This window comes from Leuconostoc fallax KCTC 3537 (assembly GCF_000165675.1).
Taxonomy (GTDB): domain Bacteria; phylum Bacillota; class Bacilli; order Lactobacillales; family Lactobacillaceae; genus Leuconostoc_B; species Leuconostoc_B fallax.
This window is the reverse complement of the sequence record NZ_AEIZ01000026.1, coordinates 173,015-230,685: the sequence shown is the minus strand read 5'-3', so window position 1 is coordinate 230,685 and position 57,671 is coordinate 173,015. Positions and strand designations below refer to the sequence as shown.

52 protein-coding genes, 9 pseudogenes and 1 other annotated feature (1 of these 62 cut by a window edge) are annotated in these 57,671 nt (G+C 37.9%); of the genes and pseudogenes, 58 read left to right on the top strand and 3 right to left on the bottom strand.

Features of this window, described 5'->3' with window-relative positions:
* The first annotated feature begins 86 nt into the window (after window positions 1-86).
* The 5 genes from LEUFL_RS0108490 (at window position 87) to LEUFL_RS0108470 (ending at window position 4,129) form a co-directional block, all read left to right on the top strand.
* Entirely contained in the window at window positions 87-1,073 is a 987-nt protein-coding gene (locus LEUFL_RS0108490; RefSeq protein ID WP_010008811.1) for a mannose/fructose/sorbose PTS transporter subunit IIB, read from the top strand.
* 50 nt (window positions 1,074-1,123) lie between these two features.
* Window positions 1,124-1,933: a PTS mannose/fructose/sorbose transporter subunit IIC gene (locus LEUFL_RS0108485; RefSeq protein ID WP_010008809.1), complete on the top strand. Its 810-nt coding sequence runs from the start codon at window positions 1,124-1,126 to the stop codon at window positions 1,931-1,933.
* Between the two features lie 11 nt (window positions 1,934-1,944).
* Window positions 1,945-2,784 (top strand): PTS system mannose/fructose/sorbose family transporter subunit IID, encoded by an 840-nt coding sequence (locus tag LEUFL_RS0108480; protein ID WP_010008808.1) that lies wholly within the window; start codon window positions 1,945-1,947, stop codon window positions 2,782-2,784.
* 139 nt (window positions 2,785-2,923) lie between these two features.
* Window positions 2,924-3,274, top strand: coding sequence for a DUF956 family protein (locus tag LEUFL_RS0108475; RefSeq protein ID WP_010008806.1), 351 nt, complete (start codon window positions 2,924-2,926; stop codon window positions 3,272-3,274).
* A gap of 15 nt (window positions 3,275-3,289) precedes the next feature.
* Entirely contained in the window at window positions 3,290-4,129 is an 840-nt protein-coding gene (locus tag LEUFL_RS0108470) for a YitT family protein (RefSeq protein ID WP_010008805.1), read from the top strand.
* Window positions 4,130-4,181: 52 nt separating this feature from the next.
* Here LEUFL_RS0108470 and LEUFL_RS0108465 read toward each other — a convergent pair whose 3' ends face one another.
* Window positions 4,182-4,913 carry a type 1 glutamine amidotransferase gene (locus tag LEUFL_RS0108465; RefSeq protein ID WP_010008804.1) on the bottom strand — a complete coding sequence of 244 codons (732 nt, stop codon included), beginning with the start codon at window positions 4,911-4,913 and terminating at the stop codon, window positions 4,182-4,184.
* Window positions 4,913-6,268, bottom strand: a complete 1,356-nt coding sequence (locus LEUFL_RS0108460) for a Mur ligase family protein (protein WP_010008801.1) — start codon at window positions 6,266-6,268, stop codon at window positions 4,913-4,915. Before LEUFL_RS0108460 ends, LEUFL_RS0108465 begins: the two co-directional genes overlap by 1 nt.
* 116 nt (window positions 6,269-6,384) lie before the next feature.
* Between LEUFL_RS0108460 and LEUFL_RS0108455 the strand changes: the two genes are divergently transcribed.
* The 13 genes from LEUFL_RS0108455 to yajC all read left to right on the top strand — a co-directional run bounded on the left by LEUFL_RS0108455 (window position 6,385) and on the right by yajC (window position 16,764).
* Window positions 6,385-7,479: a VanZ family protein gene (locus LEUFL_RS0108455; protein ID WP_010008796.1), complete on the top strand. Its 1,095-nt coding sequence runs from the start codon at window positions 6,385-6,387 to the stop codon at window positions 7,477-7,479.
* 39 nt (window positions 7,480-7,518) lie between these two features.
* Window positions 7,519-8,124: a thymidine kinase gene (locus tag LEUFL_RS0108450; protein ID WP_010008795.1), complete on the top strand. Its 606-nt coding sequence runs from the start codon at window positions 7,519-7,521 to the stop codon at window positions 8,122-8,124.
* 2 nt (window positions 8,125-8,126) lie between these two features.
* Window positions 8,127-9,206, top strand: coding sequence for a peptide chain release factor 1 (gene prfA, locus LEUFL_RS0108445; RefSeq protein WP_010008794.1), 1,080 nt, complete (start codon window positions 8,127-8,129; stop codon window positions 9,204-9,206).
* Between the two features lie 34 nt (window positions 9,207-9,240).
* Window positions 9,241-10,119 carry a peptide chain release factor N(5)-glutamine methyltransferase gene (prmC, locus tag LEUFL_RS0108440; RefSeq protein WP_010008793.1) on the top strand — a complete coding sequence of 293 codons (879 nt, stop codon included), beginning with the start codon at window positions 9,241-9,243 and terminating at the stop codon, window positions 10,117-10,119.
* Entirely contained in the window at window positions 10,116-11,129 is a 1,014-nt protein-coding gene (locus LEUFL_RS0108435) for an L-threonylcarbamoyladenylate synthase (RefSeq protein WP_010008792.1), read from the top strand. The genes prmC and LEUFL_RS0108435 overlap by 4 nt, the downstream gene beginning before the upstream one ends.
* 82 nt (window positions 11,130-11,211) lie before the next feature.
* Entirely contained in the window at window positions 11,212-11,841 is a 630-nt protein-coding gene (upp, locus tag LEUFL_RS0108430; protein ID WP_010008789.1) for a uracil phosphoribosyltransferase, read from the top strand.
* A 90-nt stretch (window positions 11,842-11,931) separates the two neighbouring features.
* Window positions 11,932-13,083 carry an ATP-binding protein gene (locus tag LEUFL_RS0108425; RefSeq protein WP_010008787.1) on the top strand — a complete coding sequence of 384 codons (1,152 nt, stop codon included), beginning with the start codon at window positions 11,932-11,934 and terminating at the stop codon, window positions 13,081-13,083.
* Complete coding sequence (locus LEUFL_RS13280) at window positions 13,080-13,367, top strand: hypothetical protein (protein ID WP_237697935.1); 288 nt, start codon at window positions 13,080-13,082, stop codon at window positions 13,365-13,367. Before LEUFL_RS0108425 ends, LEUFL_RS13280 begins: the two co-directional genes overlap by 4 nt.
* 17 nt (window positions 13,368-13,384) lie before the next feature.
* Window positions 13,385-14,254 carry a vWA domain-containing protein gene (locus tag LEUFL_RS12255; protein WP_237697934.1) on the top strand — a complete coding sequence of 290 codons (870 nt, stop codon included), beginning with the start codon at window positions 13,385-13,387 and terminating at the stop codon, window positions 14,252-14,254.
* A gap of 5 nt (window positions 14,255-14,259) precedes the next feature.
* The gene (locus LEUFL_RS0108415) at window positions 14,260-14,559 is read left to right on the top strand and encodes a hypothetical protein (RefSeq protein WP_010008786.1); all 300 of its coding nucleotides are present in this window, start codon (window positions 14,260-14,262) and stop codon (window positions 14,557-14,559) included.
* A complete protein-coding gene (locus tag LEUFL_RS0108410; RefSeq protein WP_010008785.1) occupies window positions 14,556-15,071 on the top strand; it encodes a hypothetical protein in 516 nt (171 codons plus the stop codon). Before LEUFL_RS0108415 ends, LEUFL_RS0108410 begins: the two co-directional genes overlap by 4 nt.
* 68 nt (window positions 15,072-15,139) lie before the next feature.
* On the top strand, window positions 15,140-16,357 hold the full coding sequence (gene tgt / locus LEUFL_RS0108405) for a tRNA guanosine(34) transglycosylase Tgt (RefSeq protein ID WP_010008783.1): 1,218 nt from the start codon (window positions 15,140-15,142) through the stop codon (window positions 16,355-16,357).
* 47 nt (window positions 16,358-16,404) lie between these two features.
* A complete protein-coding gene (gene yajC / locus LEUFL_RS0108400; protein WP_010008781.1) occupies window positions 16,405-16,764 on the top strand; it encodes a preprotein translocase subunit YajC in 360 nt (119 codons plus the stop codon).
* Between the two features lie 53 nt (window positions 16,765-16,817).
* Here the strand turns inward: yajC and LEUFL_RS0108395 are convergent, their stop codons facing one another.
* Window positions 16,818-18,179 carry an HD domain-containing protein gene (locus LEUFL_RS0108395; RefSeq protein WP_010008779.1) on the bottom strand — a complete coding sequence of 454 codons (1,362 nt, stop codon included), beginning with the start codon at window positions 18,177-18,179 and terminating at the stop codon, window positions 16,818-16,820.
* Between the two features lie 108 nt (window positions 18,180-18,287).
* On the opposite strand from LEUFL_RS0108395, the gene LEUFL_RS0108390 reads away from it, so the two are divergent.
* The 40 genes and pseudogenes from LEUFL_RS0108390 to LEUFL_RS0108200 form a co-directional block, all read left to right on the top strand.
* Window positions 18,288-18,722 carry a YwiB family protein gene (locus tag LEUFL_RS0108390; protein ID WP_010008778.1) on the top strand — a complete coding sequence of 145 codons (435 nt, stop codon included), beginning with the start codon at window positions 18,288-18,290 and terminating at the stop codon, window positions 18,720-18,722.
* A 43-nt stretch (window positions 18,723-18,765) separates the two neighbouring features.
* The gene (rpoE, locus tag LEUFL_RS0108385; protein ID WP_010008777.1) at window positions 18,766-19,335 is read left to right on the top strand and encodes a DNA-directed RNA polymerase subunit delta; all 570 of its coding nucleotides are present in this window, start codon (window positions 18,766-18,768) and stop codon (window positions 19,333-19,335) included.
* A gap of 230 nt (window positions 19,336-19,565) precedes the next feature.
* A complete protein-coding gene (pyrG, locus tag LEUFL_RS0108380; RefSeq protein WP_010008774.1) occupies window positions 19,566-21,179 on the top strand; it encodes a CTP synthase in 1,614 nt (537 codons plus the stop codon).
* A gap of 95 nt (window positions 21,180-21,274) precedes the next feature.
* Entirely contained in the window at window positions 21,275-22,561 is a 1,287-nt protein-coding gene (murA, locus tag LEUFL_RS0108375; protein WP_010008773.1) for a UDP-N-acetylglucosamine 1-carboxyvinyltransferase, read from the top strand.
* A 92-nt stretch (window positions 22,562-22,653) separates the two neighbouring features.
* Entirely contained in the window at window positions 22,654-22,902 is a 249-nt protein-coding gene (locus tag LEUFL_RS0108370; protein WP_010008772.1) for a type B 50S ribosomal protein L31, read from the top strand.
* A gap of 70 nt (window positions 22,903-22,972) precedes the next feature.
* Entirely contained in the window at window positions 22,973-24,355 is a 1,383-nt protein-coding gene (rlmD, locus tag LEUFL_RS0108365) for a 23S rRNA (uracil(1939)-C(5))-methyltransferase RlmD (protein ID WP_010008769.1), read from the top strand.
* Window positions 24,356-24,384: 29 nt separating this feature from the next.
* Window positions 24,385-25,740 (top strand): UDP-N-acetylmuramoyl-tripeptide--D-alanyl-D-alanine ligase, encoded by a 1,356-nt coding sequence (locus LEUFL_RS0108360; protein ID WP_010008766.1) that lies wholly within the window; start codon window positions 24,385-24,387, stop codon window positions 25,738-25,740.
* Window positions 25,741-25,770: 30 nt separating this feature from the next.
* A complete protein-coding gene (locus tag LEUFL_RS12250; protein ID WP_010008765.1) occupies window positions 25,771-26,937 on the top strand; it encodes a serine hydrolase domain-containing protein in 1,167 nt (388 codons plus the stop codon).
* 42 nt (window positions 26,938-26,979) lie between these two features.
* On the top strand, window positions 26,980-28,635 hold the full coding sequence (gene cshA, locus LEUFL_RS0108350; RefSeq protein WP_010008764.1) for a degradosome RNA helicase CshA: 1,656 nt from the start codon (window positions 26,980-26,982) through the stop codon (window positions 28,633-28,635).
* 65 nt (window positions 28,636-28,700) lie between these two features.
* Window positions 28,701-29,912 carry a bifunctional folylpolyglutamate synthase/dihydrofolate synthase gene (locus tag LEUFL_RS0108345; RefSeq protein WP_010008763.1) on the top strand — a complete coding sequence of 404 codons (1,212 nt, stop codon included), beginning with the start codon at window positions 28,701-28,703 and terminating at the stop codon, window positions 29,910-29,912.
* Between the two features lie 60 nt (window positions 29,913-29,972).
* Window positions 29,973-30,629, top strand: coding sequence for a JAB domain-containing protein (locus LEUFL_RS0108340; RefSeq protein WP_010008761.1), 657 nt, complete (start codon window positions 29,973-29,975; stop codon window positions 30,627-30,629).
* 76 nt (window positions 30,630-30,705) lie between these two features.
* A complete protein-coding gene (locus LEUFL_RS0108335) occupies window positions 30,706-31,713 on the top strand; it encodes a rod shape-determining protein (protein WP_010008759.1) in 1,008 nt (335 codons plus the stop codon).
* An 84-nt stretch (window positions 31,714-31,797) separates the two neighbouring features.
* Window positions 31,798-32,655, top strand: coding sequence for a rod shape-determining protein MreC (mreC, locus tag LEUFL_RS0108330; RefSeq protein ID WP_029508738.1), 858 nt, complete (start codon window positions 31,798-31,800; stop codon window positions 32,653-32,655).
* Window positions 32,655-33,182, top strand: a complete 528-nt coding sequence (gene mreD / locus LEUFL_RS0108325; RefSeq protein WP_010008756.1) for a rod shape-determining protein MreD — start codon at window positions 32,655-32,657, stop codon at window positions 33,180-33,182. The genes mreC and mreD overlap by 1 nt, the downstream gene beginning before the upstream one ends.
* A 40-nt stretch (window positions 33,183-33,222) precedes the next feature.
* Window positions 33,223-33,448: a binding site (T-box leader), on the top strand.
* Between the two features lie 174 nt (window positions 33,449-33,622).
* Window positions 33,623-34,264, top strand: a complete 642-nt coding sequence (locus LEUFL_RS0108320) for an amino acid ABC transporter permease (RefSeq protein WP_010008755.1) — start codon at window positions 33,623-33,625, stop codon at window positions 34,262-34,264.
* A gap of 6 nt (window positions 34,265-34,270) precedes the next feature.
* A pseudogene (locus LEUFL_RS12245) lies at window positions 34,271-34,910 on the top strand (amino acid ABC transporter ATP-binding protein).
* A 34-nt stretch (window positions 34,911-34,944) separates the two neighbouring features.
* Window positions 34,945-35,776, top strand: a pseudogene (locus LEUFL_RS12240) (amino acid ABC transporter substrate-binding protein).
* A gap of 363 nt (window positions 35,777-36,139) precedes the next feature.
* Window positions 36,140-37,592, top strand: a pseudogene (gene cls / locus LEUFL_RS12235) (cardiolipin synthase).
* Window positions 37,593-37,596: 4 nt separating this feature from the next.
* Complete coding sequence (yfmF, locus tag LEUFL_RS0108300) at window positions 37,597-38,850, top strand: EF-P 5-aminopentanol modification-associated protein YfmF (RefSeq protein ID WP_029508737.1); 1,254 nt, start codon at window positions 37,597-37,599, stop codon at window positions 38,848-38,850.
* A 39-nt stretch (window positions 38,851-38,889) separates the two neighbouring features.
* Window positions 38,890-40,124: pseudogene (gene yfmH / locus LEUFL_RS12230) on the top strand (EF-P 5-aminopentanol modification-associated protein YfmH).
* Window positions 40,125-40,145: 21 nt separating this feature from the next.
* Entirely contained in the window at window positions 40,146-41,036 is an 891-nt protein-coding gene (locus tag LEUFL_RS0108290) for a RodZ domain-containing protein (protein WP_010008751.1), read from the top strand.
* 13 nt (window positions 41,037-41,049) lie between these two features.
* Entirely contained in the window at window positions 41,050-41,631 is a 582-nt protein-coding gene (pgsA, locus tag LEUFL_RS0108285; protein ID WP_010008749.1) for a CDP-diacylglycerol--glycerol-3-phosphate 3-phosphatidyltransferase, read from the top strand.
* A 122-nt stretch (window positions 41,632-41,753) separates the two neighbouring features.
* A complete protein-coding gene (recA, locus tag LEUFL_RS0108280) occupies window positions 41,754-42,893 on the top strand; it encodes a recombinase RecA (protein WP_010008747.1) in 1,140 nt (379 codons plus the stop codon).
* A gap of 92 nt (window positions 42,894-42,985) precedes the next feature.
* A complete protein-coding gene (locus LEUFL_RS0108275) occupies window positions 42,986-43,684 on the top strand; it encodes a response regulator transcription factor (RefSeq protein WP_010008745.1) in 699 nt (232 codons plus the stop codon).
* Window positions 43,685-43,848: 164 nt separating this feature from the next.
* Window positions 43,849-44,749, top strand: a pseudogene (locus tag LEUFL_RS12225) (phosphate ABC transporter substrate-binding protein).
* Window positions 44,750-44,833: 84 nt separating this feature from the next.
* Window positions 44,834-45,391 carry a hypothetical protein gene (locus LEUFL_RS13435; protein WP_308736788.1) on the top strand — a complete coding sequence of 186 codons (558 nt, stop codon included), beginning with the start codon at window positions 44,834-44,836 and terminating at the stop codon, window positions 45,389-45,391.
* Between the two features lie 2 nt (window positions 45,392-45,393).
* Entirely contained in the window at window positions 45,394-46,191 is a 798-nt protein-coding gene (locus tag LEUFL_RS13430; RefSeq protein WP_308736787.1) for a sensor histidine kinase, read from the top strand.
* A gap of 91 nt (window positions 46,192-46,282) precedes the next feature.
* Window positions 46,283-47,163: pseudogene (locus tag LEUFL_RS12215) on the top strand (phosphate ABC transporter substrate-binding protein PstS family protein).
* A 32-nt stretch (window positions 47,164-47,195) separates the two neighbouring features.
* Window positions 47,196-48,119 carry a phosphate ABC transporter permease subunit PstC gene (pstC, locus tag LEUFL_RS0108255; protein WP_010008739.1) on the top strand — a complete coding sequence of 308 codons (924 nt, stop codon included), beginning with the start codon at window positions 47,196-47,198 and terminating at the stop codon, window positions 48,117-48,119.
* Window positions 48,119-49,005, top strand: a pseudogene (pstA, locus tag LEUFL_RS12210) (phosphate ABC transporter permease PstA). The gene pstC and the pseudogene pstA overlap by 1 nt, the downstream one beginning before the upstream one ends.
* Before the next feature lie 21 nt (window positions 49,006-49,026).
* Window positions 49,027-49,869: a phosphate ABC transporter ATP-binding protein PstB gene (gene pstB / locus LEUFL_RS0108245; RefSeq protein ID WP_010008737.1), complete on the top strand. Its 843-nt coding sequence runs from the start codon at window positions 49,027-49,029 to the stop codon at window positions 49,867-49,869.
* A 29-nt stretch (window positions 49,870-49,898) separates the two neighbouring features.
* Window positions 49,899-50,668: pseudogene (pstB, locus tag LEUFL_RS0108240) on the top strand (phosphate ABC transporter ATP-binding protein PstB).
* A 98-nt stretch (window positions 50,669-50,766) separates the two neighbouring features.
* Window positions 50,767-51,441 carry a phosphate signaling complex protein PhoU gene (gene phoU / locus LEUFL_RS0108235; RefSeq protein WP_010008735.1) on the top strand — a complete coding sequence of 225 codons (675 nt, stop codon included), beginning with the start codon at window positions 50,767-50,769 and terminating at the stop codon, window positions 51,439-51,441.
* A 140-nt stretch (window positions 51,442-51,581) separates the two neighbouring features.
* Entirely contained in the window at window positions 51,582-51,938 is a 357-nt protein-coding gene (locus LEUFL_RS0108230; protein ID WP_010008733.1) for a phage holin family protein, read from the top strand.
* Between the two features lie 2 nt (window positions 51,939-51,940).
* A complete protein-coding gene (gene hprK, locus LEUFL_RS0108225; RefSeq protein WP_010008730.1) occupies window positions 51,941-52,897 on the top strand; it encodes an HPr(Ser) kinase/phosphatase in 957 nt (318 codons plus the stop codon).
* A 1-nt stretch (window position 52,898) separates the two neighbouring features.
* The gene (locus LEUFL_RS0108220; protein ID WP_029508736.1) at window positions 52,899-53,909 is read left to right on the top strand and encodes an NAD(P)H-dependent glycerol-3-phosphate dehydrogenase; all 1,011 of its coding nucleotides are present in this window, start codon (window positions 52,899-52,901) and stop codon (window positions 53,907-53,909) included.
* 87 nt (window positions 53,910-53,996) lie between these two features.
* Entirely contained in the window at window positions 53,997-54,872 is an 876-nt protein-coding gene (gene galU, locus LEUFL_RS0108215; RefSeq protein WP_010008728.1) for a UTP--glucose-1-phosphate uridylyltransferase GalU, read from the top strand.
* A gap of 85 nt (window positions 54,873-54,957) precedes the next feature.
* Window positions 54,958-55,902 carry a thioredoxin-disulfide reductase gene (gene trxB / locus LEUFL_RS0108210; RefSeq protein WP_010008726.1) on the top strand — a complete coding sequence of 315 codons (945 nt, stop codon included), beginning with the start codon at window positions 54,958-54,960 and terminating at the stop codon, window positions 55,900-55,902.
* A 77-nt stretch (window positions 55,903-55,979) separates the two neighbouring features.
* Window positions 55,980-56,929: pseudogene (locus LEUFL_RS12205) on the top strand (LacI family DNA-binding transcriptional regulator).
* Window positions 56,930-57,126: 197 nt separating this feature from the next.
* Window positions 57,127-57,671, top strand: the beginning of a protein-coding gene (locus LEUFL_RS0108200) for an MFS transporter (protein ID WP_010008724.1). It continues 673 nt past the right edge of the window; 545 of the gene's 1,218 nt are visible here — the first part of the coding sequence; its start codon is at window positions 57,127-57,129; its stop codon lies beyond the right edge, outside the window.

The following is a 57,671-nucleotide window of genomic DNA, read 5'->3' as shown; positions in this document are numbered from 1 at the left end:
AGTTATGTTACGACACTTGTTCTGATAGTAGTTATTTGCTAAATAGTTGAGGGATACCTTAATGGTAAGAAGGAAGGAATTATCTTATGGTTAATTTAATTATCGCTAGCCATGGTGATTTTGCTAAAGGCATTTTGATGTCGGGCACGATGATTTTCGGAGAGCAAGAGAATGTTGAAGTTGTCACATTTTTGCCTAACGAGGGGCCTGATGATTTAGATAAGCATTATCAAGAAGCACTCGCTAAATTTGATAATGATGACGATGTATTATTCTTGGTTGATTTATGGGGTGGCTCACCATTTAATCGCGCAAGTTTGATTCAACAGAAGAATCCTGAGAAAACGGCGATCTTGTCAGGACTCAATCTACCAATGCTTATTGAAGCATATGGTGGACGCTTAGGTATGAACACTGCTGCAGAATTAGCAGCGTATTTGGTACCTGTTGCGCGTGACGGTGTGAAGTCGATACCAGAAGCAAAGGCAGCTGATGCAGCGACAGATACAGCAACTGAGGATGATACAGACCAGCCGGAAGTGGTTGTTGCTTCAGAAGCAGAGCATACAGGGCATGCAACAATGAACATCAAGTTAGCACGTATTGATACACGATTATTGCATGGTCAAGTTGCGACAGCCTGGACAAAGTATGCAAATCCAAATCGGATTATCGTCGTATCTGATGGCGTTGCCCGTGATGAATTACGTAAAACTTTGATTACACAAGCGGCACCGGTCGGCGTTAAAGTGAATGTCATTCCGTTAGCTAAGTATATGGAAGTTTGGGATGATGCACGATTCAGTGGTCAAAAAGTGATGTTATTGTTTGAAAACCCTCAAGATTTGGAAAAGGTCGTCAGTCAAGGTGCTGAAATTCCAAAAGTTAACATCGGATCAATGGCGCATTCAGAAGGTAAGCGTATGATTACCAATGCCGTTTCTGTTGATGATAACGATATCGACACATTGAAAAAGTTACGCGATCAAGGCGTTTCATTCTATGTACAGAAAGTCCCAGCAGATGGTGAACAAGATATCTGGAAGTTGCTAAAAGATAAGACCAAGTCATGATCTGGTCATTTGAAACATTTTGATAAATTTAGAGTAAAGGATATAAAAACATGTCAATAATATCAGTTATATTAGTATTGATTGTGGCATTCTTAGCAGGTATGGAAGGTATTTTGGATCAGTTCCAATTTCACCAACCACTAGTTGCTGCCACATTAATTGGCGCTGCTACCGGTCATTTGATGGAAGGTGTTGTCTTAGGTGGGCAACTACAATTGATCGCTTTGGGTTGGATGAATATTGGTGCTGCAGTGGCACCTGATGCTGCGTTAGCTTCAGTGGCTTCTGCAATCTTGGTTGCTGGACCGGCACAAACATCTATTTCAACCGGTATTGCAATGGCCATTCCATTGGCTGTTGCCGGTTTGGTTTTGACAACTATCGTACGAACATTGACTGTTGGTTTGGCACATATTGCCGACCGTGAAGCCGAAGAAGGTAGTATTCGGGGTGTTGAGTTAGTACAGTGGGTTGGATTGATTTTGCAAGGTTTGCGTATTGCTATTCCAGCAGGTCTTATCTTAGCCGTACCAGCCACAGCGGTTCAGGGTGCTTTGAATGCCATTCCAGATTGGTTAACAGATGGCTTAGCCGTAGCTGGTGGATTCATCGTGGTTGTTGGTTATGCAATGGTTATTAACATGATGGCATCAGCTGAACTTTGGCCATTCTTCTTCTTAGGATTTGCATTATCAGCCGTTACGAGTTTGAACTTAATTGCAATGGGTATTATTGGGCTTGTCTTAGCATTAGTTTACCTACAATTATCTCCTCAGTTTAATGGGCATAGTGGTGGTGGCTCGAATGGTGGTGGTAGCCATAGTGGAGACCAGCTTGATGCAATATTGAATGATTACTAAGGAGAAAAGTTATGGCTAATGTAGAAAAGAAAATTACAAATGGGGATCTCCGCTCATCATTTTGGCGTTTAACATTCTTACAAGCATCTTGGAACTATGAGCGTATGCAAAACGTTGGTTGGGCTTATGCAATGATCCCAGCAATTAAGCGTTTGTATGGCGATGACAAAGCAGAACGATCGGCAGCGTTAAAGCGACACTTAGAGTTCTTTAACACACATCCCTATGTTGCAGCACCAGTGTTAGGTGTTGAAATTGCGATGGAAGAACAACGTGCGAATGGTGCAGAAATTGATGATGCAACATTGCAAGGTGTAAAAATTGGAATGATGGGACCTTTGGCTGGTGTTGGTGACCCTATCTTCTGGGGAACTGCACGACCAGTGATTGGTGCGTTTGCTGCTTCTCTTGCAATGTCACGAAGTATTGCCGGACCAATCGTCTTCTTCGTACTTTGGAACGCCTTACGTATGGCTTTCCTATGGTATACACAAAAGATGGGGTATCAGCAAGGAACAAGTATCACAAAGAACTTAGCTGGCGGTGCGCTACAAAAAATTACATTGGGCGCATCAATCCTTGGTATGTTCATCATGGGTGTCTTGGTACCACGTTGGACGACAATGAAGTTCCCGTTAGTTGTCTCAAAAGTTAAGATGACAGATGGTACAACCAAGGTAACAACATTAGATAACATTTTGAACCAACAATTGTTGCCTGGTATTGCACCACTTGCATTAACTTTCTTAACGATTTGGTTGTTGAGAAAGAAGGTCAATGCATTGGTTATTATCTTAATGTACTTCGTTTTGGGTATTGTACTCAATGCTATCGGTGTTATGGGTAAGTAATGCAATATAAGTTTTTTAAAAGAAGGAGACAAATTGTCTCCTTCTTTTATATGTGACGTTTTTTACAGAATAAAGCTTTGTGATCTGAAATAGTCTGGTATGATTAATATAAAGCCTTTTATAATGGGAGTTTAATACAATGAGTGAAAAAAATGCAGGACCTTTAAATTCAACTGCTGATATTGTCATTAATGCTAATGCGGTATTATCACCAATCAACATTCGCCAAGGAAAATTAGAAATTGGTAATAGTGGTCTGGACTACCGACCCTCATTGGGTAAAGGTTATATTCAAATTCCGTGGCGAAATGTGAAATATATTACAGTAGAACGTGCGTTTAATTTTTGGTATCGCGGCTTTATTGTTTATACAACAGAAGGCCAATCATTTGAATTCATTACCAATAAAACCAAAAAGGCATTAATGGCATTAGCAGGACATTTAAAGAAAGACCAATTGCGATTAAGAAAAGGTATACTTGAGCGCTAATTTAAAGGGGGAACGATGACAAAAAGACAACTAACTGATAATATTTTTATCCGATTTGCCATCATTATAATTGCGCTTGAACTTGTGGCGGTGAGTATTAATTTTTTCTACGCACCAGCACAAATTGCTGCAGGCGGGTCCACTGGGATTGCAATTTTAGCGAATGAACTATTAGGTTTAGATCGTGCACTTGTGGTGTTGATTATTAATATTAGTATGATAATCTTAGCTGCTGTGTTTCTAAATAAAGCGACAACCGCTAGAATTGCTTTTGGTAGTTTACTTCTGCCAGTGCTGTTAAAAATAACACCTAGTTTTGAATTAACGGCCAATAATATGTTGGCTGTATTAATTGGGGGAAGTATTTTTGCTGTTGGCGTTGCATTACTGTACCGTATCGAAGCTTCCAGTGGTGGTACAGCTGTACCACCTATGATTCTAAAGAAGTATTTTCGTATTTCACCTGCCATCTCACTGTTAATTATCGATGCTTTTGTGTCTTTAGGTAATTTATTGACAAGCGGTTTTGAAGGCTTTGCTCTTGCTGTATTTTCTATTGTCATTTCGTCTATCGTTATGAACTATATTGAAACAGGCTTAGACCGGCGAAAAATGATTTACATTACGAGTAATGGTAGTATTACGAAAATTAAAGATTATTTATCAGTGAACGATAAGGGCTTTACGATTATGGATGTTAAGGGTGGTTATACAGGTGATAACCGTGAAATGCTGATGGTTGTTGTGGATAATCAAGATTATAACCATGTTTTACGCGCAATACATATGTTAGATAAGCAAGCGTTTACGATTGTTTACAATATTACGGAAGCCCATGGTGGTACCTTTATTTAATGAAAAAAGCACGTACTGAGTTATCGACTCAGTACGTGCTTTTTTATGACATTTAAAAGGATTCTGTTGGTAATTGTTTAAGATTATCTTCCCAATTAATATCAGGGTATTTTTGAGATAATGAGGTTGCGAGAATACGTTTTGCCAAGTTACCGTTACGCGTCAATATAGGACCATGGAAATAAGAACCAAAAACATTGCGGTGGATAATGCCTTCATGATTGTCCATACCATTATTACCATTACCAGAAATAACAGTACCTAATGCCAATTCTTGATCACCGATAAACGTACGACCTTGATGATTTTCAAAGCCATGATAGACTTCGCCAGTTTGATTATTTTTAATCACAATATTGCCAGTTAAGCGCGCATCTTTGGCTACTTTAACCTGACTATCGTGCATATTAATTGTATATAGGTCAAGCGCGCCAATGCCATCAACACGCTGTCCATCGGCCATAATCATATGACTACCGAGTAATTGAAAGCCACCACAAATTGCGAGTAAGGTACCATCATTTTCAATATAATGCTGTAATTCAGCAGCTTTTGATTTTAAATCTTTTGCAACAATCGTTTGTTCATAATCTTGACCACCACCAAACAGCACAAAATCAAAATCAGCGCTTTTAAAAGTATTATCTAAGGAAATGACAGTTGTTTTGACGGTCACATCAATTTGTTCAGCGTAATAGCGCAAGGCAATAATATTACCGTAGTCACCATAGGTATTCATCAAATCACCGTATAGATGGGCGATATTTAATGTATATTGGGGCATTAGAAACCTCCTTTGATGTAGCCAGCGGCGCTTAATTGTTGGCGTAACTGCAACATGGCCGTGTACGTTGCGGCGATATATACTTTTTTCGTCGGCATTTTTTGAATTGCAGTAACGATTTGATTCAAATCTTGATAAACTGCTTGATCTTTAAAACCGGCCATCTTTAATCGTACTTGAATATCTTTGTAGCGCTCGCCACCAGTAGCTACAGCTGTAATTTTTGTGGTGTGGAGCTTTTCAAACTCAGCATCCCAAATCCAGCTCGTATCAATACCGTCAGCGTAATTGGCATTTAATAATGTCATTAATGAGAAAGGTTCAGGCTCTGTTAGCATCATATCAATGACAGTATTCGTACCGACTGGATTCTTAATGAGAACAATGGTGACATCTTTACCATCGACATTGATGGCTTCTTGGCGGCCAAAAATCTGTGCGTTACTTTCAAATGCGGATTTAATCTGTTCTGGTGCAATATTAAATTCTCTGCCTACCGCAAAGGCACTTAACGCATTATAAATATTATAAAGGCCACCGATTTCAATGCGTAATGATGTGTCGTCAATTGTGAATTCTGAATACTTAGGGGTTAGCTTATCCACACTGGTAACAGCATATTGTAGTTTTGGTCGTGCAAAATGATCAGTATGACTCCGATATTTACCCAAATTAGCATAGGTAATGAAATCGTAGTTCAAAACCGAATTATCAGTTGGTGATAAAATACCATCTGTGTTATTAGGTGCAGTTAAGCTTTGATAGTCTTGTGGTTGAATATGATCGAAACCAAAATAGATTCTTGGATTCTTGAAATCGCCACGTGTAAAAATGGGGGAATCCCCATTGGCTAGTACTTTGGCATCTGGCGCATACTTAATGCCGCTGACAATTTTGTCATATGTTGTATATATTTCGCCATAACGATCTAATTGATCGCGAAAGATGTTCGTTAGCACAAACATCTTTGGTTGAATGGCTGACGCTACTAAAGCAACGTTGGCTTCATCTACTTCTAAAACTGCGATTGGTCGTTTGCCATTATTCTTTTTGAATTTACTCGTGACAAGTGTACCCGTAATCCCTTGAATCATATTAGATCCAGAAGGGTTCGTAATCACATCATAGTCACCTGCTCTTAAAACACGTGTAATTAAAGCAGTTGTTAAGGTTTTACCATTGGTACCTGTGACAACGATTAAATCAAAATCTTGTTGAATATGTTTTAAAATAGTTGGATCAATTTTAACAGCTAATTTACCTGGTAAACTTGTACCACCACGCTTTAAAATATCATGTAATAACCAATATGATGATTTGGCTGTTAGTTTTGCAACGGTTGTTTTAAATCCCATAATATTCCTACTTTCTGGGCAATATCATACCATAAAATGAGGTATTTCGCATTATTTGCTATACTATAGATTGTGTAACTTAATACAGTTAATTTAAAGGATAGATATCAGCACTCATGCTAGAAAAACTCATATTCCCAACGCAGAGCATATGGCAAATTTTACCTATTAGTTTAATATTATTATTTATACCTGTTTTAGTTATCCAATACCGACGCTATGGTGCGGTGTCGTTCGTCAGATTGGTAATGGTCAGTAGTTTTGTTTTTTATCTTATCGTGGCGTTCTTGATTACTATTTTGCCGTTGCCATCCTTGAGCGAGGTATTGGCACTGAAAACGCAAAAAGTTAATATGGTGAATTTAATTCCTTTTAATTTTTTGAGTGAAAATATTATTGCACCTGGCCGATTCTCAAGCGGTTTTACCAGCACGGTATTTGTGGATATCTTAGCTAATATTTTAGTTTTTATTCCGCTTGGCTTTTATATTCGTTATTACTTTCAAAAAAGCTTTAGAGCAACTATTTATGCCGCATTAGTGCTATCGTTATTTTTTGAAATCACGCAATTTACTGGTATCTATGGTGTTTACCCATATCCTTACCGTGTGTGTGATGTTGATGATGTTATGCTTAATGTTTTAGGCGCAATGATTGGCGATCAAATGGTGCCATATTCTCGTCGGCTGTTACCAAATTTGGAAGTTGAATTATTGCAAGGGGATGTGAATACGGACTCTGTTGGTCTATTTAGACGACTACTTGCTTTATTGATCGACTGGAGTTTGGTTATTATTGGTCTTTTGATATTTGTTGATGTATTGCGTATACCGTTATGGATAACGGGGATTGCTAGTATTCTCATTGTCTTTGTTTTCGTTCCCGAGATTAGCCAATATAAACAAACTATTGGTATGCGTGTTCTTAAGATTTGTTATGATAGTTTAGACGGTTCAAGTATAACGTTATGGGAGATACTCGTACGTAACTTAAGCAGTATTGGCGCCTTTATTCTGATCCCAATTGTTCTGAATTGGTTGACTTTGCTTTTAGATTTACAAGCATCAGATAAGGGTTTGCATTTTATCACCGGCTTTATTATATTAGTGCCAGTTATTTTCTTTGGCAGTGATTGGCTATTAACGATTACAAAAACGCATCGTACTTGGTATGAAAGATTGAGTGGTGTGATATTAAGTGTAAAGCACTAATGCTTCATTAATATAAGGTTGAAATATTTGGGAGGTAGCATGGCACAATTATTTTTTGAGTATGGTGCAATGAATTCGGGGAAATCCATTGAAATTTTAAAAGTAGCGCATAATTATGAATCACAAGGTAAGAATATTTTATTAATGACACCAGCGGCTGATACAAGATCAGGGACAGGAATAGTATCTAGCCGAATAGGGTTAGAACGTCCAGCAGTAGCGATACAAAAAGCTGATAATTTATTTGATATTGTGAAGCATCATCAGACTAACTTGGCAGCTGTTTTAATTGATGAGGCGCAATTTTTGTTTCCAGAGCAGGTCGATCAATTGGCACAAGTTGTTGATGAATTACATATACCAGCCATGGCATTTGGCTTGAAACAAGATGCTTTTAATCAGTTGTTTCCTGGCTCAAAGCGTCTTATTGAAATGGCTGATAAATTAGAAGAAATGAAAACCATTTGTGCATTTTGTGGGAAAAAGGCGATTACGCAGTTACGTATTGTGGATGGAGAACCGCAAAGAGAAGGGCAACAAGTTTTTATTGGTGGTGACGAAGCTTATATACCAACTTGTCGGCACCATTGGTATCATCCAGATATGGCTAAAATATCAGATTTATTCCCAAAAGAAGGAAAATAATTATGGACAAAATTTTTGAGCAATTACAGACAGTTGTTGATCGGCATGATGAATTGAATGAACTATTAGCTGATCCGGAAGTAATGTCTGATTCCAAAAGATATATGGCATTGTCTAAAGAAGAAGGTAGTATTCGAGAAACGGTCACCGTTTTTAAACAATACCAAAGTGTTTTGCAGGATATACAAGATGCTGAAGATCTATTAGATGACACAGATATGGCTGAATTAGCACGAGACGATCTCAAGACACTTAAGCCACAAAAGGCTAGTCTTGAAGAGCAACTCAAGGTTCTCATGTTACCTCAAGATCCTAATGATGATAAGAATATTATTATGGAAATTCGTGGTGCTGCCGGTGGTGATGAATCTTCTTTATTTGCTGCTGACTTATTAGACATGTATCGTAAATACGCTGAAAAGCAAAACTGGCATATTAACTTAATTGATGAGTCTGCTACCGAAGTTGGTGGCTACAAAGAAGTTGTGGTAATGATTACTGGTAACAATGTATACTCTAAATTGAAATTTGAGAGTGGTGCGCATCGTGTGCAACGCGTACCAGTAACGGAAACACAGGGACGCGTTCATACAAGTACGGCAACTGTTGGGGTAATGCCTGAATTTGAGGACGTTGATGCCACTGATTTAATTGATCCAAAAGACGTCCGTGAAGATGTCTACCGTTCAAGCGGTGCGGGTGGTCAGCACGTTAACAAAACAAGCTCAGCCATTCGTTTGACACATGAACCAACAGGGATTACTGTTGCCATGCAGGATGAACGATCACAGCAGCAGAACCGTGCGAAAGCATGGAAAATTTTAAACGCGCGTGTGTATGATTATTTTGCGCAACAAAATGAGGCAGAATATGCACAAAAGCGTAAAACAGCCGTTGGTACTGGTGATCGATCGGAACGTATTCGTACCTATAATTTCCCACAAAATCGTGTTACTGATCATCGGATTGGCTTAACACTGAATAAGTTGGATCGCGTGATGAATGGTGAATTAGAAGATATTATCGATGCCCTAATTATTGCTGATCAAACCGCTAAGTTGGCTGATTTGAACCAACACTAATCGTATATTAGCGGATAATAACGATGAGGGTATAATGGAAAAACCAATTAAAATTTCGATTTTAGAAGCACGTAAATGGGCGATACAAGAATTAGTGAATCAAAATACCATGTCTACTGAAATTGCCCAAGAAAATGTTGATTTCTTATTAACTGGTGCTTTAGATATGAATTATGGGACTTTGCATGCTAATATGACACGTCAGATGCCTGAATTTTTGGTTGAATCTTGGGCAAGATGGATTAGTGAATTAATAACAGGTCGACCCGTTCAATATGTTTTAGGCACTGCGCCATTTTATGGCCGTGAATTTTTAGTAGATGAGCGGGTGCTCATTCCCAGACCGGAAACCGAATTATTGGTTGATTGGGTACTACAGGATTTAAAAGCTAATTCTCAAAAAGAAATCAAAATTTTGGACATTGGGACAGGTAGTGGTGCCATTGTTGAAACGATTTTGTTGGAAGATCAACGTGTTCAGGGGATGGCGGCCGATATTTCAACAGATGCGTTAACCGTTGCGCAGCATAATGCTAAAAAATTTAAGATACGTGATCGTATATCTTTTACTGAGAGTGATGTTTTTGCGCAAATACCAGCTATGAAATTTGATGTGATATTAAGTAATCCGCCTTATATAGATCCACAAGATCAAAACGAAATGGATCAGAGTGTTATTGATTTTGAACCAGATATTGCTTTGTATGCAGCACATCAAGGTTTGGCAATATACGAAAATATTGCACAACAGCTGAATAACTATCTAAAAGATGACGGTATAGCTTATTTTGAAATTGGTTATAAACAAGGTCAAGCCGTGAAAGACCTTTTGAGAGCTTATATACCACAGGCACAGATAGATTTAAAACAAGATTTATCAAAATTAGATCGGATGATTCGAGTAAAAAAATGAACACACAGCGTTTAGGAACAAGTGAACAAGATATTTTATTTGCAGGAAAATTGTTGTCGCAAGGAGAAGTTGTCGCGTTTCCAACAGAGACGGTTTACGGTTTAGGAGCTGTTGCGACAGATGAAGTAGCGGTTAGAAAAGTTTTTACTGCTAAGGGACGGCCTTCGGACAACCCATTAATTGTTACCGTAGCAGACAAAGCGATGGTTCAGCAATTTGCTGTAGAGAATGATATGTCTCAAAAATTAATGGCAGCTTTTTGGCCAGGATCATTGACGATTATTTTACCAATGCGTGCGCAAGCTTTTAGTATGACAGTCACGGGAGGGTTGAATACTGTTGCCTTTAGATTACCAGATAATGAAGTTGCACGGGCAGTGATTCGGGCAGCCAAAGCACCAATAGTAGGGCCTAGTGCAAATACATCTGGAAAGCCTTCACCCACCACAGCACAGCATGTTTGGCACGATATGGCAGGTAAAATTGCAGCTATTGTTGATGATGGGCCTACGACAGTTGGCGTTGAATCAACAGTTATTGATGTCTCAGGAAACGTACCAACTATTTTGCGACCTGGTGCAATTACACAAGAACAATTAGTGGCTGTGTTAGCACAACCAGTTCATGATGCGACCACAACAGAATCAGTTGCAAGTGATGTTACACCCAAAGCGCCGGGTATGAAATATCGACACTATGCACCAGATAAACATGTTGTGATGTTTGATGAGCTGGATGCTGTTGATTTGGCACAAAAATTACAAGATAATGATGTGGTTATGGCGCAGGATCGTATTTTGCAAGCAATGGCTATAAAATCACAACAGGCATGGTCATTGGGTGATTCCTTAGAGAGTGCTACAGAACAGTTATTCTCTGGTTTACGTTTTTATGATGATCAACCAAAGGTTGGCACAATATACGTCCAAAAGATGATACCAGTAGGATTAGGAAAAGCTTATAATAACCGTCTAGCTAAAGCAGCGGGTAATCAAGAGTTTAGTATTTAATATTGCTTATTGTGTATGAATTGAGTGTTCGTCTATTTTTTTGATACAATAGATAAAGATAAAGAAGACAGAGGAACATGTAATGGGTAAATTTGTTGAAATGGATCATCCATTAATCCAACATAAATTAACGATGATTCGCAATAAGAATGTTGGCACTAAGGATTTTCGAGCTTTAGTTGATGAAATTGCAATGTTAATGACTTACGAAGCAAGTCGTGATTTGCAACTAGAAGATGTTGAAGTGGAAACACCAGTTTCAAAAACGATGAAAAAGCAACTAGCGGGTAAAAAATTGGCAGTTGTACCAATTTTACGCGCAGGGTTGGGTATGGTTGATGGCATTGTACAATTAATACCTGCTGCTAAGATTGGTCATATTGGCATGTATCGCGATGAGGATACACTTGAACCCGTTGAATATTTTATTAAATTACCTGAAGATATTGGGCAACGTGATGTTTTGCTAGTTGATCCAATGTTGGCAACAGGTGGTTCTGCTAAAGATGCAATTAGCGCGTTGAAGAAACGTGGTGCAAAGCACATTAAGTTGATTACATTAGTTTCGGCACCAGAAGGTGTACATGCGGTGCAAGATGCACATCCTGATGTTGATATTTATACAGGTTCTTTGGATGAAGGCCTCAACGAACATGGCTATATTGTTCCAGGATTAGGCGATGCCGGTGACCGTTTGTTTGGTACGATGTGATTTATTATAGAATGGTATGAGTGTTACGTTTAAAACGTGGCACTTTTTTTGTTAAAGAGTAAAATAGAAATTAGTTAGAGAGGTAACAAAGTGGCTTTATCATTTCAACAATTATTAGTTGCCGTTCCCCTTGTTTTGAAGGGTGGAAATGTGCCCAGCATCGTTGGAGAAGCGGGTATTGGGAAGAGTGCTTTAGTCACCGCTGTTGCTGAAAAAATGAAAGCGAAGTTGATGACGACAGTAGTATCGCTGTCTGAAAAGGGTGATCTTGCAATTCCTGTTCCACCATTAACAGAAACTTCCTTTTTAGACACCAAAAATTATGGTCGATTAGCAGATGTTCAATTTGGCTACACGCATACATTAATTCAAATTATTCAAGCAGCAGAACAACAACCTGATCAACCAATTATATGGTTTTTGGATGAATTCAATCGTGGTTCACAAGCTGTGCAAAGTGAACTGATGAATTTAGTTTTACAACGCCGAATTCACGATATTGTACTACCACGACAAGTGCATATTGTACTAGCAGAAAATCCTGATGACGATATGGCTGGTTTTGAAACAACGGATTATGCTGTTGAGCGTGGTGATGCAGCAATTAAAGATCGTACGACGCGCTTAGTAATGGCGGTATCTGTGAGTGACTGGTTGTCTTGGGCGAGTAGCGGAGCGCCTCGAGCAAATATTCATCCCCTTGTTCAAAAGTTTATTACGCAGTATGCGGAATTATTATATCCGACAACGCGACATGAGGATCTAAATCCAACGCCGCGTGCTTGGCACCGCGTGTCAGATAATTTATATGAACTTGTACAGCTACCAAAAGAACAAGCTGATGTATTGATGTTTGATATTTTTTCAGGAGACTTAGGTGCTAATGTTGCGCGCCAGTTTGTGCAATTTATCGTACAGCAACTACCAACATTGACAGCACAAGATATTTTTGAATCTAAGCCCTATGGACCTAAAGTACCGCATGTGATTGATGAGAAATTTAAGAATATGGATGAGTTACAGAAATTAACAGTAATGAAATCCGTTTTATTGACGGGGCAACTGACTATTGAAAATAATGCGGCGCGATTAAGTCGACTGCTACAACTTATGTCACCAGATAGTCAATATGCATTAGTTAAGCAACTGACTGATTCACCCGTATTGGATCAACTTTTTGCTAGTGATGGTCATTATGCCAACGTATTGTATCAACAAATTATGGACGTCGCGACAAGATGAAAACAGATAACCAAAGGCTCGTTAATGGCGTTAAAATTCTACTAGATACTGCACCACTTTACGGTAACATTGTAATGAACTTGAATCGGCGTGCTGATTCAACCTTAAAGCAGCCAGTTGGTCTATTATGGCAAAAACACCAATGGTATTTGACGTTTAATGCACAATTATTAGAGGAACGCTTACCAAAAGATGATGAAATAGCCTTACTTTTAGCACATGTAGCGTTGCACGTTATCTGGCAACATCCAATACGCTATCAGCAACGTACAGCAAAAAACTAGTCAAATTAGGCACAGATTTGGCTGTTAATCAGTATTTGCCAAAGGATATGGGCATACTGCCAGGTGCGGTGACGTTACAAACTATTTTTAATTTAACGGGTAAGCTATTAGCAGCGCACCAAGATTCGGCGCAATATATTGAGTGGCTAGCGGCTTTAACGAATCAAGATGCCTTGCCTGATGGTGATCAAAATGATAATCATGATAGTTGGCAGAGCGCGACTGGTCATATTGCCGAAGCAACGACTGCTTTGAATGAAGTAGTACGCCAAGCTGTTGAGGATACACCACAGAGCGGTCGAGGCAATATTGATAGTGAAATTGTGAGACAAATTGAAAAGGTACAAACACGCAAGCGTCATTGGCAGGCTATTTTGAAAGCTAAGCTGTCACAAATACCACATCGCAAACGGGAATCATGGACACGGTTTAATCGGCGACAACCTTATCGTATGGATTTACCAGGACAGGTGAGTGCTCAATCAGCTAAAATAGTGGTGTTTATTGATAATTCAGCTTCGATATCCGATCAGTTAGCGGGTGTCTTTTTATCACAAATACAACAGATTGCCCAACAATTTGATACTAATATTGATTATTTTATGTTTGATACCCAAGTGCATCCTATTCATCATATTCACGATTGGCAGCGTCATGCTGGTGGCGGTACAACTTTTCAGAGTATCTTTAACTTATTGTCCGAACGCAGATATAAACCGTCTCAGACATTAGTGGTCATTTTGACGGACGGTGAAGGGGAGAAAGCGACAGTGAACACAAAGTTTAAACAGGTTTACTGGATTATGCCAACTGGTGCTCATCTGAGTTTAGTAGATCCTGTCGGACATATCATAACCTTGACGATGGACGAATATAATGGAGCATAGTGTGGATGGTAGACAATTTAAACCCAGAAGATTTACGAAGTATGATTCGACGTGATCGACGTTACCAACGTGCAGAATCTTTGTTAAAAGGAACATGGGCATCGTTAGATTTTCAAGAACCGTTTGAATCAAGTCGCATTCAAATGATGGATATTAACTTTGCTAAACGATTAGTCCATGCCGATGCTGTGCGTCAAGTCATCTATCGATTCGATACTTTTTCGGATACCCAGGCCTTTATTCAAAAGTTTGGAAGTCATTTATCTCATGATGTGATAAAACAATTAAAGGAGCCTTTCTTATGAAAATCAACTTAGTATTAGCGCCAGAACAAGATGTTGCAACATTATTAAAATATAAAAAACAAGCACCAAATCAATTATTGTTATTAGGTAAGCTATCACAATTAGCTGGATTAAATGTATTGATTTTTGATCAACCCGAATTAGTTGAACGTTTTAACCGACCCTTGACGTTTAATAGTTTGTTTGTAATGGGAGAACCTAAAGGGAAATTAGTTCATCAAGTGTCATTTAAGTCGATTGGTAATGATGATGAGCATATCAATAACTTACTTGAAAAAATGGCATTAAATGGTGTACTAGCTCAACAAAATGATGGTAAGAGCGAGTACATGTTATGGACATTTTGGGACGATGCTGATGATTTGGCCTTATTTATTGATAGTCAAAATTACCAACAATTACATGATTGGATGCGACAACCATTTTCAACCACTTATCATAATGTTGAAAATATTGATCAAATCAGTCTGACGCATAAAATGAGAGATACTGACAAAGAGTGGTGGGGATAATTTCCCGCTTTTTTTGTGGTCAAAAAACTGATAAACTAGTATTTGACGCAAAAGCGGAGGAATTTAGCATGACAAATCAAAAAAGTGCTGTATGGTATGAACATTTACATACAGAGAAACATACTGGTGCACGTCGCGGACGTATTCATACACCGCATGGTACCTTTGAAACACCTATGTTTATGCCTGTTGGTACACAAGGCGCTGTTAAGGGTGTTAGTGCACGAGAACTCAAAGAAATCGGTGCACAGTTTATATTAAGTAATACGTATCATCTGTGGGTTCGCCCAGGAGACGAGTTAATTGCGCAGGCAGGTGGATTACACAAATATATGGGATGGGATCAAGCCATTTTAACTGATTCCGGTGGCTTTCAAGTCTTCTCGCTTTCGGATGCACGTAAGCTAAAAGAAGAAGGGGTTACATTCCAAAACCACGTGAACGGGGATAAAATGTTCTTGTCTCCTGAAGTTGCCATGCGTATTCAAAATAACCTTGGTTCCGATATTATGATGCAATTGGATGAAGCAATTCCATATTTTGAAACCTATGATTATATTAAAGAGTCAATGCAACGTTCAGTAAGATGGGCAGAACGTGCCCAAAAAGCACACAAGAATCCTGACAGTCAAGCGTTATTCGGTATTGTTCAAGGTGCTGGCTTTAAAGCGTTACGTACTGAATCAGCTAATGATTTGGTTAGCATGGATTTACCAGGTTATGCGGTCGGTGGCTTATCTGTTGGTGAGTCCAAAAAAGAAATGAATCGTGTATTGGACTTTACAATGCCACTTTTGCCTGAGGAAAAACCACGTTATTTAATGGGCGTAGCAGCACCTGATTCACTGATTGATAGTGTTATGCGTGGTGTGGATATGTTTGACTGTGTGCTACCTACGAGAATTGCACGTAAAGGAACTTTGATGACACGTTTTGGACGTGTTGTCATTAAAAATGCCAAATATAAGAATGATTTCACACCGTTAGATCCAGATTTGAGTTATTATTCACCTAATCCGATTCGTCAAGAGCAGTTTGGTAATATGGCACAGTTTGACGTACCAGGGTATAATCCATTCAAAACATTGACACGCTCTTATTTACATCATTTATTCAATGCGAATGAAATGTTGGGGGCGCAGTTGGCTTCTCAGCATAATTTACGTTTCTTACTGCAATTTATGGAAGATATGCGAACAGCAATTGAAAGAGACGAATTATTAGAATTTAGAGAGACTGTTATGGAAGAGTATGGGTATAATAAACCAAACGCTAGATTATTCTAATGAAAATTTGATATAATATTTTGGAGTACAGAAAGTAGGAATTTCAGATGAATTATAATTTAATATTGCCTCTAATTATTGTGGTGGCGATGCTTTGGTTTATGTCACGTCAACAAAAGAAGATGAAGAATCAACAGCAAACAATGCAAAATTCTTTAGCCAAGGGTGCTGAAGTTGTCACAATTGGTGGCTTGCATGCAGTTGTTGATAATGTAAATAGAGAAGCAAAAACTGTTGATTTAGATGCTGAAGGTGTCATTTTAACATTTGAGTTATCAGCTATTCGTACTATTAAGCCGGCTGCAGCAACAACAACAGACAATCAAGAAACTAAAACGTCAGTTGAAGATTTAAAGCCAACAGATACTAAAATTACATCTGATGATCAAAAAGATCAAGATAAGTAATGAACAAAAAAGATAGCAAGCGACCCCATCGGTTACTTACTATCTTTTTCTTTTTATACACTAGTATTTGGATCTTTTAGGGCATTGTTATGAATAAAGCTACGAAAATGCTCGGCCGTTTCTGAAAATAAATCATTGCCATTTTCTTTTAACATATCTTTTGGAAAAAAGAAACGTTGATCAATAGAAGCCTTACCTTTGATTGCTGCAACTAAAGTTGATAGTTGAGACAGCTCCTGATGGGAACCGTCAGCTAACAGAAAGTCAATCTGTGTTCTTGGTTTAGCTGAGGTCGGATTATAGTCATCGTAAGGTAGATCATAGGCGTCGTTTTGCGCTGTGTAATAAATTGGATTATAACCAGCTTTCTCGACTAATTTTGTTAACTTTTCACGCACGGGGATGGTTTCATTATCCATAATGACCGATTTTAAGGGCTTCCGATCAAGAAATCGGCAACATAAATCTGACAAAATGGGATCAGGATGGTGTCGCCAAATCAGAATATAAGTCATAAAGACATTATCGTCTAAATTAAGGTAATCAGATAATGTTAGTTTTTCATCAAACAGTGGCTTTAAAAGTGGACCAATGAACTGTTGATCTTCAATATCATTTTTTTGCGCTTGTTTGTATAATTCTCGTGCGCGATGAAGTAAATGTTCAAGCAATACTTCCATACCACGAGAAACAGGGTGGAAGTAAACTTGCAAATACATTTGATAACGACTAACAACATAATCTTCAACTGCGTGCATACCACCGATATCAAAGGCGATACCGTTTTTTACTGGGCGCATCGTACGCAATATACGATCAATGTCGAATTCGCCATACTTTGTACCCGTGAAATAAGCATCGCGCAAGAGATAATCCATACGATCGACGTCTAATTGACTAGAAATGAGTTGTATCACTTGTGGATTAGTATAAGTTTTGGCAATGACACTGGCGACTTTGTTAGGAAAATCAGGAGAGACTTGCGCTAAAATTGTATGAATTTCAGTATCACCGGTAATTATTTCTTGTGTATACCATTCGTGATTTGTTTGAAAAAGATGTTCAAATGTATGTGAAAAAGCACCGTGACCAACATCATGTAGTAAAGCTGCAACCAATGTGACTAAGCGTTGGCTGGTATCCCAAAGACCATCATTTGCTGTCTTTGATGGGTAATATTTTTCAAAATAGTCAGTGATTCTGCGTGCCAGTTCATAAGCACCAACCGAGTGTTCGAATCGTGAATGTTCAGCACCATGAAATACGGCACTGGTGATACCCAATTGTTTGATACGACGTAATCGCTGAAATTCAGTCGTATTGATCAAATCAAGGATGACCTGGTCTTGAACGTGAATAAAATTATGGATTGGATCACGTAAAACCTTTTCGCGTGCCAATTTTTCTTGAGGCATAATGGCTCCTTTTGTCATGATAAAAATTAAGAGTTTCTCAAATGAACTAATATTTATTATATATTATAGTATAATTGAAAGTTAGATTGTAATATTGAGGCAGAAAAGATGGCAAATAATGATTTTGAACAAATCAATGTTCACCTAACAACGAAAGTTTGTCTAGATAATGAAGTTGAAGAATTTTCTTTTGATACGCTTGGGCAACTAATTGTCAAAAATGAAGCGGTTTATATTCGTTATACAGAGACATTACCAGATCAACCCCAAGTGCACGTTACCTTCAAATTTGATCCTAATGGCAGTATTCGTCTAATGCGCTCAGGCGATGTGAAGACAGTCATGACTTTTGTGGATAGTAAAGAAGTACCAGCATCTTATGAAACACCATCTGGTCGCATGACGATGGCAACAAGAACAACATTACTAGCAACAGCACTAGATACTGCTAATTTACGTGGTGAAACAGCAATTGATTATATTTTAACGGCAAATGAACAATTAATCGGGCAATATGAGATAAGGTTGCAATTCAATGCTTGATTGGATATACTTGATGAGTTAGAAACGCGAAAGGACGTGCAAAATGTCACTCACACAATTTGGAAATCACCCAAAAGAAGAACTTTCATTAGTTGAGATTGCGGTCGCAATTCTTAGTGAGCATAGAGAACCAATGCAGTTTTCTGCCTTGGCTCAAGAGATACAAGAGTTTTTAGATGTTGATTCAGAATCATTCAAATCACGTTTATCACAATTTTATACAGAACTTAATACTGATGGCTCATTTATTTCGTTAGGTAATAACGAGTGGGCATTACGTGCATGGTATCCTGTGGATGCTATTGACGAATCAATTCATGAAATTGATGACGAAGTTGAATTACCTAAGCGTAAAAAGACAGCCAAAAAGGTCAATGTCTTTGCAGACAGCGCGAGTGACGATGATGTTATTGATTATAACGATGATGATCCAGAAGATGATGATTTTGGCGAAACTTCAGAAGACGAGCATACTGATACACATGATGCGAGTGATGACGAAGAGACAGAAATTGATTCTGATGATAATGCCGAATCAATCGATGACAATTTAAATGAATTGGCTGGAACAGATGATTTAGATGACTTAGGCGATGGAGATGAAGAGAAATAAGTTTTTCTTCTGCTTAAGTACTTGACAGGCTATCATTTAGTACGTATAGTATAATAGGGCTCCCATTTAATGGGAAACATTGAAAAGCTCCCAAGCTAGACTTGGGAGCTTTTGTAGTTGTAACACCATGTTCCCGCGTATCGACTATCAAAGGAGGAATAGCGTTTCTCATTAATCGTTTGTATTTGTTGTTAAAGTCATACAAATGATTAATTTAGCGCTTTTAGTTTATGGCAAACAAGCAAGTTAAGTATATATTTGTGACAGGTGGCGTTGTTTCATCTTTGGGTAAAGGAATAGTCGCTGCTTCGCTCGGCAGACTATTAAAAAACCGTGGCTTGAAATTGGCCATTCAAAAATTAGACCCCTATATTAACATTGATCCAGGGACAATGAGTCCTTACCAGCACGGTGAAACATTTGTTACCGGTGATGGCTTAGAAACAGATTTAGATATGGGTCACTATGAACGTTTTATAGATATTAATACCAATATGTATTCAAACGTGACGACAGGTAGAGTTTATTCTGAAGTCCTAGCAAAAGAACGCCGTGGTGATTATAATGGTGGTACTGTTCAAGTGATACCACATGTAACAGATGCCATTAAAGAAAAAATGCGTCAAGCAGCTGAATCAACAGATGCTGATGTGGTTATCGTAGAAGTTGGTGGTACTGTTGGTGATATTGAGAGTCTACCATTCGTAGAAGCACTTCGCCAAATGAAAACAGACTTAGGTTCGGAAAATGTTTTCTATATTCATACCAGCTTAATTGTTTACTTAAAGGCGGCAGGTGAAGCTAAGACGAAGCCAACACAACATTCTGTTGCACAATTACGTTCATTGGGTATACAGCCAGATATGTTGGTGTTACGAACAGAAAAGCCACTTGATGAGGGCTTGAAAAATAAGCTTGCGACGTTCACTGATGTGCCAAATGACGCCATTGTGGAGAGTTTGGATGTCGACACGCTTTATGAAATTCCACTGAACTTACAAGCACAAGATATGGATGATGTGGTATTAGAAAAGCTTAATATTGATGCACCAGAAGCTGATATGACTGACTGGGCTGCAATGGTTGACAATATCAAGTCACCTAAGAGCACAGTAGATATCACATTGGTTGGAAAGTATACCGATCTGCCTGATGCCTACATTTCAGTGAATGAGGCATTAAAGCACGCAGGTTATTCACAAAGTACAGAAGTTAATATTAATCATATTAACGCTGAAAGTGTTAACCAAGATAATGTTGCTGAATTGCTACATGATGCTAATGGTATCATTGTGCCTGGCGGATTTGGACCACGTGGTACAGAAGGTAAAATCCAAGCTATACGTTATGCACGTGAAAATAATGTCCCATTCTTGGGTGTTTGCTTAGGTATGCAGTTAGCTTCTGTAGAATTTGCACGTGATGTATTAGGTTATCAAGATGCTAATTCAACAGAATTAAACGCTGACACTTCTGCGCCAATTATTGATTTGATGAAGGATCAAGAAGGTGTCGAAAACCTTGGTGGTACTTTGAGATTAGGCCTTTATCCTGCACAGTTGTTACCAGGAACAGTTACAGCACATGCATACGGTGATCAAGACATCATCCAACAGCGTCATCGTCATCGTTATGAATTTAATACACAATATCGTGAAGAGTTTGAGAAAGCAGGCATGGTATTTTCTGCTACATCTCCAGATGATCGTTTGATGGAAGTGATTGAATATCCAAAAAATGATTTCTTCGTTGCAGCACAATATCATCCTGAATTCTTAAGTCGTCCTAATCGTCCTGAAGGGCTATATCATGACTTTATACAGGCTTCAATTAAAGCCAAGTAACGCACGTTAGGGGCAAACTTTCATTGTTATCGTTTGAGTCTCTTTATTAAAGTATGTATAATAGAACGCGGACTACAAGAATATAGGAAAGTTTTATGGCAAAAATAATTATCCACGGTGGTAAACGCTTACGTGGGGAAGTCACCATTGGTGGTGCAAAAAACTCTACAGTTGCACTTATACCTGCAGCTATTTTGGCAGATACACCAGTAAAATTTGATACAGTACCACAAATTTTAGATGTTAAAAATTTGCAATTAATTTTATCAGCAATGAACGTTACATCTGATTTTAATAATGGTGAATTAGAAATTGATCCCACTAATATTCGCGAAAGTGAATTGCCAAGTGGTGCAATTAAGTCACTTCGGGCATCGTACTATTTCATGGGTGCATTATTAGGAAAGTTTGGACGGGCAACTGTCACTTTTCCTGGTGGGGATAACCTTGGGCGTCGACCAATTGACCAACATATCAAAGGCTTTAAAGCCTTAGGTGCTAAAGTTTCTGAAAATAATGATATTATTCACATCGATGCTACTGAGAATGGACTAGTGGGTGCTAGAATTTTCTTAGATACAGTTTCTGTTGGTGCTACAATTAATATTATCTTGGCGGCTGTGCGGGCCAAGGGGCAGACGATTATTGAAAACGCAGCACGTGAACCTGAAATTATTGATATTGCAACCTTCCTAAACAATATGGGTGCAAACGTTCGTGGTGCAGGTACTGATGTCATCCGTATCGCTGGTGTACCACATCTAAAAGCGCGTAATACGCATACAATTATTCCAGACCGTATCGAAGCTGGGACATACATGAGTATGGCCGCTGCGATGGGGGATGGGGTTTTAATTAAAAATGTTATCCCAGAACATCTGGAATCATATATATCAAAATTAATAGAAATTGGCGTTAATATAGAAATCGATGAAGATCAGGTTTATGTTTATAAGTCTGATAACCTTCATCCAGCACATATTAAAACCTTACCGTTCCCTGGATTTGCAACAGATTTGCAACAGCCCATCACCCCTTTATTGATGTTAGCTGAAGGTGAAAGTACCATTACGGATACTATTTATCCTAAACGTGTCCGTCATATTCCAGAACTACGACGTATGGGTGGAGATATTGATTCAGCTGTTGCCGGTGAAATTATCGTGAACCAATCAAAACGATTGATTGGAACCGACGTACAAGCAGCAGAGATTCGCGCCGGTGCAGCGCTGATTATTGCAGCACTAATGGCAAAGGGCACAACAACGATTCATGATGCTGATCATATCTTACGTGGATATGACCGTATTGCTGAAAAGTTAACAGATTTGGGTGCTGAAGTATCAATTGAAGGTATTGATTTAATTAACCTCATGCCATAACTTGATTACTATTTTATGGTATGTTAAAATAATCTAGTTAATAACTGACTCTGTCATTACTGAAAATGCAGGGCGCTAAGGAGAAATGAACAATGCAAGCAGGAATTCATCCAGAATATCAAGCAGTCGTATTCGTTGATTCAACTACTGGTAAGAAGTTCTTATCAGGTTCAACATTGACATCAAACGAAACAACAGAATTTGAAGGTAAAGAATACCCAATGATTCGTATGGATATCACGTCAGATTCACATCCATTCTACACAGGTAAGCAAAAGTTTACTCAAGCAGATGGTGCGGTCGACAAGTTCAACAAGAAGTATGGTTTGAAGAACAACTAATTGTTGTGAAAGCGTTCACGCGAGTGGACGCTTTTTTGTTAACATGAATTAAATCTTTAAAGGAATGTACATGGCAAAAACAATTGTTCCAGTAAAATTACATCAGACACTAGAAGTTGATATTGTAGATACCACTATTGGTGGTATGGGAATTGCTCAAATTACACCGACTTATCCACTTTATTTAGCAGATGCGATTCCAGGTGAGCGCGTACTGGCAGAGGTCATTCAGGTAGATAAATTATCAGGATACGGCCGAATTATCGAAAGAGTAAAAATATCTAGTCAACGTATTGATGCGCAGCGCCAGTATCTTATTGACGCTGGAACCGCACCACTTGTTAATTTTTCTTACACAGCACAGCTTGAGTGGAAAAGACAAAAAGTGCAGACGTTATTTGAAAAAGCTAATATCAACGTTAATGTGGCTGAAACCGTTGGCATGGCACAACCAAGTTATTATCGAAATAAAACAATTGTGCCAACAAAATGGCAAAATCAACAGTTGCAAACTGGTTTTTTCAAAAGAGGAACGCATGAGCTAGTACCAATGACTGATTATTTTGTGAATGATCGAAAAATTGATGAAGCCATTGTTATTGTTCGGAATGTATTAGAGAATTATCAAATTAGTGCTTTTGATCCAGACACTCAAGAGGGTGCTATTCGCTATATTATGGTGCGCCGTGGTTATTATAGTCATGAGTTGATGGTTGTCTTGGTATCTAACCAGGCTGAATTAGTACATGAACAACAAATCATTCGTGATTTACAAGAGCAATTACCTGAATTGAAAAGTTTGATCTTTAATTATAGTCCTAAAAAAGATTATGTTTTATTAAGCCCGCATAATCGTACGTTATGGGGTGAAGCAGCTATTCATGATACGTTACTAGGATTAGATTTTATTATTGGTCCCAATTCTTTCTATCAAGTTAACCCCATCATGACAGAAAAGCTTTACACTTTGGCAGCACAAAAAGCACAATTAAAGCCAACTGATATTGTCATTGATGCGTATTCTGGTATTGGCACAATTGGTATTAGTGTTGCCAATAAGGTTAAACAAGTGCTAGGTGTAGAAGTAGTTGCTGGTGCGGTAGCTGATGCACAATTAAATGTGGATACGAATCATATTGATAATGCTACTTTTTTGTTAAATGATGCGCCAGAACAAATGGCACTATGGCAAGAGCAGGGTATAAAGCCAGATGTTATTTTTGTTGATCCGCCACGAAGAGGTTTAACAAAATCCTTAATTGATTCAGTAGCTGATATGGCACCAAAACGCTTTGTCTATATTAGCTGTAATCCAGTTACCCTAGTTCGCGATACTGCAGAAATATTGACTAAGGGTTATCATATTGAAGGAGACGTGCAAACAGTTGATCAGTTTCCACAAACATCACATATTGAAACGATTGTTGTTTTTACACGCCATCATGAATCATGATAAAAAGATAGTAGTCTAAAGGACAAATGATGAATATTACGTTAGAAAAATTAGCTGAAGTTTTGAATGCACCATTTCAAGGAAAAGATAGTGTGGCTATTAGCGGTGTTGCTTTTGACTCACGACATGTCAAAGAGGGACAACTATTTATTGCTTTAGTAGCTGAAAATGATGGGCATGATTATATTGAGAATGCGTTAGCTAATGGTGCTCATGCAGTATTAGTTGATAGCCAGCATCAATTAAAAGAGGACTGGCCTGCTGTAATTGTTGATGATACGCTCGTTGCCATGCAAAAATTAGGCCAGTGGTATCGTCATCAAGTTAATCCAAAGGTCGTTGCGATTACTGGTTCCAATGGTAAAACAACAACGAAAGATATGGCAGCTGAAATTGCTAATCAACAGTATCGTACATTCAAGACACCTGAAAATTATAATAATGAAATTGGTGTACCAATGACGTTGTTGTCGATGCCAGAATCTACGGAAGTGCTAATTGTTGAACTAGGAATGGATCGTCCAGGACAATTAACTGTCTTATCACATTTAGTAGAACCAGATATTGCGATTATTACGATGATTGGCGAAGCGCATATCGAGTTTTTCAAGACACGTCGCAATATTGCAAAGGCAAAATTAGAAATTATTAATGGGTTAAAAGCTGAAGGAACACTAATTATTCCAAATGATGAGCCCTTGTTGACACAAGAAATATCTCATATTGAACAGCATGTCAAAACATTTGGCACAATCGATGCGGATGTTAACGCCACAGACATTAGTGTTGAAAATAATCAATCTCAATTTAATATTAATCAGCAAAAATTTGCAATTCCTATGTTGGGTCGGTATAATATTATGAATGCGCTCGCAGCGATTACAGCGGGTAACTTATTACATATTGATTTAAAAAACGCCCAAAAAGCACTATTAGATTTTGATCTAACCAAGAATAGAACTGAAATTTTACACACAACTCACGGTGTGACAATAATTAGTGATGTTTATAATTCAAATCCCACGGCTGTGAAAGCCGTCTTGGCAACATTAGTTAGCCGAGAAGTACAAGGCAAACGTTATGTTGTATTGGGAGATATGTTGGAACTTGGTCAACAAGCTGGTATAATGCATGCTGGTTTAGCAGAGTCAGTGCAAGAGTCTCATATTGACGGCGTTTATCTAGTAGGAGAATTGATGAGAAAACATCTTTATCCTATTTTGCAAAAGCATTTTGATCAAACGCAATTGCACCAATATGCAAAAGACCAGTTAGACGATTTAGTTTCTGATTTAAATAAGCTCGGCCAACAAGGTGATGTCATGCTATTAAAGGCAAGTCATGGGATACATCTAGAGAGGGTTGTAGACGAGTTAATGAAGTAATTGAAGTTTTTATGACTAAAGGGGTATGTCGTGAAACGTAGGCAATTTCGGCAAAAGCCAAAGCGCCGATTACGATTAGCAAGTATTATAGGAATAATCATTGCTCTGATCGTACTAACAGCGGGTGGCATTTATATTTATAGTAGTGATGTTGTGCAATCACCACATCGCAAAACTAAGGTTAAAGTACAGCAAGTTACAAAACAACCCAAACAACCGGTTTCAGCGCGTCAGATAAAATCACTGCAACAAGATGTAGCACCTACAGATGATTTAGCACGCCATTTCGATCAACAATTACAGCAACATCAATATATTGGTACCGCACTTGTCGTTCATAATCATCGTATTATTTTACAAAAGGGCTATGGCTATGCTGATGCGAAAACGAAACGATTAAACAATGCGATATCTTTGTTTCAATTTGCTTCGCTACAAAAAAGCTTAACTGCTTTGATGATCATGCAACAAATTGAAAAGGGCAAACTGAGTTTAGATACACCAGTCAGCAAATTTTATCCTAAAATTCCTAATGCTAACAGTATTACTATTAAGAATTTATTGACAATGACCAGTGGCCTGAAGGACTCCGGTACATTGAAGGGGATGACGTTAGATGAACGTGATGTTCAGCAAGTGATTGCAACGGCTGTTATTCATCAGGTACCTGATAGCGGACCGTGGGCATATCGTATGATTGACTATAAGATTCTCACAGGAATCTTGCGTCATGTAACACGTGAAAGTTATCAATTATCCATTGATGATTTATCGCAGCAGGGTGTTATTGGTTTAACAGATTATCAGCATTTTATAATTGATAAAAACAGGACGTATTCTTATCGTCAAAATTATCAGTTAGTGAAAGATAATCCAGTTGCTTATTCTCATGAAACAGGTACTGGTAATTATGCTACAACAACTGGTATGCTCTATCATTATTATGATTTGTTATTAAATTGTAAGTTGTTAAAACCAATGTTTTGCCAAGAAATGTTAACACCTTTGCCAAATGAAAAGTATGCGGCGGGGTTATATAACAATGGCGACTACTATAGTGCACACGGTATTATTAGGGGATATGAACCGTGTGTGGTATTGTCAAAGAACAGCAAGGACGCCGTTATTTTATTAAGTAACCAGAATTATAAAAAAATACATGGCAACCACTTGCAAAACGATTATTTACAGAAATGACAGCTATTCCGACTAAGTAGAATAGGGTCAGAGGAGAAAATTTTGAAATTTAACGAATTAGGTCTATCTCAAGAATTACTACAATCAATCGCTGAACATGGCTATGTTGAAGCAACGCCTATTCAAGAAAAGACAATTCCATTAACATTGGTTGGTAAAGATGTTATCGGACAGGCTCAAACAGGAACGGGTAAGACAGCGGCGTTTGGTTTGCCTATTTTGGAACATATTGATTTGAATAATAAAAATATTCAAGCGTTAATTGTTTCACCTACTCGTGAATTAGCCATTCAAACAGCTGATGAATTGAAAAAGTTAGGCCGTGATAAGCATGTGGATGTTCAAGTTGTCTTTGGTGGTGCTGATATTCGCCGTCAAATTCAAAATTTGAAGTCACATCCACAAATTTTAGTTGGAACACCAGGCCGTTTGCTTGACCATACTAATCGTAAAACAGTTAAATTAGATCACGTTAACACTTTAGTTTTGGATGAAGCTGATGAAATGTTAAACATGGGATTCTTGGATGATATTGAAGCAATTATCGAAAAGACACCCGCAACACGTCAAACATTGCTATTCTCTGCAACTATGCCGCCTGCAATCAAGCTCATTGGTGTTAAGTTCATGACGAATCCTGAGCATATCCAAATTGAAGCGAAAGAATTAACAACAGATTTGGTTGATCAATATTTCGTACGTGTACGAGAGAATGAAAAGTTTGATACAATGACACGTATCTTCGATGTTCAAGCACCCAAGTTGGCCATTGTGTTTGGTCGTACAAAGCGTCGTGTTGAAGAATTAGCGCGTGGACTAGAAGCGCGTGGTTATCATGCAGCAGGTTTGCATGGAGATTTGACACAACAAATGCGTTCACGTGTCTTGGCACAATTCAAGTCACATGAAATTAATATTTTGGTTGCTACTGACGTTGCAGCACGTGGATTAGACGTGAAAGATGTCTCTCATGTTTATAACTTTGATATTCCACAAGATCCTGAAAGTTATGTTCACCGTATTGGCCGTACTGGTCGTGCGGGGGCCGAAGGTGTGTCTGTTACATTTGTAGCACCAAATGAAATGGATTACTTGCGTGCCGTTGAAAATTTGACTAAAAAGCGCATGACACCGTTAGAGCCTGCGACATTGCAACAAGCTCGAGTAGGTAAAATTAACAATGCGGCTGGAGAAGTAGCTAAGTTAATTCAATCAACTGATGTATCAGAAATTCAAGACCAAGTGAATGCACTGACTGAAAAGTATTCAGCAGAGCAATTAGCAGCAGCATTGCTTTCAAGTGTTGCGGATTTGGAAAAGCAAAATACACCTGTTGAAATTACACGCGAACGCCCATTACCACGTCGTCGTGGCAATGGCCGTGGTGGCAATAGTCGCCAACGTGATGGCCGTGGCGGTGGTAATCGTCGCAATTCATCACGTAATGGTGGTGGTCGTGACCGCCGTAGTAATGGTGGCGATCGTGACCGCCGTAGTAATGGTGGCGATCGTGACCGCCGTAGTAATGGTGGCGATCGTGATCGTCGTCGTGATGGTGGTGATCGTGACCGCGATCGTCGTGGTAGTAGCAATAATGGTGATCGTCGTTTTGGTGACTACCGTCGTCGTGATGGTCGTTCAGCATCTCGTCAAGGTCGCTCAGCGAATCGTGAATTTACAATTCGTGATAAAGACTAAGCACTTACTGTATAATGAATTTAACCATCCAATTAATGGATGGTTTTTATTTTAGGAGTAAAATCATGGTTCACTTTAAAACAGTTGATGATGCGATTTCATTTATACATAGTCGTCCGAATACTGGACATAAAGTTTCACTAGAGCGAATGTATACTTTGTTAAAGGCCTTAGGAAATCCTAATGAAAAGTTACCACCAGCTATTCATGTTGCAGGAACGAATGGTAAAGGTTCTGTATCTACAATGTGTAGTTATATTTTAGCCGCACAAAATAAACGAGTTGGGTTATTCGTATCGCCGTTCATTATTGATTTTAGAGAACGCATTCAAATTAATAATCAATTTATTGAGCCAGAAGATTTGAGACAAGTCACAGAGGATGTTGCCAATGTTTTAAAACAAGTAGATGAAAAACTGTATCCGGATATTTCGGTGGAATTTGAAGTCTTAACCGTAATTGCTCTAACTTATTTTTCTCGACAATCATTGGATGCGCTTGTCGTTGAAGTTGGTATTGGTGGTAAGTACGATTCAACTAATGTTTTATCACAAGCTAAAGTGGCAGTAATCACGAGTATTGGTTTTGACCATATGAAAATGTTGGGTGATACAATTCCCAAGATTGCGCAGCAAAAGGCTGGTATTATTCATAATGGTATGCGGGTTGTTATTGGAAAACTACCAGAAGCAGCACAACAAGTCATCTCTGAAGTTTCCGATCAGCCACCTATTTCTGGTAAAATAAATGAATTTGATGCAACTTTACCCGGAGAATTTCAGCATATGAACACAGCAACTGCAGTTGCTGCTGTCCGTGCATATGATGCAACAATTGATGATGCGATAATTAGACGTGGGTTGGATATGGTAACGATTCCAGCACGATATGAAATCGTAAAGCAGGCACCAATAACAATATTGGATGGGGCACATAACGCTCAAGGAATCGAGCAACTTGTATTATCGCTCAGATATCAATTTCCAAATCAAAAAATAACATTAATTATTGGTAGTCTGGCTGATAAAAATGTAGCTGATACATTTACGAATATTTTAAGCCATACTAATTTTAGGTTGATATTAGTACCTTTTGTAGGGCCTAATGGGCGGCATGGTTTAGATATTCAAGAAACATTAGTTCAACATCAGCAAAATAAGCGCCTTATATTTTTTGATAGTTGGCAAACAGCCTATCAACACGTCGGTCATGATGAGGTAGTTGCTTTAACTGGGTCTTTGTATTTTGTTAGTGAAGTTCGAAAATCATTAAAATGATAACAACATATTCATCATGAGTTTATTCATATCTCTCGTATCATAGCTTAGAGGTGAATAATGATAAGTGAATCGACTGTACAATCAGAAACAATACTTCAACAGATTGAAAATTTTTATAATTTATTGCGTCATCCTGACACAACAACTGCGCTTAATCAATTTAAGCATTATTTTCCGAGTCCCTGTGATTTAAAAGATATGAGTTATGATGATATTCAAGATTTTATTTCACATTATCCCAATTATAATCGCGCGTTATTAGTCGGCATTGAAATTGGTAAGTGTGTAGCCAAAGCATCTCGGCCAAAGTTACTGAATGCGCGACATTCAGTAGAAATGGGCGAATTCTGTCAGCAACAGCTTGGTAATCTGAAACAAGAACAATTATGTCTCGCAGCATTGGATGCCCAATTAAATATTATTAATTGGGAAGTTGTATTTGTCGGTACATTGACTCACGTTCAGGCCTCGCCACGTGAAATATTTCAAAGATTACTACGGACAAATGCTTATGGCTTTATGATTGTTCATAATCATCCCAGTGGGAATCTAAAACCTTCCAAGGCTGACATTCAATTTAGTCAAAAGTTAGTGACGTTGGGTCAGCAAATGGATATACATATGTTTGATTCTTTTATTGTGAGTTGTGATGGTTACTGGAGTATGTCTGAGAATCAACAGCTTAAAATTGCGGATGTCATACCCACACATTAATCGTGTAAAAATGTACAAATGATGTACTAAAATATGCTACAATACTATAAGTTAAGGACAAAAGAGGGCAAATATCGTGGCATTTTCATTTGGACAACGAAACGTTGGTATCGACTTAGGAACAGCAAATACATATGTATATATTGAAGGTCGTGGGATCGTACTACGTGAACCTTCTGTTGTAGCACGTAACACACAGACTAATGAGGTCGTTGCGGTTGGAACAGAGGCCAAAGAGATGCTTGGACGGACACCTGCTAGTATTGCGGCAATTCGACCTATGCGAGATGGTGTCATTGCGGATTATGATACAACGGTCGCAATGATTCGTTATTATTTACAAAAAGCATTGGGTGGTCGTATTGGTAAACCGTATGTTACGGTTGGCGTACCATCCGGTGTTACGGCAGTTGAACGTCGTGCCGTTATTGATGCTGCGCGTGTTGCTGGTGCACGTGATGCTTATGTTATTGAAGAGCCTTTTGCTGCTGCTGTTGGTGCAGGACTACCCGTGATGGATCCTACTGGATCAATGGTAGTAGACATGGGTGGTGGTACAACGGATGTTGCGACTATTTCATTAGGCGGTATTGTATCCAGTCGATCAATTCGTATTGCTGGTGATAAGTTAGATGAAGCAATTGCTAACTTTGTACGCAATAAATATAATGTTACCATCGGGGAACCAACGGCTGAACGGTTAAAAATAGAAATTGGAGCAGCTTCATTGGAAATGGCAAGAACATTATCTAGTGCATCTGTTCGTGGCCGTGATTTACTAACTGGTTTACCCAAAACAATTGACGTTACAGCTGAAGATGTTGCAGTGGCCATTCAAGAGCCAGTACAAGAAATTGTGGCAGCTATCCGAGAGACGTTGGAAGCAACACAACCAGAGCTAGCTGCCGATGTTATTGATCATGGTATGGTCTTAACTGGTGGTGGTGCATTGTTAAGAGATTTGGATCGTGTGATACAAGAGGCAACCAAAGTTGCTGTCTTAATCGCCAATGAACCTTTAGATGCAGTAGCAATTGGTACCGGTGAAGCTTTAAAGTCTATTGACGTCATGCGTCAGAATTAATATTTTGTATTTTCACTAGCGTGGCGCTTGCGCTACGCTTTTATTTTTATAGGGAATGAATTATTTTAGATAAAGGGGCAAATAATGCGGCGAATATTCTCATCACGCAGTGTAGTTGTAGCCATGGTTGTATTTCTTGTGGTTGTAGGTTTGATAACAGGATCTAATTGGTTTGCAAAACGAACTAATACGCCACCTTTTCTACAGAGGTTTAGCAATGATTTGGCCGGTGGAGCAAGTCGTATATTAGCTGCACCCACAAATGCGATTGGCAGATCAGCTAATAGTATTGGTAATTTATTATCAACATTTGAAGAAAATAAAAAACTAAAATCGGAAGTGGATCAGTTTGCTCAAGATAAGGTGAGACTACAAACTGTTGAAGAAGAAAATAAATCATTAAAGCAACAATTAAAGTTAAAAGCAACTTTAACTGATTATCAAACAGTGTCAGCGGTAACTATTAGTCGCTCACCAACAACATGGCAATCGCAGTTAGTCATTGATAAAGGTACTAATTCTGGTCTTAAGAAAGGAATGCCTGTTTTAGCAGGATCTGGTATTATTGGTCGTATTAGTGAAGTCAACACAACTAATGCAAAAGTCGCATTGATTTCTGATACAAGCGATTCAGCGAACCGGTTTGCTATCACGGTTAAAGGTGATGATGGCGATGTTAATGGTATCGTAACAAGCTTTAATCGTGAAAAGAATCAATTAATTATGGGCCAAGTTACCTCCGATAATAAAATAAAAAAGGGTGATCTCATCCAAACATCTGGTTTAGGTGGTGTGATTCCGAGTGGCTTATTTGTTGGAAAAGTTGCCAGTGTTGCTAAAGATGATTATGGTTTAACTAAGAAAATTTATATTGAACCAGCTGCAGATTTGGGTAATATTACAACGGTTATGGTTGCAGTATCCAAAATGGGGGACAATTAATGGCGTTCTGGCAATTTACACGTTTGAAATTTGTTTATCCGGTTATCCTGTTAATTTTATTCTTCCTAGATGGTACGCTAATGTCTGCCCTAGGTGGTTATTTTACGCACTTCCCATTCCATATTTTACCAATGCTAACATTTGTTTGGTTATTTTTTGGTATTCAATTTAAAGTTTATCAAGACATCCCATTTTGGTGGTATGTATTATTGATTGGTGTGATGTTTGATGCTTATTATACCGGTATCTTTGGGACATATATTATTGCGTTTCTATTGGGTACGTTAATAATGAAACAGTTACACTATTGGTTAGATGAGAGAATTATAGCGGGTCTATTACTATTGTTAATCGGTATCGTTGTTTATTTAATCATCACCTATTTTGCAGGCTTTATTATTGGTATTGCTAATATTTCATTGCTTAATTTCTTAATTTATCAGCTTGTGCCAACCGTTATATTGAATGTTTTTATAGGCGCAATTTTCTATTATCCGACATGGTCTTTTTTCCAAGTTTTAAATTAATGTTGACAAGTTATAAAATTTTAGTAGAATAAGAGTATATTAAAAATCGTTGAACAGAAGAGTAATTCTTATCTTGTTATTAGAGAGCTTATGATTGGTGAAAATAAGTACTAGATAAGAACGAACCACATCTGTGAGTGTGTGATTGAATGAAGTAGATTACATCGGCTGGTGCCCGTTATAGCACACAGTCTTAGACTTATTGAGTTCATCATAGTGATATGGTGTTGCTTAAAGAGGTGGAACCGCGTTCGAACGCCCTCTTGATGTTAACGCATCAGGATGGCGTTTTTTGTTTCATAATAACATGAGACTGTATGAGATACTTTATGTGAGTGAAGTATAAATTGGGGTGGGAACACGCAACGGCGTCCTCTTATGGTTTTTTAAACTGTAAGAGGATTTTTTAATACAATTAGATTGAAATGGAGTATATTATTATGGCCTATCTTTTAGAAATATTACCAAGTCTGTTAAATGGCTTACAATCAACCCTGGGTGTTTTCTTTGTCACTTTAATTGGGTCAATTCCTTTAGGCATTCTCGTTTCATTGGGTTTGCGTTCAGAATTTTTTACAATTCGATGGCTGTTAAATGGTTATATTTGGATTATGCGTGGTACGCCATTATTACTACAACTTATCTTCATCTATTATGGTTTAGGTATGATGGGTATTTCTTTTCCGAGATTCGAAGCGGCCGTTATCGCTTTTATCATTAACTACGCAGCATATTTGGCTGAAATATTCCGTGGGGGTCTTCAGTCAGTACCCAAGGGCCAATATGATGCTGCTAAGGTATTAGGATTTAATAAAATTCAAACATTCTTCAAAATCATTTTGCCACAAGTCATCAAAATTGTCGTACCATCTGTTGGAAATGAAGTGATTAACTTAGTTAAAGACACTTCATTAGTTTATGTTATTGGTTTGGGAGATATCCTGCGTGCAGGAAATATTGCTGCCAGCCGTGACGTGACATTGGTTCCGTATTTACTTGTTGGTTTGCTTTACTTGTTAATGACAGCGATTGTGACTTTGGTTTTGCGCAATAGTGAAAAGCGTTTAAACATTTGGAGGTAAGAAGAAATGTTAGAACTGAAAAATTTAACGAAACAATATGACACAAATATGATTTTCAAGAATTTGAATTTAACAGTTCCTGATGGTGAAGTATTGAGTATTGTTGGGCCATCAGGTATTGGTAAAACAACGCTTCTCAAAATTGTAGCTGGCCTAGAGACAGCCAATGCTGGTGAAATGTTTTTGGACAACAAAGCAGTGAGTGTTAGCGAGGAACGAAATACTGCTGACATTGGTTTGATCTTCCAAGATTTCAACCTTTTTCCAAACTACACAGTATTGGATAATGTGATGTTAGCACCAATCACTGTACAGAAAATGGCGAAAGATCAAGCCAAAAAATTAGCTAGAGAATTGCTACATTCTTTAGGATTGTCAGATAAGGAAAAATTATTTCCGTATCAATTATCAGGTGGGCAAAAGCAACGTGTTGCAATCGCACGTGCATTAGCCATGCAACCTCAAATATTAGCTTATGATGAACCAACAAGTGGTTTGGATGAGCAATCGACCTATCAAGTTGCTGAGATCATTAAAGATCTCAAAAAAGAAGAATGTGACGCAATTGGTGATTACACACGATGAGCCTTTTGCCAAAATGATTTCGGACCGTGTCTTTGATTTTGCGACAGAAGTTGAGCGTTAATCTAGGGAGAAGAGATAATGAAAAATAAAAAACATTGGTTAACAGTATTATTGGTTTAATCGTTATTATATTGATTGCTTTTGGTGTTTACAGTTTTACAAAATCAGATAATAAAAGTACAACAACAGAATCTCAAAAGCAAAGTGATAGTTGGAACCGAATTAAATCAGACAAGCAAATCACTATTGGTTTAGATGATACATTTGTACCTATGGGCTTTAGAAATAATAAAGGTAAGTTAGTTGGCTTTGATGTTGATTTAGCGAATGCAGTCTTTAAGGAATTAGGTGTTAAGGTTAAGTGGCAGCAAATTGATTGGTCAATGAAAGAAACTGAATTAAATAACGGTAACATTGATGCCATTTGGAATGGTTATACTATCACTGATGCAAGAAAAAAGAAGGTTGCCTTTTCAAATCCTTACTACAATAATACCCAGCTCCTTGTTACTTTGAAGAAAACAATATCAATAGTTTTTCTGATATGAAAGATAAGGTTTTGGGTAACCAAACTGCTTCGAGTGGTGATGAAGTACTCAATGCACAACCTAAGGTTTTAAGAGATTATATTAAAAATCAAAAGGCTGTCGGATATGATACTTTTGACAAAGCATTTAATGACTTGAATGCGGGACGTATTGATGGTTTGCTGATTGATGAAGTTTACGCACGATATTATGTCGCACACCAATCTAATCCAGATAATTATACAATTACAACCGGTGGCTTCCCTGTCGATAAAAACGGTGTTGGTTTCCGTAAGTCAGATAAGCAATTACGTCAGAAGGTTAATGAACAACTAGCTGCATTTAAAAAGATGGCCGTATGGCACAGTTAGAGAAAAAATGGTTTGGTAAAGCACAGTAAGCATGTTGGTGCGTTAAAATAATCTTGGAAAGTTGAATGATAAGCTTTCTAAGGTTATTTTTATTTGTCATCATATGATTTTGAAAGTTCGAAAATAAATGATTGACCCAAAAATTATGAGCAGATACGATAGTTAAATAAGCGATGAGGATAATATGATATGCGCATGCTTATCTAAACTTTAAATGCTATCCATGGGGCTAAATGACCCACTTGATGCTATGCAAAATAAATCGCGTAAGCTATTTAAATAATAGGATGTATTTCCCATATTAATGCATTTTTTTTGCTGTATTCCATGCTAAAAACTGGTAGACTGGTATTATTGTATAACAGTAAATCACCAGATAGGAGTTTAACAAAATGCTAGCAGAAACCGTTATTATAATTATTGTCGGCATTTTATTAATTAACGTTATTGGTGCAATTTTAACTGTTTTTAGTGAGAAAAGAGATATTGCAACAATTTGGGCTTGGTTATTAGTCTTGTTACTGTTGCCAGTACTAGGATTTGTTATTTTTTACTTTGCGGGTAGTCGAATATCGAACAAAAAATTTTTCGATTAAGAACGCAAGAACAGCGTGGACTGGAACAAATTGCCAATAATCAACGTCGTGTTTTGTTAAAAGCAGAGAAGTTATTGCCTATTCCAATTACGGCTACTGAATTAGTTAATCTCTTTTTAAAAACTAATAATGCTATGCTAACGCGAGGCAATGACATTCAAATTTTTCAAACAGGTCAAGAAAAATTTGACGCGCTTTTAGCAGATATCCAAAAAGCCAAACACCATATTCATTTGGAATATTTCACAATTTTTGATGATAATATTGGTCAAAAGTTAATTCAGTTATTAACACAAAAAGCACGCGAAGGTGTCGAAGTTCGTATTATTTATGATCAGTTTGGTTCTCATGGCCGGCACGACAGATTATATCGCCCGTTACGTCGCGCAGGGGGAATTGCTATCCCTTTTTGATGCGTCGTTTTCAATTATTAGCACTAAGATTTAATTTTAGAATTCATCGTAAAATTGCGATTATTGATGGCAAAATCGGTTATATTGGTGGTTTCAATGTTGGCGATCAGTATCTTGGCGAATTCACTAAATTTGGTAACTGGCGCGATACGCATTTGAGAATGGATGGGGATGCTGTGTTGTCGATGCAGAGCCGATTTTTAATGGATTGGAATGCAACAGCAGAAGCTAATGAACTATTAATTGATACTGCGCAATATTTTCCTGAAAATATCGAATTACCAGGTAAATCAATGGTACAAATTGTTACCAGTGGACCAGACAGTCAAGTGAATCAAATTAAGCAAGGTTTCATGCGAATGTTTGCTTCTGCTAAGCAAGAAATTATTATCCAAACACCGTACTTTATACCTGATTCGCCAATATTAGAGACTTTAGAAATTGCTTTAATGTCAGGTGTTAAAGTTAGATTAATGATTCCAAACAAACCAGATCATCCTTTTGTTTATCGTGCTACCCAATACTATGCTAAAGAATTGATTAATTGGGGCGCAGAAGTATACCAATATGAAGGTGGCTTTTTGCATAGTAAGGTTGTCATCATTGATAATGAGGTAGCAACCGTCGGTTCAGCTAATATGGATATTCGGTCGTTCTCACTGAACTTTGAAGCTAATGCATTTATCTATGATCGTCAACTAGCAACCCAATTGGAATTACAGTTTAATGAAGATGTCGCACAGTCCTTACAATTGACGCAAGATTACTTTGATCAACAGTCAATTTGGATGAAATTCAAACAAAAATTTAGTAGGTTATTCTCCCCAATTCTATGAAAAAATACAATTATCCGATGGTGTTAACTTAGTTGTGATACCCACCACACAATTTAAAACTTTAAACATATCAGTAGATTTTACAGCACAACTCGCGACACAAAATATTAGTGAACGTGCATTATTATCTTATGTACAATCAGCAAGTGCGAAAGCTTATCCAAACCAACAAGATGTTGCACAAAAATTAATTGATTTGTATGGGGCGCGGTATCAAACAGATGTTATGCGGTTTGGTCAGACGCATCATGTGCGTTTTGACTTACAATTACCCGCACCGAGCTATATCGGCGAACAAACACAATTATTAGCTTCAGCATTTGACTTCTTAGGAGAGATGATATTTTCCCCTAAAGTAAGTGAAAACCAGTTTGATCAACAGATATTTGCTAAAGAACAACAAAGTCTATGCAATGAATTGGCCAGTCTTCGTGATGATAAGCGGCGTTATGCGATGTCTCAACTTAAAGAAATTACTTTTGCTGAAGAAGAAATGACGCTGTCTAGCTTAGGGCGAGCGACAGATGTATCGCAAGTTACGGCTGCTTCATTATATGAAGCATGGCATAAAATGGTGATGACCGATACAATAAGTATTATTGTGCTAGGAGATATTCAAGCATCGCATATTTTGGAATTAGTGAGTCAGTGGCCGCTAGTTTCTCGAAAACCAAAAGTTGTTAAACCATTTTATCAACCACATTTGAGAGAATCCGTTATATCTAAGTCAGAAGGACAATCAGATATTAATCAATCTATTTTAACCTTGGCCTATCATTTGAATATTCCAGCTAATGATAGTCGTCGATTTACAGCTTTGATTTTAAATGCGTTATTTGGTGGATCACCGCTTTCAAAACTCTTTACTAATGTCCGTGAACAGCAGTCATTAGCTTATAGTATCTTTTCAAGCTGGCAACAAGATACTGGCTATTTGACGGTATTAGCTGGTGTAGATAAAGCACAAGTTCAAAGTGCTGATGAGATGATTCAACAACAATTACAAGATATACAAGCCGGCAACATCGATCTGGATGTCCTAGAGGCAATTAAAGCAAGTACAATTAATGATTACTTGAGTCAGCAAGATTCACCAGCTCATCAACTTGAAAAGAACTTTGCGCGCTTATTAACAGGGCGACAAACAACAGCCGAGCAATGGATTAATTATGTGCAAAATGTAACACCGCAAATGGTCCAGCAATTATCACAAGAAGTAATACTACAAAACCGATTTGTACTTTTACCTGAGGGATAATATGAAAACAAAAAATATACACAATTAAAAGAAAACGTTATTGAAGATGTATTACCTAATGGTTTACGTGTTTCATTAGTACCAAAAAATAATTATCATAAAACTTTTGCAGTTATCACAACAGAGTATGGTGCATTAGACATGGCTTTTCAAATTAATAATGAAGAACCTATCATTATTCCGCCCGGGACAGCACATTTTTTAGAACATAAATTGTTTGAAAAAGAAGATGGCGATGCTTTTGCTGGATTTGGCGCTTTAGGTGCAGATGCGAATGCTTTTACGAATGCATACCAAACGAGTTATTTATTCTCCACGTCTCAAAATTTTTCATCAGCGTTGTCATACTTACTAGATTTTGTTCAGGCACCTTATTTTACACAACAAACAGTGGCTAAAGAACAAGGGATTATAGGGCAAGAAATTCAAATGTATGCTGATGATCCAAATTGGAAAGTTTACATGGGTTTATTGAACCTAATGTATCCTGATACGGCATTGGCGACAGATATAGCTGGAACGCAAGCATCTATTGCATTAATTACACCGGAACTCCTATATCAAATTCATCGTGCTTTTTATCAACCATCTCAATTACATTTACAAATTGTTGGGCGCTTTGATCCAGATGAAATTTTAGCATTAATTCATCAGAATCAAGCACAAAAAGTCATTGAATCAGTAGATGTTAAAAAATAACAAATGAGATTAATGCTCCTCGAGAACAAAACATGACAGCATCATTTTCTGTAGTACGGCCAAAAGTTGCTTTTGGTCTGCGCATACAACATGATATCCTTAAAGGTAAGGCAGGCGCTAAAATGTCTGAGGTCGCTGACATTGTTAATGATATGCTATTTGGTGAACAGACCGATTGGTACCAGTCATTATATAGTCAAGGTATTATTGATACTGAATTTAGTGTGTCTTATGACTTGATACGTGAATATCAGTTTGTTAGTATTATAGCTGAAACAACTGAAATTGTAGCGTTAACAGAGGCAATTCAAAAGCGTCTTGATCAATATCAAGAAGTGCTACTAGAAAGTCGCGAATCTTTTGAACAAATACGACGCGCGACATTAGGAGAGGGTATACAAAGACTCAATTCGCTAGAAAGCATTGCATTACGTGGAGATGATGTTTTATTTGGCATTAATTTATTTGATCAAGTGATGTTAATACAAAACTTAACATTTGAAGATATTTTGACAGGTGCGGAGATATTGTACCGCACAGTACATTTACAACGGTTTATACTACAACAGCAGTAGTATAGATATGATAGGACGAATATGAGCGAATCACTAAATAGTAAACATATTGGTGAACAGCTAAAGGCTGCGCGCCAATCAAAAAACTTAACACTAGACGATGTTCAGAAAATGACTAAAATTCAATTGCGTTATTTGGAAGCGATTGAAAATGACAATTTCAGTAGGCTCCCTGGTGATTTTTATGTGCGTGCTTTTATTAGACAGTATGCACTTGCTGTTGATATTCATCCCGAAGAATTATTGGGTGATCAAGCGCCAGCTTCAATATCACGTACGAGTTCATTGAGTCGTGCGCATCGTGACAAGGATGATATTGTGCGTGCTCGAAATCAACATAATAGTTCGGCGGTTGGTAGTTTAATTTCTCATCATATCGCCAAAATATTATGGATAATTTTGGTGTTGATTGCGTTGGGTGTCATTTGGTTTATGACAACACATATGAGTGGAACGACAGATAATTTAGATAATAATCAGGTATCTGTCACAACATCGTCTGTCGATAAAAAATCATCTACTACATCGTCATCAAGCAAAAAGCAACAGAGTAGTACTAATACATCAAAATCACAATCTAAACTTCGCTTAAGCAAACCACAAATTAATACTGCTTTACAAACAACGACGTATAGTATTAAGAATGGTGCAGATAAGACGCATCGTGTTAAAATTGTCGGCCAAAACGGCGCAACAGCAGTTAAGGTGAATACAGATGATAGCACAATCTTACTTGACCAGACGTTGACTGCAGGCGAAGAACAAACAGTAACCATTCCAAGTAGTGCCAAGGCATTTAATGTACAGTTCACTAATGTTGCAAATGCAAAATTAACGGTTGATGGTAAATCTGTGACCATTTCGGGGAATACGACAATATTTTGGAATGTATTATTTAATCTAAAGGACTAAAGGTTGTAAAAGAATGAATTTACCCAATAAATTAACAATATTCAGAATGATTTTAATTCCAGTCTTTATTTTAGTACTGTCTTTGCCTTATGAGTGGACGACACTTCATTGGTTGGGTGCGTCTGTCCCAACCAACTGGCTGTGGGCTGCTATTATTTTTGCAGTCGCTTCTTTGACTGATTTCTTGGATGGGCAAATTGCAAGACGACAACATTTGGTTACGAATTTTGGAAAGTTTGCGGACCCATTAGCGGACAAATTATTAGTCATTACAGCTTTGATTTTCTTAACAAGTTTCGGTATTGTACCGACGTGGATGACTGTTGTTATTGTTATTAGAGAGTTAGCGGTTACTGGTTTACGTACACTTATTGTTGAAAATAACGGAAAAGTGTTAGCAGCTCAGATGCCAGGTAAAATTAAGACATTCTCACAAATGTTTGCGATTTTCTTTTTGTATATGCATAATTGGCCACTTTCAGTTGTCAACTTTCCAATTGGAGAAATTCTCTTATGGATTGCAGTTATTTTTACTATTTATTCAGGTATTGATTATTTTTGGCAAAATCGTAATGTTTTTGCTGATGGACTATGAGCGCGATAAGCGCTTTTTTCGTATAATAATATAGACATGAGTCGACGAACGTTTGTTCGTAAAATGCTTGATTTTGTCTTGATAAACATGTAGACTAGTTGAGTAGACATTAAAGGAGTGGGTTGTATGGTAACCAAAAAACGGTGAAAACTAAAGATAAAAATGATGGTCGTGAAGCCGCATTACAAGAAGCCCTAAAGAAAATAGAAAAGAATTTTGGTAAGGGTTCTATTATGAAGTTAGGTGATAATAACCTAACAAGAGTTGAAACAATCCCCTCAGGGTCGGTTAAGCTAGATATTGCATTAGGCGTTGGTGGATATCCAAAAGGTCGTATCATTGAAGTATACGGTCCTGAATCATCAGGTAAAACAACAATTGCTTTACATGCGGTTGCCGAAGTACAAAAGCAAGGTGGTACAGCAGCGTATATTGATGCTGAAAATGCATTAGATGTGAAGTATGCTGAAGCATTAGGGGTTGATTCAAAAGAATTACTATTATCTCAACCAGATACTGGAGAGCAAGGCTTAGAGATTGCCGATGCATTAGTACAATCTGGGGCTGTAGATATGATTGTTGTTGATTCAGTTGCTGCATTGGTACCACGAGCTGAAATTGAAGGGGAAATGGGAGATGCCCATGTTGGTTTGCAAGCGCGATTGATGAGTCAAGCTTTACGTAAATTAGCGGGAACGCTTAATCGTACAGGAACAATTGCGATTTTCATCAACCAGATACGTGAAAAAGTAGGTGTCATGTTTGGTAATCCAGAAACAACACCTGGAGGACGTGCATTGAAGTTCTATTCAACTGTTCGTTTGGAAGTACGACGTTCAACGCAGATCAAAGATGGTAGTGAAGTAACGGGTAACTTGACTAAAGTTAAGGTTGTTAAGAATAAGGTAGCGCCACCATTTAGAGTTGCCGAAGTTGATATTATGTATGGAAAAGGCATTTCTCAGACAGGTGAATTAATTGATTTGGCTGTAGAGAAAGATATCGTAGATAAATCTGGCGCTTGGTACGCTTACGAAGGTGAACGTATTGGACAGGGACGCGAAAAAGTTAAAGAATTTTTGGATTCAGAAGGACACGAACAAATGCGTAAAGAAATTTATGCTAGAGTACGTGAAGCATACGGTATTGATCAATCATCTGACAGTATGGATGTACCATCGGATGATAAAGATACATCTACAGATGATACGTTAGACTTAAATACAGATAACGATGCATTAACTGATGAACCTATTATATAAATGATTTTAAAAGACACTTTGTGTCTTTTTTGTTATAATTCAAAAGTGTAATCAAACTTTACTATTTTACTGATTTTGATATGGAGACAAAAATGTCAAGAATTTTGGTGGTTGATGATGAACAAGCAATTACGACATTGCTACAGTTCAATTTAGAGCAAAATGGTTATCACGTTACGATTGCTGCGGATGGGGCGACTGCGTTACAGCTCGTTGAGCAGGAACAGTACGATGCCGTACTTCTGGATTTAATGTTACCTGAAGTGGATGGTATGTCAGTATTGAGACAAATGCGCGAAAATAGTATTAGGATTCCCGTAATACTGGTTACCGCCAAAGGAGATGAATTTGATCGTATCTTTGGTTTAGAAATTGGTGCTGATGATTATATTACTAAGCCGTTTAGCCCGCGAGAGGTCATAGCACGTCTAAAAGCCGTACTACGTCGTTACCACGAGCAGAGTACTAACAGAAACGATCAAGTTGGTTATTTAACCATTCAAGATTTAGTTATTGACGATGCGCGTAAAGTTGTGAAAAAAGATGGTCAGACCGTTATATTAACACCAAGAGAGTATGAACTTTTGCTGTATTTTGCCAAAAGAATTGGTAGAGTGATTGATCGTGAAACCATATTGACTAGTGTCTGGGGATATGACTTTACGGGTCAAAGTCGCATGGTAGACATGCATATCAGTAATCTTCGTGAAAAGATCGAAAAAGATCCAAAGCACCCAACAATTTTAAAAACAGTGCGCGGATTCGGATATACGATGTCCGATGCATTGTAAAGACAGCTTTACATTAATTAGACAAAGTATTTATCTTTTTACGTAGCAAATATTGACATTATCCATTTAATATATAGTTTGTAAGCAACAAAGGTTTTCCCAAGCCTAACTACTACAAAGGGTTGCTTACTTACTGATAAATTAAGGACAATGGAGATGTCGAGATGAATAAATTAATTCCAGCAGTTGTCGGTGGCTTAGTCGTTATTGGTGCAGGATTTGCATTGTATGCCAATGCTGATAAGGGTTCCAGTCATCAGTCATCAGCAACGAGTAGTAAAGTAAGCGGTAAAGTTTTAGCAGTGGGGTCTACTGCTCTTCAGCCTTTGGCGGAACAAGTTGGTACTTCATTTGAGGAGAAAAATCCAGAAGCCAATATTACCGTACAAGGTGGCGGTTCAGGTGCTGGTCTTAGTCAAGTTTCCGATGGATCAGTTCAAATTGGTAACTCAGACGTCTTCGCAGAAGAAAAAGAGGGAGTTGATGCTAGCAAACTAGTTGATCATCAAGTTGCAGTCGTTGGTATTGCACCTGTGGTTAACAAAGATGTTAGTGTTAAAAACCTAACGAAGGAACAATTAAAAATATCTTTACAGGTAAAATTACAAACTGGAAAGAAGTCGGTGGTGATGATGAAAAATTGTCGTCATTAACCGTGCAACTGGTTCTGGTACACGGGCAGTCTTTGAAAAGAACGTCCTTGATGGTCAAAATGCAGTTCAAGCGACAGAACAAGATTCTAACGGAACGGTTCAAAAGATTGTTAAAGCCACACCTGGTTCTATTTCTTATTTAGCTTTTGCCTATTTAAATAGTAATGGTATCAAATCATTATCGATTGATGATGTTAAGCCGACATCTGAAAATGTTGAGAATAATGATTGGAAAATCTGGGCCTATGAACACATGTATACCAAGGGTAAGCCTACGGGTGCCACAAAGAGTTACTTGGATTATTTCTTAACCAAAGATGTGCAAAAGAATATTGTGCCTAAGCTGGGTTATATTGGCTTAACAAACATGAAGGTACAACGTGATGCCGATGGTAAAGTTACTGAAAAGTAAATCACATATTACAACAAGTCATGTGCTTGTTGTTTTTTTTGCGCATGCTACAGTTAAGGCAATATGTTAAATTGGGAGTGATATATGCAAAAAAATATATCAAAATTTTTAATACTGGTTGTTTTGAATGTTGCGATACTTGTTGTAGCAGCAATTTTCATCGCTAATCAATTAAGTCGAACGCTACAAATTGTTATTATTTCTATAATATTATCAAGTACAACATGGGGATTAGTTTGGTTTTGGCAGCGTCGAGATCGCCAAGATTTAGTTGTTATGCAGCAACGTATGCAATCTGTTATTGATGGTGATCTGCCACGCAGTGTATTGGTTTCTGCCGACTCTGATAATTGGGATTTGATACGGCAGTTTAATGATCTGCAAAGTTATGTTCGTCAACAGCAGCATCATAATCGACGCCAAATTTTGAATTACCAGACATTGTTAGCGAGTCTACCAGTTGGTGTGATTAATGTTAATCATCATCATGAAATTAATGTTTTTAATGAAACAGCATCCCGAATGTTGCATATGACAACGCCTATATTACCAGTGGCAGAGCATTTATTAATTCAACAATTTACTTTGTCGGAGTTGATTAGCCAAACTTTTAATCAAAAAATGGGCAACGAACCATTTTAAATTTGGCAATTGATGGGGAAAATAAACAATATGAAGCAACAACCTTTTTCCAAACCGATGATGAACATACGGAAGTTATGGTGATTCTGTATGATTTAACGACTGTATTAAAAGTTGAACGCATGCAAGCCGACTTCTTAGCTAATGCTTCTCACGAGTTCAAAACACCGCTAACGGCCATCACCGGCTTTGCTGAAACGCTACAAGGATCAGCAGGGGAAGACCAATCTATTCGTGAACAATTTTTGCAGATTATTAGTGATGAAACAAAGAAACTAACGTTATTAGTGAATGATGTCTTATCCTTATCTAAAATCAAGCATGAACCTGATCGTAATACCGAGGAACGTATCAACCTTTATATGCTAGTTCAAGAACAGTGGCAAAGTATTCAGCATCTCGTTATTAAGAACGATATAAAGTTGGTGAATGACATTCCGGATAATTTTGAAGTGGTTACATTTAAAAATGATTTGACGATTATTGTGAAAAATCTTTTGGCTAATGCCGTAAAGTATAACCGAGAAAATGGGCAGGTGCGTTTATCAGCACAAAAGACTGCAGATCATTGGTCATTTTCAGTGCGTGATACTGGTATAGGCATACCAACGAATCAGCAAGCACGTGTGTTTGAACGCTTCTATCGCGGGGATGAATCACGACAAAAAACAATTGCCGATGGAACAGGATTGGGATTAGCTATTGTTAATGAACTATTAGCTAAACATCAAGGTAATATTAAACTCAATTCTCAAGTTGGTGTTGGGACAACGTTTACTGTAATTTTTCCAAATAAATAATCTCTTTACACAATCTTTACAAAAGCAGTATGAAGTTTTTACATGCATTGTAGATAATATTTAATGTAGTAGTAAAACTTGGGAGGCAATGATGCTTAAAGCACATAAAAGTGGGATTGTGGCAATAATCCTAATCGTTATTTTTGGCGGATTACTGAGTACTGCCTATGTAACAAGAAAAAAGAAAATGTTGGCACATCCATTACAGCAGTTGGTTCTACGGCATTACAGCCATTAGTTGAAGCAGCTGGTGAAGAATATGCTAAGCAAAATATGGGTGTCTTTATTAATGTACAAGGTGGTGGAACTGGAACTGGTCTGTCACAAGTGGCACAAGGTGCAGTTGATTTAGGTAATTCAGATGTCTTTGCAGAAGAAAAAGAAGGCATTGATGCCAATAAATTAGTTGACCATCAGGTTGCCGTTGTGGGTATTACACCTATTTTGAATCGTAAGAACGGTGTTACCAATTTAACAACAGCTCAGCTGAGTGACATTTTCACAGGAAAAATAACGAATTGGTCTCAAGTTGGTGGTAATAATTTAGATATTGTATTAATTAATCGTGCAGCTGGTTCGGGTACACGAGCAACTTTTGAAAAATGGGGATTGGACGGTGCTAAGAGTCGTGAAGCGCAAGAACAAGACTCATCTGGCATGGTTAGATCAATTGTTTCAACAACACCAGGAGCCATCTCATATGTTGCATTTGGTTACGTTGACGATAGTGTTGTTGCACCCAAATTTAATCAAGTGGCACCTACCGATAAAAATGTGATGACGGGTCAATATCCAATTTGGTCTTATGAACATGTTTATACCAAAGGTAAGCCAAATAGCAAAACGCAAAAATTTTTAGATTATCTGTCATCTAGTCATGTTCAAAATACGCTCGTTAAGAAATTAGGTTATATTTCAATTCATGATATGCAAATTCACCGTGATGTTGATGGAAAAATAACGAACAAATAATTTTGGCAGAAATATGCATAGGGAAGTAGAAAATGGATAGTATTCAAGAAAAGCTTGTTAAACGTTCTAAATCGACAAATCGTGATTTGATGGGGAAAGGCATTAGCTTATCGGCGCTGGTACTGATTGTGCTTATTGTGTTGTCGATATTTGTCTTTGTAACGAGCCGTGGTTTGGCGACCTTCTTTCATGATGGTATTAGTGTAAAGGATTTCTTATTTGGTACAACTTGGAATCCGTCAGTTACAAATCCTAAGACAGATCATCCATATATTGGTGCCCTACCCATGATTTTGGGATCGTTCTTAGTCACATTTCTATCAGCGCTATTGGCGACACCGTTTGCCATTGGTACTGCTTTGTTTATGACAGAAATTGCTAAAAAACGTGGTGCCAAAATTATGCAACCTGTTATTGAGTTGTTGGTTGGTATTCCGTCAGTTGTTTATGGGTTCATTGGTTTGACAATTGTCGTGCCGGTGATTCGACATATTTTTGGCGGATCTGGATTTGGTATTCTAGCTGGAACAATTGTGCTATTTGTCATGATTCTACCAACGATTACTTCAATGACTGTTGACACGTTGAAATCTGTGCCAGGACATTATCGTGAAAGTGCCTTAGCGATTGGTGCTACACGTTGGCAAATGATTTACAAAGTGATCTTAAGAGCAGCAACACCAGGTATTTTAACAGCCATCGTTTTCGGTATGGCACGTGCTTTCGGTGAAGCTTTGGCTGTTCAGATGGTCATTGGAAATGCTGCATTGATGCCACATAACTTAATATCAGCGAGCTCAACATTAACTTCTGTGTTAACGATGGGAATTGGTAATACCGTTATGGGATCATTGCAGAATGATGTTTTGTGGACATTGGCCTTAATTCTTTTGATTATGTCTTTGGTCTTTAATTTAATTGTTCGTGCAATTGGGCGTAAGGGAGAGATGAAGTAATGAACGCAAAAACAGTTGATAAAATTGCGACAGCAGTTATTTATGCGATTTCTGCTATCGTGGTCTTAATATTAGTATCTATGTTGGCCTTCATATTAGTACGTGGTGTGCCACACATGTCTTTACACTTTTTAACTTCTCCAGCACGGGCATTTGAGGCTGGAGGCGGTATTGGTATTCAATTATTTAATTCGTTTTATCTATTGATTCTGGCTATGTTAATCAGTTTTCCGATTGCGCTGGGCGCTGCGGTCTATTTAAACGAATATGCTAAAAAGAATATTTTACAAGTATTGTGCGTACAGCAATTGAAATTTTGAGTTCATTACCTTCAGTCGTTGTTGGCTTGTTTGGTTTCTTGCTATTGGTTGTTAAATTTAAATTTGGCTTTTCAATTTTGTCAGGAGCAATCGCATTAACATTGTTTAACTTACCACTGCTAACACGTTCAATTGAAACGAGTTTAGCGCAAATTCCTAATTTACAACGTGAAGCAGGTGCTGCGTTAGGCCTTTCTCGCTGGGAAACAGTCATGCATGTGATTTTACCGGCTGCGGTACCAAGTATCGTGACAGGGGTTGTGTTATCTGCAGGGCGTGTCTTTGGTGAAGCGGCCGCTTTGATTTATACTGCTGGTCAGTCTGCTCCAGCATTGGACTTTACAGATTGGAATCCATTTAATATATCGAGTCCATTAAATGCAATGCGCCCGGCTGAAACATTAGCTGTTCATATTTGGAAAATTAATTCAGAAGGTATTATGCCGGATGTGAATGCTGTATCAGCTGGTGCCTCAGCAGTTTTGATTATTGTAGTATTGATTTTCAACTTTAGTGCACGTAAATTAGGACAAAAACTTTATAATAAGTTAACGAGTGCGAATTAATAATATTTAAGAAAGAAAAATATGACAAATCCAAACATCAACTTAAAAACAGTTAAAGACTTTATTCCTGATGAAGCACCGGAACGTTTTATTTACAAAATGAATCCAGATAAGCATGAAATTGCATTATCAACCCATGATTTAAAAGTTTTCTATGGCGACAACGAAGCACTAAGCGAGGGTGATTTAGATTTTGAGCGTTTTAAAATCACGAGTTTAATTGGCGCATCTGGGTCGGGAAAATCAACTTTTTTACGTTCTTTAAATCGTATGAACGACGGTGTGGCCACTGTTAAAGGTAATATTATGTATCGTGACTTGGATATTAATTCAAGTAAAATCGATGTGTATGAAATGCGTCGTCATATTGGCATGGTATTTCAACGCCCCAATCCTTTTGCTAAATCGATCTATAAAAATATTACATTTGCACTAACACAACGCGGTAATTACACTAAAGATGAATTAGATGAAATTGTTGAAACAAGTCTCAAACAAGCAGCACTGTGGGATCAAGTAAAAGATAACTTGAATAAAAGTGCATTAGCCTTGTCTGGTGGTCAGGCACAGCGATTAGTGATTGCACGTGCACTGGCATTGAAGCCCGATATTCTATTATTGGATGAACCATCTAGTGCTTTAGATCCCGTATCTTCAGCTCAAGTAGAGGACACCTTGTTAGAATTAAAAGAGAAATATACGATTGTTATCGTGACGCATAATATGCAACAGGCTGCTAGAATTAGTGATTACACTGCATTTTTCCATTTAGGTAAAGTCATTGAATATGATCTGACACGTAAGATATTTACCCGTCCTAAGGTAGCACTAACAAATGATTATATTTCAGGTAATTTCGGTTAATTAAATCAATAGAGACATGAGGCAGGAGAATGACGGATAGTCACAATAAAACAATTTTAACAACTAAAGATGTTCGTTTATGGTACGGTAAAAAGAAGCATTGCATGGTATTAATCTTTCTTTTCCTGACAGTGGCATCACTGCTCTAATTGGACCTTCTGGTTCTGGTAAATCGACTTATTTGCGCGCGATTAATAGAATGCATGATTTGGTTGATGGTGTGACTGTAACTGGCTCGTTTGATTTCAATGGGACAGATATTTATGCACCAACAACTGATACAGTTGATTTACGTAAGCGCATTGGTATGGTGTTTCAGCAACCTAATCCGTTCCCATTTTCAATCTACGAAAACGTGGTGTTCGGATTACGTTTGGCTGGTGTTAAAGATAAAGCAATTTTAGATGAAGCGGTTGAAACGACATTGCGACAGGCGTCTGTCTGGGATGAGGTTAAAGATGATTTAAATAAATCAGCACTGGGCCTCTCTGGCGGACAGCAACAGCGTGTATCAATTGCACGAGTGTTGGCAACTTCACCAGAATTGCTATTACTTGATGAACCAACTTCTGCTCTAGATCCAGTATCTAGTCACAATATTGAAGAGACGATGCTTAAATTACGCGATGATTATGCCATTATTATCGTGACACACAATATGCAACAGGCGTCGCGTGTATCAGATCGAACAGCATTCTTCTTAGATGGTAACTTAATCGAAGTTGATAAAACAAAGTCCATTTTCTTAAATCCTTCAATGAAAGAAACGCAGGACTATGTCAGTGGGCGTTTTGGTTAATCATATTTTTTTGTAGGGCATTATTCTAGCTTTAGAAATGAACGATATGTTATTCTATGTAGAAAAAATAATTAACATTATTGAAAAGGGGTAAACTTATGCGTCGATTATTTGATGAAGAACTAGCAGATTTGGATAGTTCCTTTACAGAAATGGGAATGTTAGTTTCACAAACAATTCAGAAGTCAGTACAGGCCTTTGTGGATCATAATCGTGAAACAGCAAAGCTCATTCTTGATAACGATTATCGTATCAATGAACGTGAAGCAGCAATTGAAAAGAAAACGTTTGAAATGATTGCTTTGTATCAGCCAGTGACAACAGATTTACGTGAAATTGTAACAATACTAAAGGCCGTTTCTGTTCTTGAACGAATGGGGGATCAAGCACGAAACATCGCCAATTCAACAATTCGCGTTAAAGGGACAAAACACGTTCCCGAAATCGAGGCTAAATTGGGCGACATGGGTGAAGAAGTCGCTAGTATGGTTTCTGAGGTGATGTCTTACTATGTCAAAGATGATGCCATCGGTGCTGAAGCGATTGCTGCTAAGAGTCGCGATTTAGCTAAGAAAGCCGGGCAAGTACGTTTAGATGCCGTTAATGGTATGAAAGAAGACGCAGAATTGGTTGATTCAGCTGCTGATTACTTGGTGATTGCCGGTTATCTCAAGCGAATTTCGGATTATACAACAGATATTGCAGAATGGATTGTGTATAAGCGAACAGGAAAAATTATTGAATTAAATCCAGGATCATCATTCTTTATTTAAAAGGCACAATGTGCCTTTTTTATTTGTCTTGAGAATAGAGTATCTTCAGCCATTTATTGAGGTGTTTGTTATAATATGAATAGATACTTTGATGCAATCAAAGTGATAGGTTATTTATCAATATTATTAAGGAGAATTGCATGCGTTTACTAGCTAGGCTAGCAATTAATGTGTTACTTTTCTTAGTGTTATCAACGATTTTTGAGAACGGTTTTCGTGTAGATAACTGGAGAACAGCATTAATAGCAGCTATTGTGTTAGGCATTTTAAATGCGATTATCAAACCAATCATTAGTTTGTTTGCCTTGCCACTCACAATTATTACTTTTGGGCTTTTTGCCTTAGTCATTAATGGTTTAATGTTAGACATCACAGCCAACTTAGTTTCTGGTTTCGAATTTGCTAGTTTTGGATGGGCTATGTTCATTGCATTTTTGTTATCAGTCGTTAATATGCTACTAACAAGCGATGTGCATGTCACGTCAGGAAGAGATTAATTATGCCAAAAACATCAGTTACAGTAAAACAATTAGTTGAAAATACACGTTTAGAAATTGTTTCCGGTAAAGAATATTTGGAACGTGAAATTACAACATCTGATATCAGTCGCCCTGGATTAGAAATGACGGGATATTTTAATTATTATGCACCAGAACGTGTTCAATTATTAGGTATTACCGAAACATCGTTTTCTGAGCGTATGCGTCATGATGAACTATTGATGGTTTATCGCCGTATGGCTTGTGACACAACACCTGCATTTGTGGTATCAACTGGGTTAGATATCAGTGAAGAACTCAAACAGGCTGCTGCTGAAGCACATATTCCAATTTTGACCTCTTCATTGACATCGTCACGTATTTTGTCAAATATGACGTACTATTTGGGTGGACAACTCGCACCACGTGAATCGGTGCACGGTGTGCTAATTGACGTGCATGGATTAGGTGTACTACTTACTGGTGATGCTGGTATCGGTAAAACTGAAGCTGCACTTGAATTAATTCAACAAGGGAAGGCACGATTGGTTGCAGATGATCGTGTGGATATTTATCAGCAGGATGAAGAACGCTTGATTGGTGAACCAAGTGAAGTATTACGAAACATGATGGAAATTCGCGGTGTTGGTATTATTGATGTTCAGCAAGTTTATGGTGCGATGTCTATTCGTTCACATTCAACAGTTTCTTTGAATATTCATCTTTCCAATGCGCGCATTGGTGAAAAGAACTTTGATCGCTTGGGAAATGATGGTGATACATTAGAGATTTCTGGTGTGAAAATTCCTAAGATGGTTGTACCGGTGACACCAGGTCGTAATACAGCCAGTGTCATTGATGCTGCTGCGTTGAAAAATCGCACACAAAATATGGGATTTGATGCCTTAACTACTTTGGAAAACCGGATGACAGAAGAAATGGAAAAGAATGCAGCATTGAATGGAGAGAATGCATAATATGACTAAAATGGCAGTACTCGGTGCCGGTTCATGGGGCACAGCATTAGCTAACACCGCAGCAGAAAACGGGACAGAAGTGCACCTGTGGACGCATAACCCTAAACAAGCTGACGAGATCAACCAAAATCATACTAATGCGCGCTACTTACCAAACGCAAAATTAATACAGACATTAACAGCTACATCAGATATGACATCTGCTGTAGCGGGTGCGGATATTGTATTAAATGTTGTACCAACTAAAGCAGTACGCGAAGTTGCCAAAGAACTGGCGAAGACACTAGAACTATTAGATCATACTGTTATTTTGGCGCACGCAACAAAAGGGCTGGAACAAGGTACATATAAGCGTATTTCAGAGATGTTGGCTGAGGAAGTCCCAGTACAACGTCGTAGTGCGTTAGCTGTTATATCAGGACCCTCTCATGCTGAAGATGTGATTAAACATGATCTGACAGCAGTGACAATTGCAAGTACAGATGACGAGGCTGCAAAGTTACTACAAAAAGTATTATCCAATCGTCATTTTCGTACGTATACCAATCACGATTTACTAGGTTCTGAATTAGCCGCTGCTTTAAAGAATATTATTGCGATTGGCTCTGGTGCGTTGACTGGCTTGGGCTATGGTGATAATGCCAAGGCAGCTTTGTTGACCCGTGGCTTAGTGGAAATGCGTCGCTTAGGTCAAGCGATGGGTGCGCAACCTGAAACGTTTTTAGGGTTATCAGGGATTGGTGATTTAATTGTGACGGGGATGTCCAAGAATTCTCGTAATTATCGAGCTGGTATGGCTTTGGGTGAGGGAAAAACTTTAGCCGCTGTTCAAGAAGATATGGGCATGGTTATTGAAGGCGTTAACACAACTAAGGCTGTTTATGATTTTGCAACGCAATACAAAGTAGACATGCCGATTACAGCAGCTATCTATCGTGTATTGTACGAAGGACTGTCTATACCAGACGCCATTGATGAGCTGATGTCACGGCCATTAAAGTCTGAAAGTTGAAAATTTGTAAGCGTTACCAATATTGATAAAACAATATTATGGTATAATCTGAACAGTAGTCTAATTATTTGTCATTGAGGAGTTATTATGAAACCTGTACGTAAAGCGATTATTCCAGCAGCTGGATTAGGCACGCGTTTTTTACCAGCTACTAAAGCTCTAGCCAAAGAAATGTTACCAATTGTTGACAAGCCAACCATTCAATTTATTGTCGAAGAAGCAATCGCTTCTGGCATTGAAGATATTGTCATTGTCGATGGTAAATCAAAGCGCTCAATTGAAGATCATTTTGATTCAAACCCTGAATTAGAGAATAACTTAAAAGAAAAGAACAAAGATGAAATGTTGAAGTTGGTCCAAGAGACAACTGATATTAATCTTTACTTTATCCGTCAATCGCATCCTAATGGTCTTGGTGACGCTGTGTTGACAGCTAAGGCCTTTATTGGTGATGAACCATTCGTTGTTTTGTTAGGCGATGATTTAATGCAAGATAAGACACCACTGACTAAGCAATTGATTGACCGTTATAATGAAACAGGTGAGTCAACACTAGCCGTTATGCGAGTACCACATGAACAGGTATCAGAATATGGTGTGATTGATCCGGCAACGCAAATTACTGAAGATGGTTTGTATCGCGTGAAAAATTTTGTTGAGAAGCCAAAACCAGAAGATGCACCTTCTGATTTAGCTATTATTGGTCGTTATTTACTTACACCTGAAATTTTTGAAGAACTCGAAAAGACTAAACCAGGCAAAGGTAACGAAATACAATTAACAGATGCAATTGATTCTTTAAACAATCGTCAACATGTTTATGCCCATGAATTTAAGGGTGATCGTTATGATATTGGCTCTAAAATTGGCTTCTTAGAGACTAATATTGAGTTTGGTTTAAAGCATCCGCAGACAAAAGACAAGTTGCGTGCTTATATTAAAGAATTAGCATCTAAGTTGTAAGCTCAACCATTTTGAGTGTGTACTCGACAATTTGAAAATAATCACGTAAAATGTTTATGAACTAAAAGTTAGTGGAGGACATGCTATGAAAAATTATGATGTGGTAATTATTGGGGCAGGACCTGCCGGCATGACTGCAGCTACTTATGCATCACGTGCTAATTTATCCGTTTTGATGCTTGATCAAGGTATTTATGGCGGGCAAATGAATAATACGGCTGATGTAGAAAATTATCCGGGATTTGATTCGATTTTGGGTCCTGATTTATCTGAAAAAATGTATCATTCTGCTATGCAATTTGGTGCGGAGTATGGTTTTGGCGTTGTGAGCGGTATTGAGATACAAGATACAAGTAAAATTGTCCACACAGACATGGGCGATTACGGTGCTAAAGCCGTTATTATCGCTACTGGTTCTGAGCATGTCCATTTGGGCGTAGCAGGCGAGGAAGATTATCAAGGACGTGGTGTGAGTTATTGTGCAGTCTGTGATGGTGCCTTCTTCCGCGATGAAGATGTTATTGTTGTTGGCGGTGGTGACTCTGCAATTGAAGAGGGATTGTATCTAACACAGTTAGCGCGATCTGTTACAATTTTACATCGGCGCGATGAGCTAAAAGCCCAACAAATTATTCAAGAACGTGCCTTTGCTAACGATAAAATTCACTTTCAGTGGCATACTGAGGTTAAGCAAATTATTGGTGATGGCGATAAAGTTACAGGCTTAGAGGTTTTTGATAATCAAACGAATGAAATATCACATATTGATACTAGTGGTGTGTTCATTTATGTTGGCCTTCAACCTAATACAAGTATGTTTAGTGATTTAGACATTCTTGACAATGCCGGATGGGTAATAACCGATGAGAAAATGCAAACGCATATACCCGGTATTTTTGCAATTGGTGATGTACGTGTTAAAGATCTACGACAAATTACCACAGCTGTTGGTGATGGTGGTATTGCTGGACAAGCAGCATACGATTATGTAAGTCGTCTTAATACTAAATCAGAAATCCAGGCAGAGTAGGTCGTCAAGACAAGAAAGCTGGGACATTATCGTCCCACCTTTTTTTGTTAGCTTAATAATTCAGATGGAGAAATATAATGGTTGCAAAATTATCAGATGTCGCGGAATTGGCCGGTGTTTCAGTCGCGACAGTGTCACGTGTTATCAATTCGTATGGCCCGATTAGCCAAAAAACTAAGGATAAAGTGCATGCTGCGATGCGACAACTACACTATCAGCCAAATGCGATGGCTCGTAGCTTACAAGGAAAGTCATCACAGTTTATTGGTGTGATTTTACCGACTATTGATAATCCTTTTTTGGTGTGCTGGCTGGTGCACTTGAAAAAGCACTTTTTGAACGTGGCTATAAAGTGATTATTGCTAGTTCTGCTAATAATGTAGAAGTAGAACGACAATATCTACAAATGTTGGCGGCCAACCAAGTTGAAGCCATTATTACTGGTTCACATAATTTAGGTATTGAAGAATACGAAGATGCTTCTTTACCCATTGTGGCTTTTGATCGGCATCTTTCTGATGATATTCCAACTGTTAGTTCTGATAACTATCATGGTGGCGAATTGGCTGCACAGTATTTGCTTAATCAGCAGGTGCACAAACCACTAGTCATTCGCGATGATGATAATTCTAATTCGCCAACTGTGAAGCGTGGTCAAGGTTTTGTGAACTATATGACGCGACACAATGTTCAAGCTTTAAGATATGAAGTTTCTGATAAGTTGAGCATGCAACAAGCCGATGTTGAAAAAATCAAACAATTTGTTCTAGATAATCAAATTGACGGTATTTTTGCTAATAATGATTTAACAGCTATTATGTTGAAAAATGTTTTGCCTAATTTACCTATAGTAGGTTATGATGGAACACCACTTTTGACATTATTGCATCCAGATTTGGTGACAATTGTGCAACCAGTTGATGAAATTGTGAAAAAATTAGTTGAAATTATGCTTGTGAAAATAGGTGATAACTCGGCAGAAATCACAACGGATAACATTGTGTCAGTTTCATTGAAATACAAGTGATGTTTTCTGAAAACACCGCGATATTTTCTTTATATTTTCATTTGTGAAAAAATTTGACAAACGTAACGAAAGCGTATACAATTAATTGTGCTTTATTGAACAATCTAGATTGTTAAGCGCTTTTTGTTTTGTTATCTATGTACAACGTTAAACAAAATTGAGATAATAATCTAGTGCGCAAGTGAAAGGAGAAGAACATGGCAAGTCAAGACAAGTGGATTACCAAAGTAGCTTTTCTTGGTATATCTTTCGTCTTAACCAGTGCATATGCAATTAACGGCGCACTGCCAAAGATGACCGAGGAATTGCATATCACGACGACACAGTCTCAAGTATTGGCGACAACGCCGTCGATTGCTGTTACAATTTTTGTTTTGTTGAGTTCCTTTATTGCTAATAAATTAGGTGATAAAAGAACGATTATTTTAGGTGTTACTTTAGTAGGGGTTGCAGGTGTCGTACCATTTTTCGTTTCATCATATCCCATCATTTTAGCCTCACGTGCTGTCTTAGGTGCGGGATTTGGAATTTTTAATTCTTTGGCTGTTTCGATGATTAGTGTGATGTATGATGGGCAGGTACGCTCTAGCATGCTAGGTATACGTGCTGCCTCTGAACAAATTGGGCAAGCTGTCTTAACGTTTGCAGCTGGATTATTATTATCTTTTGGTTGGCGAGAAACGTTCCTAGTATATTTAATCGCTTTCCCAATTTTGTATCTATTCTATCGTCAAGTGCCAGA

What these genes read in the sequence shown, in the direction of transcription:
- mreC (WP_029508738.1), top strand. Translation starts at nt 31,798, where the DNA reads ATGCGGCGAATATTCTCATCACGCAGTGTAGTTGTAGCCATGGTTGTA.
- LEUFL_RS13280 (WP_237697935.1), top strand. Translation starts at nt 13,080, where the DNA reads ATGAAAACAGATAACCAAAGGCTCGTTAATGGCGTTAAAATTCTACTA.
- LEUFL_RS0108485 (WP_010008809.1), top strand. Translation starts at nt 1,124, where the DNA reads ATGTCAATAATATCAGTTATATTAGTATTGATTGTGGCATTCTTAGCA.
- LEUFL_RS0108360 (WP_010008766.1), top strand. Translation starts at nt 24,385, where the DNA reads ATGAATATTACGTTAGAAAAATTAGCTGAAGTTTTGAATGCACCATTT.
- LEUFL_RS0108345 (WP_010008763.1), top strand. Translation starts at nt 28,701, where the DNA reads ATGGTTCACTTTAAAACAGTTGATGATGCGATTTCATTTATACATAGT.
- pstC (WP_010008739.1), top strand. Translation starts at nt 47,196, where the DNA reads ATGGATAGTATTCAAGAAAAGCTTGTTAAACGTTCTAAATCGACAAAT.
- LEUFL_RS0108465 (WP_010008804.1), bottom strand. Translation starts at nt 4,913, where the DNA reads ATGCCCCAATATACATTAAATATCGCCCATCTATACGGTGATTTGATG.
- LEUFL_RS0108370 (WP_010008772.1), top strand. Translation starts at nt 22,654, where the DNA reads ATGCAAGCAGGAATTCATCCAGAATATCAAGCAGTCGTATTCGTTGAT.
- LEUFL_RS0108455 (WP_010008796.1), top strand. Translation starts at nt 6,385, where the DNA reads ATGCTAGAAAAACTCATATTCCCAACGCAGAGCATATGGCAAATTTTA.
- LEUFL_RS0108230 (WP_010008733.1), top strand. Translation starts at nt 51,582, where the DNA reads ATGCGTTTACTAGCTAGGCTAGCAATTAATGTGTTACTTTTCTTAGTG.
- trxB (WP_010008726.1), top strand. Translation starts at nt 54,958, where the DNA reads ATGAAAAATTATGATGTGGTAATTATTGGGGCAGGACCTGCCGGCATG.
- murA (WP_010008773.1), top strand. Translation starts at nt 21,275, where the DNA reads ATGGCAAAAATAATTATCCACGGTGGTAAACGCTTACGTGGGGAAGTC.
- LEUFL_RS0108475 (WP_010008806.1), top strand. Translation starts at nt 2,924, where the DNA reads ATGAGTGAAAAAAATGCAGGACCTTTAAATTCAACTGCTGATATTGTC.
- LEUFL_RS13435 (WP_308736788.1), top strand. Translation starts at nt 44,834, where the DNA reads ATGCAAAAAAATATATCAAAATTTTTAATACTGGTTGTTTTGAATGTT.
- LEUFL_RS0108410 (WP_010008785.1), top strand. Translation starts at nt 14,556, where the DNA reads ATGAAAATCAACTTAGTATTAGCGCCAGAACAAGATGTTGCAACATTA.
- prmC (WP_010008793.1), top strand. Translation starts at nt 9,241, where the DNA reads ATGGAAAAACCAATTAAAATTTCGATTTTAGAAGCACGTAAATGGGCG.
- prfA (WP_010008794.1), top strand. Translation starts at nt 8,127, where the DNA reads ATGGACAAAATTTTTGAGCAATTACAGACAGTTGTTGATCGGCATGAT.
- phoU (WP_010008735.1), top strand. Translation starts at nt 50,767, where the DNA reads ATGCGTCGATTATTTGATGAAGAACTAGCAGATTTGGATAGTTCCTTT.
- pgsA (WP_010008749.1), top strand. Translation starts at nt 41,050, where the DNA reads ATGAATTTACCCAATAAATTAACAATATTCAGAATGATTTTAATTCCA.
- LEUFL_RS0108395 (WP_010008779.1), bottom strand. Translation starts at nt 18,179, where the DNA reads ATGCCTCAAGAAAAATTGGCACGCGAAAAGGTTTTACGTGATCCAATC.
- LEUFL_RS0108450 (WP_010008795.1), top strand. Translation starts at nt 7,519, where the DNA reads ATGGCACAATTATTTTTTGAGTATGGTGCAATGAATTCGGGGAAATCC.
- hprK (WP_010008730.1), top strand. Translation starts at nt 51,941, where the DNA reads ATGCCAAAAACATCAGTTACAGTAAAACAATTAGTTGAAAATACACGT.
- LEUFL_RS0108220 (WP_029508736.1), top strand. Translation starts at nt 52,899, where the DNA reads ATGACTAAAATGGCAGTACTCGGTGCCGGTTCATGGGGCACAGCATTA.
- LEUFL_RS0108435 (WP_010008792.1), top strand. Translation starts at nt 10,116, where the DNA reads ATGAACACACAGCGTTTAGGAACAAGTGAACAAGATATTTTATTTGCA.
- mreD (WP_010008756.1), top strand. Translation starts at nt 32,655, where the DNA reads ATGGCGTTCTGGCAATTTACACGTTTGAAATTTGTTTATCCGGTTATC.
- tgt (WP_010008783.1), top strand. Translation starts at nt 15,140, where the DNA reads ATGACAAATCAAAAAAGTGCTGTATGGTATGAACATTTACATACAGAG.
- LEUFL_RS0108460 (WP_010008801.1), bottom strand. Translation starts at nt 6,268, where the DNA reads ATGGGATTTAAAACAACCGTTGCAAAACTAACAGCCAAATCATCATAT.
- LEUFL_RS0108480 (WP_010008808.1), top strand. Translation starts at nt 1,945, where the DNA reads ATGGCTAATGTAGAAAAGAAAATTACAAATGGGGATCTCCGCTCATCA.
- pyrG (WP_010008774.1), top strand. Translation starts at nt 19,566, where the DNA reads ATGGCAAACAAGCAAGTTAAGTATATATTTGTGACAGGTGGCGTTGTT.
- pstB (WP_010008737.1), top strand. Translation starts at nt 49,027, where the DNA reads ATGACAAATCCAAACATCAACTTAAAAACAGTTAAAGACTTTATTCCT.
- LEUFL_RS0108470 (WP_010008805.1), top strand. Translation starts at nt 3,290, where the DNA reads ATGACAAAAAGACAACTAACTGATAATATTTTTATCCGATTTGCCATC.
- galU (WP_010008728.1), top strand. Translation starts at nt 53,997, where the DNA reads ATGAAACCTGTACGTAAAGCGATTATTCCAGCAGCTGGATTAGGCACG.
- upp (WP_010008789.1), top strand. Translation starts at nt 11,212, where the DNA reads ATGGGTAAATTTGTTGAAATGGATCATCCATTAATCCAACATAAATTA.
- yajC (WP_010008781.1), top strand. Translation starts at nt 16,405, where the DNA reads ATGAATTATAATTTAATATTGCCTCTAATTATTGTGGTGGCGATGCTT.
- LEUFL_RS0108415 (WP_010008786.1), top strand. Translation starts at nt 14,260, where the DNA reads ATGGTAGACAATTTAAACCCAGAAGATTTACGAAGTATGATTCGACGT.
- rlmD (WP_010008769.1), top strand. Translation starts at nt 22,973, where the DNA reads ATGGCAAAAACAATTGTTCCAGTAAAATTACATCAGACACTAGAAGTT.
- LEUFL_RS0108275 (WP_010008745.1), top strand. Translation starts at nt 42,986, where the DNA reads ATGTCAAGAATTTTGGTGGTTGATGATGAACAAGCAATTACGACATTG.
- LEUFL_RS0108290 (WP_010008751.1), top strand. Translation starts at nt 40,146, where the DNA reads ATGAGCGAATCACTAAATAGTAAACATATTGGTGAACAGCTAAAGGCT.
- rpoE (WP_010008777.1), top strand. Translation starts at nt 18,766, where the DNA reads ATGTCACTCACACAATTTGGAAATCACCCAAAAGAAGAACTTTCATTA.
- LEUFL_RS0108320 (WP_010008755.1), top strand. Translation starts at nt 33,623, where the DNA reads ATGGCCTATCTTTTAGAAATATTACCAAGTCTGTTAAATGGCTTACAA.
- LEUFL_RS0108340 (WP_010008761.1), top strand. Translation starts at nt 29,973, where the DNA reads ATGATAAGTGAATCGACTGTACAATCAGAAACAATACTTCAACAGATT.
- LEUFL_RS0108490 (WP_010008811.1), top strand. Translation starts at nt 87, where the DNA reads ATGGTTAATTTAATTATCGCTAGCCATGGTGATTTTGCTAAAGGCATT.
- LEUFL_RS0108390 (WP_010008778.1), top strand. Translation starts at nt 18,288, where the DNA reads ATGGCAAATAATGATTTTGAACAAATCAATGTTCACCTAACAACGAAA.